The sequence below is a fragment of the Cupriavidus sp. OTU4054 genome, assembly GCF_038440175.1.
Classification (GTDB): domain Bacteria; phylum Pseudomonadota; class Gammaproteobacteria; order Burkholderiales; family Burkholderiaceae; genus Cupriavidus; species Cupriavidus pauculus_D.
In genome coordinates, this window is sequence record NZ_JASATF010000012.1 from 57,672 (window position 1) to 112,528 (window position 54,857).

General features: G+C 65.7%; 56 protein-coding genes and 1 pseudogene (2 of these 57 cut by a window edge). 27 read left to right on the plus strand and 30 right to left on the minus strand.

Annotated elements, in window-relative coordinates:
- Nucleotides 1–1,125: the 3' portion of an acyl-CoA dehydrogenase family protein gene (locus AAHB16_RS15745; protein WP_150375552.1), read on the plus strand. Its footprint begins 21 nt before the window's first position; 1,125 of the gene's 1,146 nt are visible here — the last part of the coding sequence; its start codon lies beyond the left edge, outside the window; its stop codon occupies nucleotides 1,123–1,125.
- A 3-nt stretch (nucleotides 1,126–1,128) separates the two neighbouring features.
- Here AAHB16_RS15745 and AAHB16_RS15750 read toward each other — a convergent pair whose 3' ends face one another.
- Genes AAHB16_RS15750 through AAHB16_RS15760 form a run of 3 tightly spaced genes read right to left on the minus strand, consistent with a single transcriptional unit; the run spans nucleotide 1,129 to nucleotide 3,204 of the window.
- The gene (locus tag AAHB16_RS15750) at nucleotides 1,129–1,731 is read right to left on the minus strand and encodes a malonic semialdehyde reductase (protein WP_342051411.1); all 603 of its coding nucleotides are present in this window, start codon (nucleotides 1,729–1,731) and stop codon (nucleotides 1,129–1,131) included.
- 11 nt (nucleotides 1,732–1,742) lie between these two features.
- Nucleotides 1,743–2,600, minus strand: a complete 858-nt coding sequence (locus AAHB16_RS15755) for a pirin family protein (protein ID WP_342051412.1) — start codon at nucleotides 2,598–2,600, stop codon at nucleotides 1,743–1,745.
- Nucleotides 2,601–2,613: 13 nt separating this feature from the next.
- Nucleotides 2,614–3,204 (minus strand): NADPH-dependent FMN reductase, encoded by a 591-nt coding sequence (locus AAHB16_RS15760; protein WP_150375546.1) that lies wholly within the window; start codon nucleotides 3,202–3,204, stop codon nucleotides 2,614–2,616.
- Between AAHB16_RS15760 and AAHB16_RS15765 the strand changes: the two genes are divergently transcribed.
- From AAHB16_RS15765 to AAHB16_RS15775, 3 genes and pseudogenes are all read left to right on the plus strand, one after another.
- Nucleotides 3,203–4,276, plus strand: coding sequence for a LysR family transcriptional regulator (locus AAHB16_RS15765; RefSeq protein WP_342051413.1), 1,074 nt, complete (start codon nucleotides 3,203–3,205; stop codon nucleotides 4,274–4,276). The two genes, AAHB16_RS15760 and AAHB16_RS15765, sit on opposite strands and share 2 nt — an antisense overlap.
- A 219-nt stretch (nucleotides 4,277–4,495) precedes the next feature.
- Nucleotides 4,496–5,620 (plus strand): hypothetical protein, encoded by a 1,125-nt coding sequence (locus tag AAHB16_RS15770; RefSeq protein ID WP_150375544.1) that lies wholly within the window; start codon nucleotides 4,496–4,498, stop codon nucleotides 5,618–5,620.
- 145 nt (nucleotides 5,621–5,765) lie between these two features.
- A pseudogene (locus AAHB16_RS15775) lies at nucleotides 5,766–6,269 on the plus strand (BON domain-containing protein); the annotation flags it as partial.
- Here AAHB16_RS15775 and AAHB16_RS15780 read toward each other — a convergent pair.
- The 5 genes from AAHB16_RS15780 to AAHB16_RS15800 all read right to left on the minus strand — a co-directional run bounded on the left by AAHB16_RS15780 (nucleotide 6,256) and on the right by AAHB16_RS15800 (nucleotide 10,619).
- A complete protein-coding gene (locus tag AAHB16_RS15780; protein WP_150375542.1) occupies nucleotides 6,256–7,761 on the minus strand; it encodes a DASS family sodium-coupled anion symporter in 1,506 nt (501 codons plus the stop codon). The pseudogene AAHB16_RS15775 and the gene AAHB16_RS15780 sit on opposite strands and share 14 nt — an antisense overlap.
- 114 nt (nucleotides 7,762–7,875) lie before the next feature.
- Nucleotides 7,876–8,358, minus strand: a complete 483-nt coding sequence (locus AAHB16_RS15785) for an HIT family protein (protein WP_150375540.1) — start codon at nucleotides 8,356–8,358, stop codon at nucleotides 7,876–7,878.
- 275 nt (nucleotides 8,359–8,633) lie between these two features.
- Complete coding sequence (locus AAHB16_RS15790; RefSeq protein ID WP_342051414.1) at nucleotides 8,634–9,362, minus strand: SDR family oxidoreductase; 729 nt, start codon at nucleotides 9,360–9,362, stop codon at nucleotides 8,634–8,636.
- Between the two features lie 15 nt (nucleotides 9,363–9,377).
- Complete coding sequence (locus tag AAHB16_RS15795; RefSeq protein WP_342051415.1) at nucleotides 9,378–10,052, minus strand: peroxiredoxin-like family protein; 675 nt, start codon at nucleotides 10,050–10,052, stop codon at nucleotides 9,378–9,380.
- A 27-nt stretch (nucleotides 10,053–10,079) separates the two neighbouring features.
- A complete protein-coding gene (locus tag AAHB16_RS15800) occupies nucleotides 10,080–10,619 on the minus strand; it encodes a carboxymuconolactone decarboxylase family protein (protein WP_342051416.1) in 540 nt (179 codons plus the stop codon).
- A 253-nt stretch (nucleotides 10,620–10,872) separates the two neighbouring features.
- Here AAHB16_RS15800 and AAHB16_RS15805 point away from each other — a divergent pair, with 253 nt between their 5' ends.
- The 8 genes from AAHB16_RS15805 (at nucleotide 10,873) to AAHB16_RS15840 (ending at nucleotide 18,457) form a co-directional block, all read left to right on the plus strand.
- On the plus strand, nucleotides 10,873–11,718 hold the full coding sequence (locus AAHB16_RS15805; protein ID WP_342051417.1) for a class II glutamine amidotransferase: 846 nt from the start codon (nucleotides 10,873–10,875) through the stop codon (nucleotides 11,716–11,718).
- A gap of 239 nt (nucleotides 11,719–11,957) precedes the next feature.
- The gene (locus AAHB16_RS15810; protein ID WP_342051418.1) at nucleotides 11,958–12,311 is read left to right on the plus strand and encodes an HIT family protein; all 354 of its coding nucleotides are present in this window, start codon (nucleotides 11,958–11,960) and stop codon (nucleotides 12,309–12,311) included.
- 146 nt (nucleotides 12,312–12,457) lie between these two features.
- Nucleotides 12,458–13,558 carry an alanine racemase gene (gene alr / locus AAHB16_RS15815; protein ID WP_342051419.1) on the plus strand — a complete coding sequence of 367 codons (1,101 nt, stop codon included), beginning with the start codon at nucleotides 12,458–12,460 and terminating at the stop codon, nucleotides 13,556–13,558.
- 353 nt (nucleotides 13,559–13,911) lie between these two features.
- Complete coding sequence (locus AAHB16_RS15820; protein ID WP_150375526.1) at nucleotides 13,912–14,118, plus strand: hypothetical protein; 207 nt, start codon at nucleotides 13,912–13,914, stop codon at nucleotides 14,116–14,118.
- 46 nt (nucleotides 14,119–14,164) lie between these two features.
- On the plus strand, nucleotides 14,165–16,360 hold the full coding sequence (locus AAHB16_RS15825; protein ID WP_342051420.1) for a phosphocholine-specific phospholipase C: 2,196 nt from the start codon (nucleotides 14,165–14,167) through the stop codon (nucleotides 16,358–16,360).
- A gap of 67 nt (nucleotides 16,361–16,427) precedes the next feature.
- Nucleotides 16,428–17,231 carry an SDR family oxidoreductase gene (locus tag AAHB16_RS15830; protein ID WP_342051421.1) on the plus strand — a complete coding sequence of 268 codons (804 nt, stop codon included), beginning with the start codon at nucleotides 16,428–16,430 and terminating at the stop codon, nucleotides 17,229–17,231.
- Nucleotides 17,232–17,313: 82 nt separating this feature from the next.
- A complete protein-coding gene (locus AAHB16_RS15835) occupies nucleotides 17,314–17,763 on the plus strand; it encodes a PRC-barrel domain-containing protein (protein ID WP_150375520.1) in 450 nt (149 codons plus the stop codon).
- Between the two features lie 148 nt (nucleotides 17,764–17,911).
- Nucleotides 17,912–18,457, plus strand: a complete 546-nt coding sequence (locus AAHB16_RS15840; RefSeq protein WP_342051422.1) for a DUF4142 domain-containing protein — start codon at nucleotides 17,912–17,914, stop codon at nucleotides 18,455–18,457.
- 16 nt (nucleotides 18,458–18,473) lie between these two features.
- On the opposite strand, the gene AAHB16_RS15845 is transcribed toward AAHB16_RS15840, so the two are convergent.
- Nucleotides 18,474–18,854 (minus strand): carboxymuconolactone decarboxylase family protein, encoded by a 381-nt coding sequence (locus tag AAHB16_RS15845; RefSeq protein WP_150375518.1) that lies wholly within the window; start codon nucleotides 18,852–18,854, stop codon nucleotides 18,474–18,476.
- A gap of 236 nt (nucleotides 18,855–19,090) precedes the next feature.
- Here AAHB16_RS15845 and AAHB16_RS15850 point away from each other — a divergent pair, with 236 nt between their 5' ends.
- The 5 genes from AAHB16_RS15850 to AAHB16_RS15870 all read left to right on the plus strand — a co-directional run bounded on the left by AAHB16_RS15850 (nucleotide 19,091) and on the right by AAHB16_RS15870 (nucleotide 25,114).
- The gene (locus AAHB16_RS15850) at nucleotides 19,091–20,581 is read left to right on the plus strand and encodes an aldehyde dehydrogenase family protein (protein WP_342051423.1); all 1,491 of its coding nucleotides are present in this window, start codon (nucleotides 19,091–19,093) and stop codon (nucleotides 20,579–20,581) included.
- 46 nt (nucleotides 20,582–20,627) lie between these two features.
- Complete coding sequence (locus tag AAHB16_RS15855) at nucleotides 20,628–21,521, plus strand: NAD(P)-dependent oxidoreductase (protein WP_342051424.1); 894 nt, start codon at nucleotides 20,628–20,630, stop codon at nucleotides 21,519–21,521.
- A gap of 166 nt (nucleotides 21,522–21,687) precedes the next feature.
- Nucleotides 21,688–22,659, plus strand: a complete 972-nt coding sequence (locus AAHB16_RS15860) for a Bug family tripartite tricarboxylate transporter substrate binding protein (RefSeq protein ID WP_342051425.1) — start codon at nucleotides 21,688–21,690, stop codon at nucleotides 22,657–22,659.
- A gap of 24 nt (nucleotides 22,660–22,683) precedes the next feature.
- Complete coding sequence (locus tag AAHB16_RS15865; protein WP_342051426.1) at nucleotides 22,684–24,081, plus strand: M20 family metallopeptidase; 1,398 nt, start codon at nucleotides 22,684–22,686, stop codon at nucleotides 24,079–24,081.
- A gap of 115 nt (nucleotides 24,082–24,196) precedes the next feature.
- On the plus strand, nucleotides 24,197–25,114 hold the full coding sequence (locus tag AAHB16_RS15870) for a LysR substrate-binding domain-containing protein (RefSeq protein ID WP_150375508.1): 918 nt from the start codon (nucleotides 24,197–24,199) through the stop codon (nucleotides 25,112–25,114).
- Nucleotides 25,115–25,126: 12 nt separating this feature from the next.
- Here AAHB16_RS15870 and AAHB16_RS15875 read toward each other — a convergent pair whose 3' ends face one another.
- The 3 genes from AAHB16_RS15875 to AAHB16_RS15885 form a co-directional block, all read right to left on the minus strand.
- Nucleotides 25,127–25,669: a cytochrome b gene (locus tag AAHB16_RS15875; RefSeq protein ID WP_150375506.1), complete on the minus strand. Its 543-nt coding sequence runs from the start codon at nucleotides 25,667–25,669 to the stop codon at nucleotides 25,127–25,129.
- Nucleotides 25,666–26,778 (minus strand): catalase family peroxidase, encoded by a 1,113-nt coding sequence (locus AAHB16_RS15880; RefSeq protein ID WP_342051427.1) that lies wholly within the window; start codon nucleotides 26,776–26,778, stop codon nucleotides 25,666–25,668. The genes AAHB16_RS15875 and AAHB16_RS15880 overlap by 4 nt, the downstream gene beginning before the upstream one ends.
- Nucleotides 26,779–26,995: 217 nt before the next feature.
- On the minus strand, nucleotides 26,996–27,751 hold the full coding sequence (locus AAHB16_RS15885; protein WP_342051428.1) for an SDR family oxidoreductase: 756 nt from the start codon (nucleotides 27,749–27,751) through the stop codon (nucleotides 26,996–26,998).
- A gap of 112 nt (nucleotides 27,752–27,863) precedes the next feature.
- On the opposite strand from AAHB16_RS15885, the gene AAHB16_RS15890 reads away from it, so the two are divergent.
- Entirely contained in the window at nucleotides 27,864–28,814 is a 951-nt protein-coding gene (locus AAHB16_RS15890; RefSeq protein ID WP_150375500.1) for a LysR family transcriptional regulator, read from the plus strand.
- Between the two features lie 3 nt (nucleotides 28,815–28,817).
- On the opposite strand, the gene AAHB16_RS15895 is transcribed toward AAHB16_RS15890, so the two are convergent.
- The 11 genes from AAHB16_RS15895 to AAHB16_RS15945 form a co-directional block, all read right to left on the minus strand.
- Nucleotides 28,818–29,225: a VOC family protein gene (locus AAHB16_RS15895; protein ID WP_342051429.1), complete on the minus strand. Its 408-nt coding sequence runs from the start codon at nucleotides 29,223–29,225 to the stop codon at nucleotides 28,818–28,820.
- A gap of 190 nt (nucleotides 29,226–29,415) precedes the next feature.
- On the minus strand, nucleotides 29,416–30,024 hold the full coding sequence (locus AAHB16_RS15900; RefSeq protein WP_342051430.1) for a TetR/AcrR family transcriptional regulator: 609 nt from the start codon (nucleotides 30,022–30,024) through the stop codon (nucleotides 29,416–29,418).
- Nucleotides 30,025–30,027: 3 nt separating this feature from the next.
- Complete coding sequence (locus AAHB16_RS15905; RefSeq protein ID WP_342051431.1) at nucleotides 30,028–30,882, minus strand: hypothetical protein; 855 nt, start codon at nucleotides 30,880–30,882, stop codon at nucleotides 30,028–30,030.
- A gap of 165 nt (nucleotides 30,883–31,047) precedes the next feature.
- Entirely contained in the window at nucleotides 31,048–32,010 is a 963-nt protein-coding gene (locus AAHB16_RS15910) for a Bug family tripartite tricarboxylate transporter substrate binding protein (protein WP_342051475.1), read from the minus strand.
- A 232-nt stretch (nucleotides 32,011–32,242) separates the two neighbouring features.
- Nucleotides 32,243–32,437 carry a hypothetical protein gene (locus AAHB16_RS15915; RefSeq protein WP_150375494.1) on the minus strand — a complete coding sequence of 65 codons (195 nt, stop codon included), beginning with the start codon at nucleotides 32,435–32,437 and terminating at the stop codon, nucleotides 32,243–32,245.
- Between the two features lie 131 nt (nucleotides 32,438–32,568).
- Complete coding sequence (locus AAHB16_RS15920) at nucleotides 32,569–33,288, minus strand: GntR family transcriptional regulator (protein ID WP_150375492.1); 720 nt, start codon at nucleotides 33,286–33,288, stop codon at nucleotides 32,569–32,571.
- Between the two features lie 80 nt (nucleotides 33,289–33,368).
- Nucleotides 33,369–34,367 carry a 2Fe-2S iron-sulfur cluster-binding protein gene (locus tag AAHB16_RS15925; RefSeq protein ID WP_342051432.1) on the minus strand — a complete coding sequence of 333 codons (999 nt, stop codon included), beginning with the start codon at nucleotides 34,365–34,367 and terminating at the stop codon, nucleotides 33,369–33,371.
- Nucleotides 34,368–34,389: 22 nt separating this feature from the next.
- Nucleotides 34,390–34,869: a GlcG/HbpS family heme-binding protein gene (locus AAHB16_RS15930; protein ID WP_150375488.1), complete on the minus strand. Its 480-nt coding sequence runs from the start codon at nucleotides 34,867–34,869 to the stop codon at nucleotides 34,390–34,392.
- Nucleotides 34,870–34,894: 25 nt separating this feature from the next.
- Entirely contained in the window at nucleotides 34,895–36,343 is a 1,449-nt protein-coding gene (locus AAHB16_RS15935) for an aldehyde dehydrogenase family protein (RefSeq protein ID WP_342051433.1), read from the minus strand.
- A gap of 17 nt (nucleotides 36,344–36,360) precedes the next feature.
- Nucleotides 36,361–37,080, minus strand: coding sequence for a TenA family transcriptional regulator (locus tag AAHB16_RS15940; RefSeq protein WP_150375486.1), 720 nt, complete (start codon nucleotides 37,078–37,080; stop codon nucleotides 36,361–36,363).
- 55 nt (nucleotides 37,081–37,135) lie between these two features.
- Entirely contained in the window at nucleotides 37,136–38,068 is a 933-nt protein-coding gene (locus AAHB16_RS15945; protein ID WP_342051434.1) for an ornithine cyclodeaminase family protein, read from the minus strand.
- A 302-nt stretch (nucleotides 38,069–38,370) separates the two neighbouring features.
- On the opposite strand from AAHB16_RS15945, the gene AAHB16_RS15950 reads away from it, so the two are divergent.
- The 4 genes from AAHB16_RS15950 (at nucleotide 38,371) to AAHB16_RS15965 (ending at nucleotide 40,912) form a co-directional block, all read left to right on the plus strand.
- On the plus strand, nucleotides 38,371–39,909 hold the full coding sequence (locus AAHB16_RS15950; RefSeq protein ID WP_150375482.1) for a hypothetical protein: 1,539 nt from the start codon (nucleotides 38,371–38,373) through the stop codon (nucleotides 39,907–39,909).
- A 21-nt stretch (nucleotides 39,910–39,930) separates the two neighbouring features.
- On the plus strand, nucleotides 39,931–40,233 hold the full coding sequence (locus tag AAHB16_RS15955) for a 2Fe-2S iron-sulfur cluster-binding protein (protein ID WP_150375480.1): 303 nt from the start codon (nucleotides 39,931–39,933) through the stop codon (nucleotides 40,231–40,233).
- Nucleotides 40,233–40,547: a ferredoxin gene (locus tag AAHB16_RS15960; RefSeq protein ID WP_342051476.1), complete on the plus strand. Its 315-nt coding sequence runs from the start codon at nucleotides 40,233–40,235 to the stop codon at nucleotides 40,545–40,547. The genes AAHB16_RS15955 and AAHB16_RS15960 overlap by 1 nt, the downstream gene beginning before the upstream one ends.
- Before the next feature lie 89 nt (nucleotides 40,548–40,636).
- Nucleotides 40,637–40,912, plus strand: a complete 276-nt coding sequence (locus tag AAHB16_RS15965) for a 2Fe-2S iron-sulfur cluster-binding protein (protein WP_223851798.1) — start codon at nucleotides 40,637–40,639, stop codon at nucleotides 40,910–40,912.
- A gap of 14 nt (nucleotides 40,913–40,926) precedes the next feature.
- Here AAHB16_RS15965 and AAHB16_RS15970 read toward each other — a convergent pair whose 3' ends face one another.
- Entirely contained in the window at nucleotides 40,927–41,928 is a 1,002-nt protein-coding gene (locus AAHB16_RS15970; RefSeq protein ID WP_342051435.1) for an alpha/beta fold hydrolase, read from the minus strand.
- A gap of 141 nt (nucleotides 41,929–42,069) precedes the next feature.
- Nucleotides 42,070–43,008 (minus strand): TauD/TfdA dioxygenase family protein, encoded by a 939-nt coding sequence (locus tag AAHB16_RS15975; RefSeq protein WP_342051436.1) that lies wholly within the window; start codon nucleotides 43,006–43,008, stop codon nucleotides 42,070–42,072.
- A gap of 187 nt (nucleotides 43,009–43,195) precedes the next feature.
- On the opposite strand from AAHB16_RS15975, the gene AAHB16_RS15980 reads away from it, so the two are divergent.
- From AAHB16_RS15980 to AAHB16_RS15995, 4 genes are read left to right on the plus strand one after another with little or no spacing between them, the layout of a single operon-like run.
- Nucleotides 43,196–44,842, plus strand: a complete 1,647-nt coding sequence (locus tag AAHB16_RS15980) for an ABC transporter substrate-binding protein (protein WP_342051437.1) — start codon at nucleotides 43,196–43,198, stop codon at nucleotides 44,840–44,842.
- The gene (locus tag AAHB16_RS15985) at nucleotides 44,829–45,821 is read left to right on the plus strand and encodes an ABC transporter permease (RefSeq protein ID WP_150375470.1); all 993 of its coding nucleotides are present in this window, start codon (nucleotides 44,829–44,831) and stop codon (nucleotides 45,819–45,821) included. The genes AAHB16_RS15980 and AAHB16_RS15985 overlap by 14 nt, the downstream gene beginning before the upstream one ends.
- 16 nt (nucleotides 45,822–45,837) lie before the next feature.
- Complete coding sequence (locus AAHB16_RS15990; protein WP_150375468.1) at nucleotides 45,838–46,779, plus strand: ABC transporter permease; 942 nt, start codon at nucleotides 45,838–45,840, stop codon at nucleotides 46,777–46,779.
- Nucleotides 46,780–46,803: 24 nt separating this feature from the next.
- The gene (locus AAHB16_RS15995; RefSeq protein ID WP_150375466.1) at nucleotides 46,804–48,495 is read left to right on the plus strand and encodes an ABC transporter ATP-binding protein; all 1,692 of its coding nucleotides are present in this window, start codon (nucleotides 46,804–46,806) and stop codon (nucleotides 48,493–48,495) included.
- 40 nt (nucleotides 48,496–48,535) lie between these two features.
- On the opposite strand, the gene AAHB16_RS16000 is transcribed toward AAHB16_RS15995, so the two are convergent.
- From AAHB16_RS16000 to AAHB16_RS16020, 5 genes are all read right to left on the minus strand, one after another.
- On the minus strand, nucleotides 48,536–49,876 hold the full coding sequence (locus AAHB16_RS16000) for an LLM class flavin-dependent oxidoreductase (protein WP_150375464.1): 1,341 nt from the start codon (nucleotides 49,874–49,876) through the stop codon (nucleotides 48,536–48,538).
- 75 nt (nucleotides 49,877–49,951) lie between these two features.
- Complete coding sequence (locus AAHB16_RS16005; protein ID WP_150375462.1) at nucleotides 49,952–51,178, minus strand: acyl-CoA dehydrogenase family protein; 1,227 nt, start codon at nucleotides 51,176–51,178, stop codon at nucleotides 49,952–49,954.
- Nucleotides 51,179–51,277: 99 nt separating this feature from the next.
- Nucleotides 51,278–52,261, minus strand: coding sequence for a sulfonate ABC transporter substrate-binding protein (locus AAHB16_RS16010; protein WP_150375460.1), 984 nt, complete (start codon nucleotides 52,259–52,261; stop codon nucleotides 51,278–51,280).
- Between the two features lie 153 nt (nucleotides 52,262–52,414).
- Nucleotides 52,415–53,113: a hydrolase gene (locus tag AAHB16_RS16015; RefSeq protein WP_150374063.1), complete on the minus strand. Its 699-nt coding sequence runs from the start codon at nucleotides 53,111–53,113 to the stop codon at nucleotides 52,415–52,417.
- 154 nt (nucleotides 53,114–53,267) lie between these two features.
- Nucleotides 53,268–54,443, minus strand: a complete 1,176-nt coding sequence (locus AAHB16_RS16020) for a Bcr/CflA family multidrug efflux MFS transporter (protein WP_223851568.1) — start codon at nucleotides 54,441–54,443, stop codon at nucleotides 53,268–53,270.
- A 292-nt stretch (nucleotides 54,444–54,735) separates the two neighbouring features.
- Between AAHB16_RS16020 and AAHB16_RS16025 the strand changes: the two genes are divergently transcribed.
- On the plus strand, nucleotides 54,736–54,857 hold the beginning of the coding sequence (locus AAHB16_RS16025; protein WP_150375456.1) for a DUF2322 family protein. The gene runs 211 nt beyond the window's last position; only the first 122 of its 333 coding nucleotides appear in the window; it begins with the start codon at nucleotides 54,736–54,738; its stop codon lies off the right edge, out of view.

Below are 54,857 nucleotides of genomic sequence, written 5' to 3' on the forward strand. Positions count from 1 at the left end.
CACTTCGCATCCGCGCTCGCCGATCTGAAGACGACGATCGCGGCACGTGCCCACGACATCGAGCGGGCGCGCAATATTCCCGGGGACGTCTTCGCGCAGATGCGGAGCGCGGGCATCTTCAGGATGTTCCTGCCCAAGGCGTACGGCGGTCTGGAACTCGACCTCCCGGCCATCATCGACGTCATGCGCGAGCTGGCCCGGTGCGATGGATCGGCCGGATGGATCACGATGATCGGCGCGGGATCCGTACTGTTCTCGACCATGCTGCCGCGGGAAACGTTCGACCGCATCTACCGGAGCGATCCCGATGCGTTCGTCGCGGGCACGACCCAGTTGCTCGGCAAAATAGCGCGGCACGAGGGGCGATGGCGCGCGCATGGTCAGTGGCCGTTTGCCAGCGGATGCCGCCATGCCACGTGGATGCTCGGCTTCTGCCGGTTCGTGCCGGACGGCTGGCAGGAAGGCGATCGACCCCAGGTCCGCGTCGTCCTGCTGCCGGCTGACCGCTGGACCATCCTCGACACGTGGCATGTGTCTGGCCTCAAAGGAACGGGCAGCGACGACATCTCGCTCGACACGTTCATCGACCCGCATGCGGACATGTTCGACCTCTCCCAACCCGTCCGGTGGGCCACCGAGCCGTTGTACGCGGGCGTGCCGCAGATGATTGCGCTCATGCATGCTTCGATCTCCGTCGGGATCGCGGAAGGTGCGCTCGACGACCTTCTTGCCATCGCTGCCAGCGGCCGCAGGCAGGAGCGCGCCACGGCACCGATGCGTGACACGGAGGCCTTCCAGCGCGATCTCGGTGCGGTGCACGCCGATATCCGCGCGGCCAGGGCCGTGTTGACGCAGCAGACGCAAAGCCACTGGCAACATGCCATCGATGGCACGCTGGGAACGGATGCCAAGCTGGTAGAGGGCAGCCAGACCGCGATCTGGACCGTCGCGACGTGTCGCAATGCCGTGGACAAGTGCTTTGCGCTGGCCGGAAGCACGGCCTTGTACGAGCGCTCGCCGCTGCAGCGGCGGCTGCGCGACATCCACGTGGCGGCACAGCACAACCTGATGCAGCCGAGGCATTACCAGAAAGCGGGACGATTGCTGGTCGACCACGGCAACTGACCGCTATGCGAGCTGGCACGCCTCGTCGAACATCAGCCGCGGGTCGCGCGGATGCAGCTTCGTATCGTCGCCATACCCGAGCGTGCAGATGAAATTCGCCTTCCACGTGGTCCCGCCAAAAAACGCCGCGTCTAGCAGGGCGTTGTGGAAGCCGGACATGGGACAGACATCGAGGCCCAGCCCGCGTGCCGCAAGCATGAGATAGGCGCCCGTCAGGGAACTGCTGCGGTACGCGATGGACTCGGCAAACGCGGCATCGGCGTCGAACATCGGCTTGACGTCCATGCGAGGGAACAATCGGGGCGCGTCCTCGAAGAAGCGTTCGTCCTGCGCGACGATCACGGTCACCGGCGCCTCCTCGACCTGGCGGCGGTTGCTGCCCATCCCTTCCAGCGCGGGATAGAGCTTCCGGCGTCCCGCCTCGGAGCGAACGAAGACGAGGCGCGCGGGTTGGAGGTTACCGCTTGTGGGTCCCCACTTGATCAGCTCGTAAAGGTGACGCAATGTGTCGTCGGCCACCATGCGGTCCGTCCAGTGATGATGGGATCGTGCGTCCGTGAACAGTTGTGCAAGGGTGGAAGGGGGCAGGGGTTGGCGGGCGGACATGAGTGGTCTCCTTACATCTTGCCGATTCGGCCTTCCCGAAGCAGGCGGCGGCCAATGGCGTCGATATGATCCTCGCCGATGCGCAGCGCGGATGGCGAGGTGTGCACGGAGTAATAGCCGAGGGACAGCGGGAATTCGTGCGGCACGGCGGAGCCGAGAATGAACTGCGTATCGGTGACGGCCTCGAAGTCCACCTTCCGATGCGACCGTTCAAAGGCGATCAGTTCTTCCGCATGCAGCGCCTCGCCGTTAGCGAGCAACTGTCCTTCGGCCGGCGATACCCACAGGACAGTTTGTCCGGGTGGCGGCTGATAAATCCACCGCTCTCCGGCCTTCAGCGCCACGGCAAGCACGTTCATCGGCGATGGTGCGGCGATGGCGCTGTGCGCATGGCCATAGCTGCCCAGCAACACGCGCGCCGGTCCCTCGCTGGCGATGTCGCCGGTCGCCTGAAACGCTGCAACCGTGGGGCCGAGTTCGAGGTTCGGCGGCAGCGCCACCCAGAGTTGGTATCCGCGCACGCGGCCGTGATCGGAGTCGCCCACGCTGCCACCGTGCCACATGCCCTTGCCTGCCTGCATCCATTCGATGCCACCGCTGGGCAATGCCACCGTATTGCCGTCGGGATCGATGAGGTCCATGCGTCCGTCGATCAGGAACGACAGCGTGGCGATACCCGAATGCGGATGCAGCGGCCCGACGAATGGCGGCCCCTGCATGTCGAAGAAATCCAGAAACACGAAAGGCTTCAGGAACTGCCCCAGGTCCGACGGGCTCATCAGGCGAACCGCGGGTCCATTCTTTCGGCCATGCGTGCGATGCGCGATGGCACGGCGTTGTACGTGGTTCGCGTCAGCGGTGAGTGACATGATGGCGATCTCCTTACGCTGCGTGGAGGCGCGCGGTCTTTAGCGCGGTGCTCCACCACAGCAGGTCGTCCACCATCGCCGTGGCGTGCTCGTCCTTTGCCTTCAGGGTGGCGGCAATCTGCTCCGTGTTGCCCTGGAAGTGGGCGAACACGGCATCGACAGGCAGGTGAACCGCATGCCGGATTGGGGCCATCTGCAGTTCGATGGAAATCTCGCGCAGCTGTTGGACCGCACGCGCGCCGCCCACGCTGCCCCAGCTCACGAAGCCGATCGGCTTTCGTTGCCACTCGGCATACACCCAGTCCAGTGCATTCTTCAGGACGGCCGGCGGCGCAAAGTTGTATTCGGGCGTCGCGACGATAAAGGCGTCGGACGTACCGATGGCCTCGGTCCACCGCCGCACGGCCTCGTGATCGTATGGCGGGCGGCCCGGGATGCCGGGGAGCATCGCGCTATCGAAAAACGGCAGGGAGAAGTCGCGGAGGTCCAGAATGCGGGCCGAGACGCCTTCGCGCTGGTCCAGATGCGCCTTGATCCAACGCGCCGGTGCGTCGGAGAAGCGATGCTCGCGGGTGCTGCCGATGATTACGGATACGTTGGTCATGCTGGGCTCCTTTGGTTGGCATGTGGCGCTGCGGTGCGCCTGGAGCCCAATGTATGAAAATGCCCGCCATAGAAAAATCCGGCACAATGAGATGCACTCGTGCAATTTTGTGGGTAATCCAATGGATCTCAACGATATCGCGCTCTTCGTCCATGTCGTCAGGGCTGGCAGCTTCGCGGAAGCGGGCCGGCGGCTGGGCATGCCGCCGAGTACCGCAAGCCGGCGTGTGCAGTCGCTGGAAGCGGCGCTGGGCACGCGGCTGATGCAGCGGACGACGCGGCGGCTGGCACTCACGGACGCAGGCCGTAACTTCTTTGCCGAATCCGCGGATCGGATCGATGCGCTGATGCGCGCGGCGGGGCAGGTGGCCGAGGACGCCAACGACATCGCGGGGCGGGTACGCGTCGCCGTACCAGCGGACTTCTTCGAGTGGTTTCCAGCCGATGCGCTTGCGCAATTCGCCGCGGCGAATCCTCGGGTGCGCTTCGAGTTCGAACTCAACGATGCGCGGGTGGACCTGCTCGGTGAAGGCATCGACGTTGCGCTACGCGGGGGCGATCAGGATCCCTCGCTGTTCGCGCGCAAGCTCGGAACGAGTTCGGCCATCCTCGTGGCAAGTCCGGACTACCTCGCGCGGCGTGGACGTCCGGCCGAGCTTCGCGATCTTGCAAAGCAAGATTGCATTACGTCGCCCTCGCGCGGGGGGCCGCGCAGCACATGGCGGCTCGGTGCGCGGGGCAGGGCCATGGCTTCGGTGGAGGTCGATGGGCCGTTCCAGGCCAACACGTCGTCGGCGCAGCTCGCCGGGGCGATGGCTGGCATGGGAATCGCACTGCTGCCTGCCGCGCTGACCGTGCCGCTCGTCGAGAGCGGGCGCCTGCGCCGGGTGCTACCGGAGTTCTCGTCCGGCGTCATCGGGGTCCATCTGGTCTATCACAGCCGTCGCCAGTTGCCACGGGCCGTATCGGCCTTCATCGAGTTTGCGGCCAGCACCATTACGGAGCTGGGATTGATACCACCGGAGCGCGCGCCGTCGCGACATCGGAAACGAGCCGGAATGGCGGCGAAGTAATGAATCAAAACTTCGGGATCAAAACTGCGGGGGATCCGGAACTGCGGGCGATTCAGAGATGCGGACCGTTGCGCGCGGACGGACATTGCGTTGTCCTTGCAGACGTGAGGGCAATGCGGGGCGATCGTTGTCCTAATAATCGCGAAACAGCGATTTCTGTAAAGTGCTGAACATGTGAACCTCGTACTCCATATGCAAGACGCCCACAGGAGTGCTCACATGTTGCCACCAGCGAAGCCGTTCCCAGACACCTATCCCGAGATCGTCCCACCGGACTTGCAGGAACTTGCCGCGTCGCGCGCGGACTATCGGCATCGCAAGGCCGCGAGTGCGTCGGAACTGGTGAGCTTGTGGAAGGCGGAGGGCGCATACCCTTTCACTGGCGATGCATCCGACGCGGTGGAGGCAGCGCGGCGAGAGGTCTTCGACATCTGCGCGCTGAGTGTGCATCAGTACCTCGACTCATTTCGCACCGGAAAATCCAAGGACCGGCAATTCACGCTGCGGATGCTCAAGACCGCGCTGGACGAGAGCCCCGAGTCGCTGAAGAAGATTCTTACCGAGGTCCTGGGCCTGCCGAAGGACAGGCAGACCGAGCTCGTCGATCTGCTGCAGTACACCACGCTGTCCTCGATCATCGAGGCGAGCAAGATGGTTGCCGACAGGCTCCAGTTTCTCGCGGGGCTTCAGACATTGTTGTTTTTGCCGGAAAGCAAACGTTCCACGAAGGAACGTGTTCAGCTGCATCGGATGCTGGAAGGCGAAACGTGGATCTTTGGCGAGGAGTATCTGCTGACCAGTAGCGACGAGAATCTGACCACCGTGCTGAGGAAGCACCTCGCGTTGCTGCGGCCGGAGGCGGCCCGCGGAAGGCAGGCGCGGGTCGTTCGCGACAATGGCAGCGAGGCCGTGATCGATCTGCTGCTGGGCAGGGAGGTGCCAGCTTACGCGACGACTCGCCGCGAGTATCTTGTCGTCGAACTGAAGCGCCCCGCTCAGCGTATCGATCTTGCGGTCAAGGCACAGGTCGAAAGCTATGCGATGGCCGTCCGCCGGGACGAGCGATTCGACAAGGCCAACACCCACTGGACCTTTCTTGCGGTCTCCAACGAGATGACGGACGACGCGGCCTGCACGCTGCAGCAGCGCGGAAAGGTATTCGGTTATTTCCACACCGAGCCGCAGTTTCGCATCGGCCTGGCAACGTGGAGCGAGATTCTGGGCGCGTCACGCGCGCGGCTTGAAGCCTTCCGGGAGAAGCTGGGGTACACCGCGACCCGGGATCAAGGGGTCGCGCGGTTGCATCGGACGTATGCACAGTACCTGCCGGAGACGCTCGGCTGACGCGTTGCCTCAATCGAGATACGTACTTGAAGCTGGCGGCCGTGAGCGCTATCGTCAGTGCCTGGTCGGTGCCTATACAGCGACGTCACCATTCGACACGTCGAGAGTGGCCCCGGCGACGCAGATTGACGATGGGAGCGACAATATGCCAGTTCGCGTTGCGGTGCTCTGTCTGTTGCTGTCCGGCGCGGCGGTCGTGCATGCCGACGAGGTTCTTCAGAACCGCGGCAACGATCCCTTCTTTCAGATTTCCTCCGCCATCCCCAATTGCCCCGAACCCGCCGGTCCGCGCACGACCGAGGCCGAGTGGATTCGGGAGTCGCATCATCGTGTCGAGCATGGCAACCACTGCTGGATCGAAGGCCGTTGCCGGTTGCCGAATGCCTTTGCCTACGATCAGGAGATTGCCGATACCGCGCGCCGGCGTCTGCAATGGCTCACCATCCATATGCCCGAGTGGAAGGACAGCACATTGTGGGTGACCGTCTGGCAGCGGTGGATCCTTGTGCAGGGCTGCGTGGGCCCGAAATTTCCGACCGCGACATTCATGGCGGCGATGCGCGAGGTGCCCGATGCCGAGCGCGTGGCCGATCAGACCACGCGCGATCCCTCCCGAAGCGTGCCGTATGAGCGCTTTACCAAAACCCCAGCACCTTCCACCACGTCCCCCCCACCACCGCAAACACCAGCAACTCCAGCACACACATCACCGCCCCGGCCCGCCACCACTGTCCCATCGTCACATACCCACTCCCAAAAATGATCGGCGAGGTGCCGGTCGCATAGTGGGTCAGCGTCATCATGATGGCCGAGCCGGCGGCCATCATCAGCAGGAACGGCGGGACATAGGGCGGCGGAATCAACTGGACGCCCACGGTCAGGAAGGCGAGCATCATCGCGCTGATATGCGCGGTGGTGCTGGCGAACAGGTAGTGCGAGAACACGAACGCCAGCACGAGCACGCTCGCGATGGCGGGCCAGTCCATGCCGCTGGCGGCAATGGCGTCGCGCATGTCGGCCGAGAACCATGCGATCACGCCGAGCTTGTTGAGCTGCTCCGCGAGCATGACCAGTGCGCCGAACCAGATCAGCGTGTCCCATGCGCTCTTCTCGGACAGCACGTCGTCCCAGTCGATCGTGCCGGTGATGATCAGCGCGAAGAGGCCGAGGAATGCGACCACGGTCGGGTCGAGCGTGTAGGCGTCGCCGAAGATCATCGCCGGCAGGTTCGCCCAGAGCAGCAGCATCAACGCGAACACGCCCATCATCACGCGCTCCTTGCCGCTGAGCGGGCCCATGCGGGCCAGCTCGCCGCGCGCGTAGTCGATGGCATTGGGCGTGGCCTTCAGCTCGGGCGGGTTCAGCAGATAGATCACCAGCGGCATCAGCAGCAGGCAGAGCAGGCCGGGCAGCAGCATGCATAGCGCCCACGTGGTCCAGGTCAGATGCAGCGACTGACCGCTCGCGCGCGCCACGTAGTCGACGACAAGCGGGTTCGGCGCGGTCGCGGTCACGAACATGGCTGATGTGATCGGGTTGGCGTGATAGTTGACCAGGGCGAGGTATGTGCCGACTTTCCCCTGCGTTCCCTTCGCGGGATCGGAGTCGAATGCGCCCGCGATCGACCGCATGATCGGATGCACGATGCCGCCACCGCGCGCGGTGTTGCTGGGCGTGAACGGCGCCAGCACCAGTTCGCAGATCGCGAGCCCGTAGCCGATGCCAAGCGTGCGTTTGCCGAGCGCCGCGATGAACATCAGGCCGATGCGATTGCCAAGGCCGGTTTTCTTCAGCCCACGCGAGATCAGGATGGCGACGACGATCAGCCAGATCAGCGGACTCGAGAAACTGCTCAACGCGTCGGCAATGGCGCCCTTCGACGAGTGGGAGGTCACCTGCGCCAGCGAGACGATGACGATGGCCATCATCGCCATGACGCCGATCGGCATTACCTTGAGAATGATGGCCACGATCGTGGTCAGGAAGATGGCCACCAGCGTCCAGGCATCGGCTTTCAGCCCCTCGGGCGCGGGAAGCAGCAACAGCGTGACAAGCACGACCGTGGTGACGATCGCCGGACCCAGCCGGAATGGCACCACGGACACGAAATACCGGTACATCGCTGCGATCTTGCCCAGCATCTTCCCGCCTCCCTTTCGACATCGTCGTTCATCCAACCCTCGCCGCATGGTGACCGATGCGCGCCGGGAGGGGAAGTCAAATTTTTCGAAGCGAGGTTGAAGAGAATTGGCGGTCTAGCGCTGTCGGCTGTTACGGCTTCTGATGTGCGCGGCCATCTCCGCCAGCTCCCGATCATCGCCGCGCCGGCCGTCGTGCGATGAGAGATAGCCTTCGTACGTCTCGAAGTATTTGTCCACACTCGACTTGATCGGCCGCCAGGGCCCACGCGTGCCGTGCATCGGAAACAGCTTGATATGCGCGTGGTCCACACCAAAGCCTTCCATGATGGCACCCGTTCGCCCGACCCCGTCCAGGGATCTGTCCAGCAATCGGCCTACTTCTCTCGCGGCCAGCGTCAGACGCTGAAGCGTGGCGGGCTCGAGGTCGAAGAGATAGCTTGGATGGTGGGCTTTGGTGACAACGACGGTAAAGCCCGGCGTATTCGGATAGATGGAAAGAAACGCGAGGTGACGTTCGTCCTCCCAGATCGAATGGCAAGGCGACATGCCAGCCACAATTTGGCAGAATATGCAGTTGTCAGTCGCACCACCGATCATTTGTCCTCCGCCGCGAATCTGGTTGCAATGTCCCCACTTCGGTTCGCCATATAAGCACCGCCTTAGCGAGAACAATTGTCCCGAAGCGCGGTGATACGTCCACGAACAGAGGAAGCAAACCAAAGAGGTACGCGAGCCCAGTATATGGGGCGATCACGGCAAAGAAACGAAATCGGCAATATTCAAGAGAACGGCGACGTGACGGTTTGGCGGAGACCAGCGTCGCGGCCCGCGACCCCGGGGCGCGGCCTCTTGGCACCTCCGTTTGCAACCAATCAGAACCCCAGCCGCCCAAGCGACGCGCCGCCATCGACGTACAGCGTCTGCCCCGTCATAAAGCCGGCTTCTTCCGATAGCAGAAACGCAATCGTCGCCGCGATCTCGTCGGGTTTGCCGAGGCGGCCCAAGGGGATTGCCGACAGATAGCGCTTCTCCCCCGCACTGCCGACCGGGTTGTTGGCACGGAACAGTTCGGTCTCCGTCGGACCCGGTGCGACGGCATTCACGGTGATACCCGTGTCCGCGAGTTCCAGTGCCCACGACCGCGCAAAGCTCACCAGCGCCGCCTTGGCGGCCGCATAGGCGGTGCGGTCCGGCATGCCGAGGATCGTGAGGCTCGAGATATTGACGATGCGTCCCCACCCACGCTGCCGCATTCCGGGCAGCAGCGCCTGCGTGGTCTGCACGGCCGGATGAAGATTCAGCCGGAGCACGTCGTCGAGCGTGCCCAGATCGATCTGGCCGATACGCTGCGGCTTCACCAGGCCGACGTTGTTGACCACACCGTCGAAGGCGATGCGGCCGGTCAGTGCCGCGAGGGCCGCCTCGGTGGCGGCGTGGTCTGAGAGATCCACGGTGACGAGTTCGCCCGGAAACTTGTTGCCCGCGGCGGCCTCGCCGCGCGCGAGGCCGACCACATGGTGACCCGCGCGCAGGAGCCGGTCCGTCAGCGCGCGGCCGATGCCCTTGGTCGCGCCCGTAATCAGAAACGTGCGTTGTGTCATGGCGTGATCCTCCGGTTAGCGCCGTGCCGCGGCGACGCGCTCGAGCACCGGCAGCATATCGGCCGGCTCCGGGCGACGCGTGTAGTCGGGGTTGACCTCGGCGTACAGCACCACGCCATCCTGTCCGATGACATAACGCGCCGGCATCGGCAGCGTCCATGAGGGGTCGTCGTTGAAGGCCGGCAGGTCGTTGCCGAGTGTCTGGTACAGCGCGACCAGATAGTCGGGCAATGCGAAGCGCAGGCCGAACGCCGCGCCCGTTTCGCCGCGCACGTCGCTGAGCACCGGAAAATCCAGCTGATTCTGGCGAACCGACTTGCGGCTGTTCACGGGCTTCTGCGGCGAGATGGCGACGATGTTCGCGCCCAGCGCGCGGAACTGCGGTAGCAACTCGTTCAGCGCCTGCAGTTCGATATTGCAGTAGGGACACCAGACGCCACGATAGAACGTGACGATCAGCGGACCTTGTGCCAGCAACTCGGCCGACGACACTGTCCGGTCGTTCTGGTCCTGCAGCACGAATGCCGGTGCGTGGTCGCCGGCATGGATCGCGCGCTCGGCCTGCCCGCTCGCGAACAGCGCGGCGGTGGCCCGTTCCATGATCGGATGAATCTCGGGCGGAGCGTTGTAGGGCGGCTTTCCGCCCTTGAAGTCGGCCTTGAATGCGTCGAGTCTGGCTTGCAGCGTCATGATGGATCCTCCGTGGGGGCGTGTGACTCAGGCCGGCAGCTTCGGCGCCGCGGGGAAGTCCACCGGTACCTGCGTGGTGGCATGCAGGTAGTTGGTCACCGTCTTGTCGCCGATGACGACGATCGCATCGACGAGGTTAGCCTGGGTCCAGCCCGCCGCGAAGAATGCATCGACGAGGGCCTGATCGGCGTGGCCGCGGTTGAGGGCGATATTGCGCGTCAGGCGTGCCAGCGCATCGAGCTTCGCATCGAAGCCGGCCGTGCCGCCGCGGACCTCGAGCATCTGCTCGTCGGTGAAGCCGTGCATCTTGCCGATGACCGTATGCGCGGCCAGGCAGTACTCGCAGCTGTTGACCTGACTGACGACGAGGTTGACGACCTCGCGGGCCTTGCCGGTGATCGAGCTCTTGCCGTTCTGAAAGGCGAGGTAGTTGCCGAGCGCGTGCTCCGAAAGGGCGAGCGTGGCGTAGAGGTTGGGCACCATGCCGAGGCTGCTCTTCAGCTTGTCGAAGATGGCCTGGTTGGCGGGGGAAACGTCTTCACGCGTCGGTACGTTGATCTTGCTCATGATCTGACTCCAGTTCAGGTTAAGGACGCTGTGTGGTGGAGCGCGTCCGTTGGGGTGACTGAACTATCGTTGATTCCTGAGCGTAGATTCAGACGGGGATTGTTCATATCATTCATTCTTGTGAGGAATGAAATGACTCGCCATGGGAAGCGAGTGCAGGGTCGCCGTACCGAGTGGGGCGCACCGTTTGCATCACAATCTTCGGCACAATTGCTATGCTGCAATGAAGCCCCCAAATCCAGGAGACGCCCTCATGTGCCGTTGGCTGGCCTATTCCGGCCGTTCCGTCCCGCTCGAAGCGGTCTTGTTTCAGCCGGAACATTCCCTGATCGACCAGAGCCTCAATGCGAGGCTCGGCCATACCACTACCAATGGCGACGGATTCGGCGTCGGCTGGTATGGCCGGCATTCGGAACTGCCGTTCCGCTATCGCTGCCTGCATCCCGCGTGGAGCGATACGAACCTGCGCGAGACGGCGCGTGCCGTCAGGGCGCCGCTGTTCGTCGCGCATGTGCGCGCGGCCACGGGGACGCCGACGCAGGAAACCAACTGCCACCCGTTCCGCTTCGGCCGCTGGCTATTCGTCCACAACGGCCTGATCCGCGAGTTCCCGCTCCTCCGCCGCGACCTGATGATGGCCGTCGCCCCGCATCTGTTCCGCTGGATCGAAGGTTCGACCGACTCCGAGATCATGTTCTTCCTCGCGCTGACCTTCGGCCTCGAGCGCGACCCGCGCGGCGCGCTGGAACAGATGGCCGGCTTTATCGAAGAGGTGGGCCACCGCTACGACGTCCAGTTCCCGCTGAACATGACGGTGTGCGTCACCGACGGCCAGCAGATCGTGGCCGTCCGCTACTCGAGCGAGAAGGAATCGCGCTCGCTGTTCCACAGCACGTCCTTCCGCCAGCTTCGCGCCCTCTATCCCGAAGACCCCCGGATCATCGCCGCCGGCGACGATGCGTTCCTCGTGCTCTCGGAACCGTTGATCGACGTGCAGGGCGTCTGGGAAGAAATCCCCGAGGCGACGATCCTGATGGCAAAGGGCGGCGAAATCGAACAGGGGTGTTTCGTGCCGAGGATGCCGAAGGTGGGCACCTAGCCCAGATTCACGACTGATGACGGGCGCGACCGACTTTGCGCAGCGCTCCTGGCATCGACATCCCCCCACGGACCAGTGCCGCTTTCTGAGTGGCGCCTTTCCAAGCCTCGGCGCGGACGCCAATGGCCTCGGCTTCGGCCAGATTCACGAAACGCCGATTGTTCGGGCTTTTGCACCGTGTGAACCTTGGTCTCCGTACACCCGTACACGCCGCGCGTTGCCGCGGAGGAGACCAGGCCATGGACGAGTCGAACCACACATCGAACCAAGATTGCATCTTCTGCCAGGTGGTTCGCGGGGCGGCCCCCTGTCACACCATCTGGGAGGACGCGCATCATGTCGCGTTCCTCTCTATCTATCCATACACCCCCGGCTTCGCGGTGCTGGTCACCAGGGCGCACCACCCGAGCAATCTCTTCGAGCTCGATCCGGTGATCGTCGAGCGGTTGACGGATGCCGCCGGGGAAGTCCGCCGCATGCTCGATCGGACGTTCAGGGATGTGGGTCGGACCGGCTGCGATATGGACGGGTTTGGCGTGGACCACGCGCATGTGAAGTTTTTCGTGACGCATGGCATGGCCACCGCCGAATGACCGGTTGGCCGGGCCCGCGCCGAAATCCAACACGCTGCCTTATTGTTTCCTGAATTTCCGATATTTTTCAGCAACTCAAGCTGCCTGCTCCTCATTAACATAGCAACCATTCCCGCCTATCGAGCAACCCATCCCTCATCCTCGCCATGCCACGGCCGATCTCCGCCACGATTCACCTCTCCGCGCTGGAAAACAATCTCGCCGTCGCGCGCCGGCTCAGTCCCGCGTCGAAGGTGTGGGCCGTGGTCAAGGCCAATGCCTATGGCCATGGCATCGAACGCGTGTACCCGGCGCTCTCCGCGGCGGACGGGTTCGCGTTGCTCGACCTCGACGAGGCCGTGCGGCTGCGGCAGCTCGGATGGGACAAGCCGATCCTGCTGCTCGAAGGGTTTTTCGACGAGAGCGATGTACCGTTGCTTGCATCGTTGCGGTTGACCACCGCCGTCCATGACGAGGCGCAGCTGCGCATGCTCGAACTCGCCTCGCGCGAAGGCCGGCTGCCGCGAGGGTCCATCGACGTTTTCCTGAAGCTCAACTCGGGCATGAACCGGCTCGGCTTTGCGCCGGAGCATTACCGCGCCGCATTCCGGCGCGCGCAGGAGATCGAAGCAATCGGCACGGTCGGCCATATGAGCCACTTTGCCGATGCCGATACGGAAACCGGGATCTCCGCGCAGTGGGAATGCTTCCGCACGACGACGCGTGAACTGCCCGGGCCCGTCTCGCTGGCCAACTCCGCCGCCACGCTCTGGCATCGCGAATGCCGCTACGACTGGGTGCGCGCGGGGATCATGCTGTACGGTGCCTCGCCCTCGGGCCACGCACGCGATCTGGCCGGCACGGGACTGCAGCCGACGCAGACGCTGGCCAGCCGTATCCTCGGTGTGCAGCAGATCGAGCCAGGGCAGGCCGTCGGCTATGGCTCCCACTACGTGGCCACACGGCGACAGCGCATCGGCATCGTGGCATGCGGGTATGCCGACGGATATCCGCGCGTGGCGTCGTCGCATGCCGGACACTTCGCGCCCGTGCGCGTGGGCGATCGCATGACGCGCACGCTGGGCCGCGTGTCGATGGACATGCTGGCCGTCGATCTCGATGCGTGTCCGGAGGCGAACGTCGGAACTCCGGTCGAACTCTGGGGGCGGCACGTGGCGATCGACGACGTCGCCGCCGCGGCCGGCACCATCGGGTACGAGCTCATGTGCGCGGTGGCACCGCGCGTGCCGGTACGCGTCGAACCGTGAGCGTCGCGCGTCGCATACCGGCAACATCGTCACGCCTGCGATCATCACAGCCGTAACGATTCCGCGCGGGCCGATCCGCAATCTGGATCGCGCGTGAAGCCCGCGCGTGGATACCATGCGCGTGCGAACGCGCCAACCATCTCTTCGCATATTCAAGCGCCCGCTTGGCCGCGGTCCCGGTCACATCGCTGACATATCGCGTTCCTAGACTGCGCTCTCTTTCGCCGGCCCCCCCGGTGGAGGGGTGCCCGGTCTGCATGACCCATTCCAGAAACCATCATGGCCGAGACCGGCCGGGCATGTTCGACGGCGCGCGCCGGCTCGCGCTCGGCCAGTTGCGCGGATCATGACCCATGACAAGAAAAGGTACGATCTCCCACCACGCCCGGCCGCTGCTCGGCGCCGGTATCCTGTGTCTGTCCATGCTGTTGAGCGCCTGCGGAGGCGATGACAACAACGCGCCGGCAAACGGTGGCAACGGCAACAATGGCGGCAATCCCGGCGGCGGCACACAGCCGCCCGCGGCCTGCGCGACCGCCCATTGCGCGCCCGCTCCCTGATGTCGAGCCTGCATCCCCGAAAAAAACGAACAGACACCGAACCGGCATGACCTTCAATCCTTCCAAGCGCAAGTTCCTGCGTAACACCCTGGGCTCCGCCGCTGCCGCGGCCACGCTCGCATCGTTCCCGCCCAGCATTCGCCGCGCACTGGCCATCGAGGCCAACAACGCCACCGGCACGATCCAGGACGTACAGCACGTGGTGCTGCTGATGCTCGAGAACCGCGCGTTCGACAGCTACTTCGGCACGTTCCGCGGCGTGCGCGGCTACGGCGACCGCTTCGGCATCCCGCTCGCCAACGGCAAGAACGTCCTCTACCAGACCGACAACACGGGCACGATCATCACGCCGTATCGCCTCGACGCGACGCAGGGCAATGCCCAGCGCGCGGGCGGCACCCCGCATACGTGGCCCGATGCGCAGGCCGCATGGGACCATGGCCGCATGAACCGCTGGCCGGTGGCGAAGAACCGCCTGTCGATGTCCTACTACGAGACCGCCGAGATTCCGTTCCAGCGCGCGCTGGCCGATGCGTTCACGCTGTGCGACGCGTATCACTGCTCGATGCACACGGGGACGATCCCGAACCGTCTGTTCTACTGGACCGGCACCAATGGCCCGAGCGGCGACAATGTCGCGGCCATGGTCAACGAGTTCAATGGCGGCAACGACGTGGGTCCGTCGACGCAGGGCTGGACGTGGAAGACGTACGCCGATCGCCTCGTCGATGCGGGCGTGAGCTGGAAGGTCTACCAGAGCCTTGCCGACAACTACGGCTGCAACGAGATGATGAGCTTCCGACATTGGCGCGCGGCCATGGAATCGATGCCCGCGGCGCGCCGTCCGGTGGCGCTGCCCGCCGTGTCCCCGGCCTACGACCCCGCGATCGACGACGCGCTGAGCCCGCTCGCGCGCGGCTTTGGCAACACGATGCCCGACGGCTTTCTGCAGGCCCTGCGCGACGATGTGCAGAACGGCTCGCTACCCTCGGTATCCTGGATCATCGCGCCCTCCGCGTACAGCGAGCACCCGGGTCCGTCGAGCCCCGCGCAAGGCGGCTGGTACGTGCAGCAGGTGCTCGACGCGCTGACGGCGAACCCCGAGGTGTGGAGCAAGACCGTGCTGCTCATCAACTACGACGAGAACGACGGCTTCTTCGATCATTTGCCGCCGCCTTCCGCGCCGTCGCGCAATGCCGACGGCACGCTTGCGGGCGGCAGCACGTTGTCCGACGCGGACATGGCGTTCGAGTACTTCAACTACACGCCGGCCACGGCCAACCAGCTGACGATGGACGGCAAGCCGTTCGGCCCGGGCCCGCGCGTGCCGATGTGGGTCGTGTCGCCATGGAGCCGCGGAGGCTGGGTCAACTCCCAGACGTTCGACCATACCTCCACGCTGCTTTTCCTGGAGAAGCGCTTCGGCGTGAAGGAACCGCAGATCGGTGCATACCGCCGCGCCGTGTGCGGAGACCTGACGTCGGCGTTCAACTTCGTGAACCCGAACAGCGAGAAGCTGCCAACGCTATCCGGCCGCACGACGAAGGTCGCCGTGGACAACCTCGCGCTGTCGCAAAAGGCATTGCCAGCCATTCCGGTGCCGACGGCGGGCGTCGCCCCGACGCAGGAAAAGGGCACGCGACCCTCGCGCGCGCTGCCGTACGAACTGCACACGACGTCGCGCGTGGATGCGGCCGGCACCGTGACGCTGATGTTCGCAAATAGCAGCACGGGCAACGCGGCCGCGGTCTTCCACGTCTATGACAAGCTGCACCTCGACGCGATTCCGCGCCGTTATGTCGTGGAAGCCGGCAAGACCTTCGAAGGCGTTTGGAACGTGGCTGCTGACGGTGGCCGGTACGACCTGTGGGTGCTAGGCCCGAACGGCTATCACCGCGAGTTCGTCGGCAACACCGCCGAGCAGTCCGCGGCAGGCGGCACCGAGATCCAGGTGTGCTACGAGTTGTGCGATCCGCCCGCGCTGCAGGTCAAGCTGTATAACCGCGGCACGCAGCCGGCCACGTTCACGGCGACGGCGCAGGCGTATCGCACCGACGGACCGTCGGCCCAGACAGTGCTCCCGGGCCGCGTGGGCGAGCTGCGCTGGACGCTGGGCGACACGGGCAACTGGTACGACTTTGCGATCGTCTGCGACGCATTGCCGTCGTTCCGCCGCCGTATCGCCGGCCGCATCGAGAACGGCAAGGATTCGGTGAGCGATCCGGCCATGGGTCAGATGTAAGTTCCACATGCGGTGTCGCGCCCCGCTCGTCAACACGGCGAGCGGGGCGTTTGTACGCATGGCCCGCATGTTGCAACCGTGTTCTCCACAGGACGATGTCCAGAGCTATCGTGGCAGCGGCCGGCTGTCGGGCCGCAAGGCGCTCATCACAGGCGGCGACTCCGGCCTCGGCCGCGCCACGGCGATCGCGTTCGCGCGCGAGGGCGCCGATGTCGCCATCAATTACCTTCCGGCCGAAGAGGCCGACGCCCGGGAAGTCGCGCAATACATCCAGCAGGCGGGCCGCAAGGCCGTGCTGATACCCGGCGATATTCGCGACGAGCAGTTCTGCCGCCAATTGGTAGCGAACGCGATGCGCGAGCTCGGCGGACTCGATGTCCTCGTCAATAACGCCGGGCGGCAGCAGACTCACGACTCGATTCTCGATATCACGACGGAGCAGTTCGACTGGACGTTCAAGACGAACGTCTATGCGATGTTCTGGATTACAAAGGCGGCCATCCCGCATATGCCCGCGGGTGCCGCGATCATCAACACGAGTTCCGTGAACGCGACCGATCCCTCGGAGAATCTGCTCGATTACGCCGCGACAAAGGCGACCATCACCAACTTCACCAAGGGGCTGGCCAAGCAGATGGCGAGCAAGGGCATTCGCGTCAATGCCGTGGCACCGGGACCGTTCTGGACACCCCTGCAGGTGTCGGGCGGACAGACCATGGAAAAGCTGAAGGCGTTCGGTAGCGATACGCCCATGCAACGTCCGGGCCAGCCCGCCGAAATCGCGCCGCTGTTCGTCACGCTTGCCGCGTCGGAGGCCAGTTACGTGACGGGGCAGGTGTTTGGCGCATCGGGCGGCAAGGGCAATCCATGACGCTTTCATCGTACGGCGGCATGGGCACGGACGTTGCAGCAGTACCGTCTCCACCCGCTTGATCACCCCCAAGGAGACTGCAATGGACGCGAATCAGACACTCACCTCGAACCAGGGCGCCAATATCGTCGGCTCCGGCGTTGGCGAGGGGCCAGGCCCGGAAGTGATGGCCGCATCGAGCCTCGAGGACACCAAGGTGTACGCCTCCGACGGCGAACATGTCGGCGAGATCAAGGAAATCATGATCGACGTGCCGCGTGGCCGCGTGGCGTACGCCGTGCTGACCACGGGCGGGTTTCTCGGCATCGGCGATACGCTGCACGCCATTCCATGGTCGGCGCTCGTGATGGACACGGACGCCAAGTGCTTCCGGCTCGGGCTGACCGCAGCGCGCATCAAGGATGCGCCGGGCTTCAACAAGGACAGCTGGCCCAGCATGGCCGACCCGCAATGGGCCACGACGGTCCATCAGTACTACGAGCGTGATCCGTACTGGATCTCCGGCGCTGCGGGGGGACTGCCCCCGGTGTGAACGCCGTGACGAAGAACGAGGGCCGCGTGCAATTTGTACATCGGATGCCGGCCTCGGATGCAATGGCTGTCGCGACAGCGAGGAGCAGATCATGCGGAAGGGATGGATCGCCAGACACATCGCGGCGAGGGTAGCGAGGACGGTAGCCATGACGGCAGCGGTGACGGCAGCGATGGCGACGCTGTCGGTGCTGCCGCCCATCGCATCGACCGCCAACGCGGCGCCGCTGACCAACGTCCCCGGTACCGCGTCAGCCAGCGATACCGACGCCTTGTTCCTGCGCCGCGCGGGAACGGCCGGCGCGATGGAGATAGAGGCCAGCCGCATCGCCGAGGTCAGGGCGTCGAGTCCCGAGATCAAGGCGTTCGCGAAGAAGATGATCGAGGACCATCAGGCCGTCGACGCGCAAGTGAAGCAGATCGCGGGCAAGCTCGGCATCCAGGTGCCCGAGTCACCGCTGGAAGCGCAGCAGCGCGACGTGCGCGCGCTGGAACAGCTGAACGGGGCCGCGTTCGACGCCGCGTATATCCGCAAGATTGGCGTCGATGCGCATCAGGATGCCGTGAAACTGTTCAGGGATGCCGCGGACAAGGCCAACCACTCGGAGGTCAAGGCCATGGCGCTCCGGACGTTGCCGTCGCTACGGCACCATCTGGAGATGGCCAACGCGTTGAACGACAAGCTCGGCAAGTAGCCCGCTAGCGCGGACCTTACTTTGCATCCATCTCCGCGAACAGCAGCTTGGCCACGCGCGTGGCCTCGCTGCCCGCGGGAATGCCGCAGTACATCGCGGACTGCAGGAACACTTCCCCGATCTCTTCACGCGTGAGGCCGTTGTTCAGTGCCGCGCGAATATGCGTCTTGAGTTCGCCCGTGCGACCCTGCGCCGCGAGGATGGACAACACGCCGATGCTGCGCGAGCGACGGTCCAGGCCCGGGCGGCTCCAGATGTCGCCCCACAGGTTCTTGATGGCGAACTCGCGAATGGGTTCGCTGAAGGCATCCGTGTTGCGCGTGGAGTTGACGACGTACTCCTCGCCCAGCACTTCGCGGCGAACCTGCTCGCCCTTGTCAAACAGTTCCTTGCTCATGTTGGCTCCTGTGCGTTGGGGATGCGCAGAGTCTGCGGCCCGAGGGGCGAGAAGCAAAGATGCCTGCATAGTTCTCACGATCACGGTTTGTGATCGGGCGGCAACGTCCTGCAGTGGCGCCGACGTCCTGCCCGCCGTGAGAACTTATCGTGATCGCGAGAACAGAATTAGCATCTTTCGCTAACGGTCATCCCAACCCTAGACTTGCCTCATCGCAGTTCTCGCAAGGTCAGGGCATGGCTCATTCTTCGTCGGACTTTCATGCGCTCGTCGCGTCGCTCGTGGGCTCGCCCGCCGAGATCGGCTCGTATATCGGGGGCGACATGGTCACGGGCAGCGGCACCACGCTGACGCTCGTCGATCCCGCCAGCGAGCAGGCGCTGCTGCAGTTCGCCGATACTGACGCCTCGATCGTGGACGCCGCGCTGCGCAGCTGCCAGACCGGCCAGAAGCAGTGGGCGGCATTCTCCGCGCAACGGCGCGGTGAAGTGCTCGCGCAACTCGGCCAGCTCGTGCGTCGCGACGCCGAGCCGCTCGCGCGCCTCGAAGCGATCACAAGCGGCAAGACCATCAAGGCGGCCCGTGCACAAGTGGCCGCCGTCGCGGAAATCTTCCGCTACTACGCGGGCTGGACCGACAAGTTCCTCGGCAATGTCATTCCCGTGCCCGGCGGCCAGCTCAACTACACGCTGCGCGAGCCGATCGGCGTGGTGCTGGCCATCACGCCGTGGAACTCGCCGATCTATCTCGCCGCATGGAACGTGGCGCCCGCGCTGGCCATGGGCAATGCCGTGCTGCTCAAGCCATCCGAACTCACGCCGCTGACCGCACTCGCCCTGGCGCGTCTGGCCCGCGAGGCCGGCCTGCCCGCGGGCACCCTCAATGTGGCCAACGGTCTGGGCAAGACCATCGGTGACGCGGCCATCGGCAATCCGATCACGAAAAAAGTCGTGTTCGTCGGCTCCACGCAGACCGGGCGCGCCGTGAATGCGGCCGCCGCGCAGCGGCCGATCTCGTGCCTGCTGGAGCTCGGCGGCAAGTCGGCCAATATCGTGTTCGACGACGCGGATCTCGATGCGGCGTGCCGCGCCGCCGTGACGGCCGCCTGTGCCAATACCGGGCAGAACTGCGCGGCCGGCTCGCGGCTGCTCGTGCATCGTGCCGTCTACGATCGCTTTGTCGAAGCGGTGGGGCGCGCCGTTGCCGAATACCGGATCGGCCATCCGCTCGACGAGGCGGCCGATGGCGGGCCGATCAACAACCGCGCACAGTTCGAACGGATCCAGCGCATGGTGGCCATGGGCCTCGACGAAGGCGCGCAACTCGTCACCGGTGGCGTAACGGTGCCGGATGGCCCGGGTTTCTTTGTGAAGCCCACGGTGCTGAGCCACGTGAACAACACGATGCGCATCGCCCGCGAGGAGGTGTTCGGACCCGTGGTCGTCGCGATTCCATTCGACACCGAGGCCGAGGCCGTCGAGATCGCCAACGACAGCGAATTCGCACTGGCCGGCGCGGTATGGACGCGCGATATCGCCCGCGCGCACCGCGTGGCGGCGCAGGTCAATGCGGGCCTGCTGTGGATCAACATGTATCGCGATATGCACGTCGCCACGCCGTTCGGCGGTAACGACAGCAGTGGGTACGGCCGCTCGAGCGGCGCCGAATGCCTGTTCGAGTACACGAAAACCAAGAGCGTGTGGTTGCCGATCGCCGAAGGCAGTTGAACTGCCGCTCCTTATTCACGCTTTACCTTCTTAATCAGGTCTGACGATGGAAAACACCAAAACCGTAGGCGTCATCGGTCTCGGCAATATGGGCCGGGGCATGGCCCTCTCGCTGCAACGCGCGGGCTATGCCGTGCTCGGCCTCGACAAGTCCGCGCAGGCCGTGGCCGCGGCACGCGAGGCAGGTATCCCGGTCGGCGCCGATCTCGCCCAGCTGGCGCGTGAGTGCGCGACCATCGTGCTGTCGCTGCCGACGTCCGCCATCGTGCGCGCGTTGCTCGAAGGCGAGGGCGGTCTGCTGGCGCTGGCGAAGCCCGGCCTGCTGCTGATCGACACGACTACCGCCGACCCGCAGGTCACACGCGAACTCGCGGTGGCGCTGAAGGAAAAGGGCATCCGCTTCGTCGATGCGCCGGTAAGCGGCGGTCCGAGCGGCGCGCTCAAGGGCGAGCTGACGATGTTCATCGGTGGTGCCGACGCAGACGTCGCGCATGCACAGCCCGTGCTGTCGGCAATGGGCACCAAGCGCTTCCATATCGGCGACGTCAGCGCGGGACACGTCGCCAAGCTGATCAACAATCTGCTGACCGCGTCGCATCTGGTCACGGCGAGCGAAGCGTTCCGCCTGGCCAACGCGGCGGGCATTTCCACGGAGCAGCTGATCGAGGCCGTGAACGCGGGCTCGGGCCGCAGCGGCGTGACGCTGTTCAACTATCCGAACCGGATTCTCAACAATACTTACAGTTCCGGCTTTACGATGCAGCTGATGCGCAAGGACGTGAACCTCGCGGTGTCGCTTGGCGAAGCGCTCGGGCTCGACCTGCCGACCGTCGATGTGATCGGCGACATCTGGAAGTCGAGCGCCGCCTCCCTGGCCGATGGCGAGGACTTCAACCGCATCGTGAACTTCGAACGCGCCAGCTCGCCTGCCCGCGCCTGATACGTAACGCTCCTGTTCCATGCCGTATGCACACAGAGGTGAAATCACCCGGGCATACGGCAGTCATTCCCAACGATCTCTCCCGTCCAACCGCCGCCGGGCCCTGCCAACCGGCGAAATTTGAAGGTATGCAACCACCGTCCCACTGATCATCCTGGAGTGCAAGATGTCTTTCCCGCGGATTCTCGTTTCCTGTGTTGGCGTCTCCCTCGCGCTGCTGTCCGGCGCGGCGCTGGCGGAATTTCCCGATCGGCCCATCCGCCTCGTGGTGCCGTTTCCCCCCGGCGGCAGTGTGGACTCCGTGGCGCGCGTGGTCTCCATGCAGCTGAGCGAGCGTCTCAGGCAGCAGGTGGTCATCGACTACAAGCCCGGCGCGGCGACGATCGTCGGCGCGGAACAGGTGGCCCGCGCGGCGCCCGACGGCTACACGCTGCTGCTCGGCACATCGACGACGTTCGTGGTGAACCCGATCATCTACAGCAAGCTCAACTACAACCCCGAGTCGAGCTTCGATCCGGTGGGCATGGTGGGCAGCGCGTCGCTCGTGCTGCTGGCCAACAGCGGCGTGGCGGCGCAGAGCCTGCCGCAACTGCTCACGGACATCAAGGCCAAGCCGGGTACGTATTCCTACCGTTCGCACGGCACGGGCTCCACCGTCAACTTCGCGGGCGAAATGCTGTGGAACGCGGCAGGCGTCAAGGTGCTGCACGTGCCGTACAAGGGCAGCGCGCCGGCGATGACCGACGTGATGGGCGGACAGATTCCGTTGAGCTTCGATGCGGTGCCTGCCTCGGTGGCCGCGCTCAAGAGCGGCAAGGTGCGCGCGCTCGCCGTTACAGGCACCAGGCGCAACCCGATGCTGCCGAACGTGCCGACGGTCGCCGAAAGCGGATTCCCCGGCTTCCGCATGGATTCGTGGTTTGCCGTCGTGGCGCCGAAGGGCTTGCCGGCACCGGTGAAGCAGAAGCTCGTCGCGGAACTCGCGGGGGTGATGGCCGAACCCACGGTGCAGGAAAAGCTCGTGAACCTCGGCTTCGACCCCGAGTACGGTGCGCCGGCGAAGTACACGGAGTCCGTGCGCGCCGACACGAAAAAGCTGGCACCAGTGGCCAAGGCCAACAACATGATGCAGGATTGATCGTTTTCCACGCGAGCCAGAACCATGACACGTACCGCAGCGCTGCAGTCCGCGATCCAGTACCTCGATGAAGGCCAGCTGTTCACCGACCTCGCGCGCCGCGTGGCGATCCGCTCCGAGAGCGATCTCGGCGCGGACCCGGCCACGCTGGGCGAATATTTCGACGCCGAGATGGTGCCGTGGCTGCGGCGCCTCGGGTTCGAGGTCAGTGTCTCGCCGAATCCGGTGAAGACCGGCGGCCCGTTCCTCGTGGCGCGGCGCGTTGAAGATGCCACGGCGCCGACCGTGCTGACCTATGGCCACGGCGACGTCGTCAACGGGCAGGATGCGAGCTGGCGGAAGGGGCAGGGCCCGTGGTCGCTCACCGTCGATGGCGACCGCTGGTATGGACGCGGCACGGCCGACAACAAGGGCCAGCATACGATCAACCTCTCGGCACTCGAGCACGTGCTTGCCGCGCGGGGCGGCAAGCTCGGCTACAACGTGATCGTGCTGATGGAGATGGGCGAGGAAGCGGGATCGCCGGGGCTGCGCGAGTTCTGCGAGGCCAATGCCGAACAGTTGCGCGCGGACCTGTTCATTGGCTGCGACGGTCCGCGTGTCGCGGCGAACCGGCCCACGCTGTTTCTCGGCTCGCGCGGCATGGTCAATTTCACGCTGTCGATCCGCGCGCGCGAACGCGCCTACCACTCGGGCAACTGGGGCGGCGTCATCTCGAATCCGGCCACGGTGATCGCCAACGCGCTGGCCACGATCGTCGATGCGCAGGGCCGCATGCTCGTGGACGACCTGATGCCGCCCGAGATCCCGCCCGCCGTGCGCGCGGCACTGGCCGATATCGAACTCGGCGGCGGCAAGGACGATCCGCCGTTCACGCCCGAATGGGGCGAGCCTGGATTGTCGGCGGCGGAACGGCTCGTCGCATGGAATACGATCGAGGTGCTTGCGCTGGGCGCGGGTTCGCCGCAGCGTCCCGTCAACGCCATCCCGCCCACGGCCGTGGCGCATTGCCAGTTGCGCTTCGTCGTCGGCACGCGCTGGCAGGAGCTGGAATCGATCCTGCGCACGCACCTCGATGCACTCGGCTTCAACGAGGTGGAGGTCGGCATCACCATGAGCGGTGCCGCCACGCGGCTCGATGTCGAGCATCCGTGGGTGCGATGGGCATCGGACTCGATCGTGGAAAGCACCGGCAGCGCGCCGGCCGTGCTGCCGAACCTCGCGGGCACGTTGCCCAACGACGTGTTCGCCGACGTGCTGCGGCTGCCGACGATCTGGGTGCCGCACTCGTATCCGGCGTGCGCGCAGCACGGTCCCGACGAGCATATGCTGACCGATGTCACGCGCGAGGGCCTGCGGATCATGGCCGGTCTCTACTGGGATCTGGGCGAGCGGGACGCGCTGCCCGCGATGGCAGCCTGACGTTGGGGTTTGACGGGGCGGGCTTGATGGGGCGGGCTCGATGGGGCGAGTTTGACAGCGAGATCGCTTGCGGTGTTCACTACGTGGCAGTGATCACTAACGCCTGTCTCCCGTCATGACTCTGGATCAACTCAGGGCGTTCGCCGCCGTCGTCGAACATGGCAGCATTCGCGCCGCCGCGCGCTCGCTCGATCTCGCCCAGAGCGGCCTGACGCAGCAGATCAAGCGGCTGGAGACGTCGCTGGGCGTGAGCCTGTTTGCGCGCGGCAATCGCGGCATCGTACTGACGGGTCCCGGAGAAACGCTGCTCGCGCGCTCGCGCATCATCCTCGGGGAGTGCGAGCGTACCGAGCAGGAATTCCAGAGCTTTCAGGGCAACCTCGTCGGTTCGATGAACGTGGGCGTCTCGTCGGAGGCGTTCGCGCGAATCGTGCCGCCCGTGCTGCGCGCGTTCCGGCAGCGCTTTCCGTTGTTCTCCGTACATCTGGCCAGCGGTCCGGCAAGTTCGCTGCTGAGCGGCATCCGGGAAGGCCGCATCGATTTCGCGCTGACGCTCGTCTCGCGCCGCACCGATGTGACGGACCTCACGAGCACACGGCTCGGCAAATCGGAACCCGCGATCGTCTGCCGCGTGGGGCACCCGCTCGAACGCGCGCGCAGCATCAGGTCGCTGGCCGAATGCGAGTGGGTCAATACACGTCCGCCGGGTCAGGCCGGGCTCCCGTCGAACCGGCTCGTCGACCTGTTCCACCACGCGGGACTCGAGACGCCGAACATCGTGGTCACGGTGGAGTCGCTGTACGACACCCTCAATCTGGTATCGCGGACAGACCTGCTGTTTCTTGCGCCGCGCATCGCGCTGGAGCAGGAGGGGTTCCAGGACGCGCTGCGCGAGATCCGGATCGCCGAGACCATTCCCCCGGCCGACCTCTGCCTCGTGCAGCGCACCGCGGTGCCGCTCCCTCCGATCACCGGCGAGTTCGCGAAGATGCTGATCTCGTATAGCCGGATGTTGCGGAAGGGCGCGAAGTAGCCTGGCTGCGGCCTACTGCGCCTTCCCCGTCGTCATCGACTCCAGCACGCCGTCACGGCGCACCAGCCCGTGATACAGCGCTGCGGCGAAGTGCAACAGCAATACCGCGAACAGCGCGAAGGCACCGATCGTATGGGCCTGACGCAGCACGGCATACAGATGCGGGTCGTGCGGCAGGATCGGGGGGAGCTCCGTCTGTCCGAACAGCACGATCGGGAAGCTGCCCGCCGACTGCATCCCCCAGCCTACCAGCGGCATGGCGATCATCAGCGCGTACAACGCGAGGTGCGAGGCATGCGCGGCCACGCGCTGCAGCGCAGGGAGCGAAGCCGGCAGCGGTGGCGGCCGGTGCGTCAGGCGGTTGATGACCCGCAGCACGGCCAGGCAGAAGATCGCGATGCCGATCGGTCGGTGCACGGTCAGCAATGCGGTATAGCGGTCCGACACCGTCGATACCATGCCGATGCCGATAAACAGCATCGCCACGATCAGCACGGCCATCACCCAATGCAGCGCGCGCGAAACGAACGAGAAGCCCTGGACGTCGTTGCTCATGATTTACCTCCGGCCTTCACTTCGGATTCGGTGACCGCGCTGGGCGGCTTGGCGCCGCGCTCTTCCTCGCGCAGCAGGAACGAGCGGGCATAGGCGGCCGACCGCGCGCTCGGGATCGCATCGGCCGAGGTGGAGATGCCGGCCGGCAGCACGGTCGGATCGAACGTGATATCGGTACAGCTGGCACCGGGAGTGTCCTCGCTCGCCAGCTTGTCGAGCGTGACCGTCCCGATATCGACATGCTTGCGGTCGTCGGGCCAGGGCAGGTCGGGCCGGACGGGATCGTCGGGCTGGCCGATCGTCACGATCACCTTCCACTTGAGCGGCTGCGCCGCGTCCTTGATCAGCGCATCGAAGAGGTAGTTCTTGTCCGGCTGCTGCGGACCGAGCGGGGCGAACGCCTGTTCGGGCGCGAGCGACCAGCGCACCGGTACCGACGCGCCCTCGCGGCTGACGAACAGGAACGTGTTGAGCGCGTTGTAGGTGGTATTGGCAAAACCGGACGATGCCTGGCGCTTGCCGACGATGCCCACCGCCTTCAAGAAGTCCGGATGCGCGGCAACGAATGCCTTCATCTTCTCCGGATCGGGCTTGCCGGTCTTGGGATCGGGCACGCCGGTCAGCATCTGCGCATAGAACGCGTCGACATCGGCAAACGGGAAGACCGGGATATCGATCATCGCCATGCGCCATTCCTCGGCGCCCGTGGGATTGATCTGCAGGGCGAGACTGCGGATCAGGCCGGGGGCATCGGGCACGTAGGGCATGCCGCCCGCGAACGCAAAGCGGCCCACCACCGGATACTTGCCCGGCGCCATCAGCTTGGCGCGGCTGTATTGCGTGCCGGCACCGGTGCTCTCGAACCAGCCGACGGCGCAGACGCCCTTCGCATGGTTGCGGCGGAACCCGATGTGCTTGCCGTTGGCGGCTTCAAAGCCGTCGACGACCCGATGCGGGGACAGCCGCTCGGGGGTCAGCCATCCACCCGTATAGGCGAATGCGCCGGCCAGGCACAACGTTGCCAGCCCGATCACGCCGAAGCGGATCGCCAGCGCGGCGGGGCCGAGTCTGGGTGGAAGCCCGGAGGGATTCCGCTTGTCTTGGTCCATGGTCACTCCTGCTGTATGGACAGCACCTGATTTTGTGGGGGTGGCGACGGAACATTCGCCACCATGGCAAGGTATGCCACGGGGCGCGCGGAAACCATCCGACGATGGCTTGTCGCATCCAACGTTCTGGCTTGATCCGCCTATACGTTTGTATAGGACAAGAATGTGAGGTTGGATGCAAAAATCGCGCGAGCCGGTACGATGCCGGCCCGCTGGGTCAGACCAGTGCCGCCCCGCCATCGACATGCAGGGTGGTGCCGTTCATGAAGCCGTTGGTCATCAGGAAGACCACGCCGGCGGCGGCTTCTTCGGCGGTGCCGAGGCGATGCAGCGGGAGTTGCTGCTTCAGGGCATCGACATAGGCGTCGCGGCCTGTACCGAGGGTGCGGGCCAGCAGCGGCGTGTCGATCGGGCCCGGGGACAGCGTGTTGACGCGCACCGGCGCGAGCTCCAGGGCCAGGCCCCGTGCGAAGGCTTCCATCGCGGCGGACGCGGCGGCAAGGACGGCGGTGCCGTATGCGCTGGGGCGGTCCGCGAGGACCCCCGAGATAAACGTCACCGAGCCGTTCTGGTCGAGGCGGTCACCCAGCGCGCGGATGGCGTGGACCGATGCCCAGATACGTTCGTCGAAGGCGCCCCGCAGATGGCCCACCTCGGCTTCGCGAATCTTTCCGCCCACGAACGTGCCGGCCAGCAGCACGAGGTGGTCCACGTGCGTAATGTCAGCAAGCGCTTGCTCTATCTCCGCACCCGACTTCACGTCGAGCGCGCGCCAGCCTTCGAAACCGTGTTCTTCCGCCAGTTGCCGCGCGGCGGCCGCGTCGCGTCCGATGATGATCACGCTGGCGCCGAGCGCCTTGGCCTGCAGGGCCGCTGACAGGCCGATGCCGGACGTGCCGCCGAAGATCACCGCACGCTTGCCATCGAGGCGCTGCGGTACGTTCTGGGCCTGCGAAGTGTTGACGATGTTCATCGCTGTTCTCCTGGGTTTCCGGTTGGACGCCGGTGCGGCGTCGTTGGAAAGCATCGTAGATTGCAGCGCCTTGCTTGAAAATGCGGTTCACATTCGCTTTAATAGTGCCGTCATGGAACAAATTGGCATCGAACGTCTGACCGGACTGCTAGCCTTCGCCCGCGCGGCGTCGCTCGGCAGCTATACGGCCGCCGCACGCTCGCTCGCGGTATCGCCATCCGCGGTAAGCAAGAGCATCCAGCGTCTGGAGCAGAATTTCGGTCTGCGCCTGTTCAACCGCACGACCCGGTCGCTCACGCTGACCGCGGAAGGCCGCGATCTGCTCGAGCGCGCGCAGCGTCTGCTGCGCGACGCGGAAGAGATCGAGCAGGCCGTGGTGGCCGCGCGCGCCGAACCTTCCGGCACGATCAAGATCGCCGCGGCGCTGCCCATCGGCGTGAATATCCTCGCGCCCGCGCTGCCGGCCTTTCGCGCGCGATACCCGAAAGTCGCGGTGGACCTCCGGCTTGGCGACCAGTATGTCGACCTCGTCGAGGAAAGCATCGACGTCGCGGTTCGCGTGGGCGACCCGGGCGACTCGCGACTGATCTCCCGGCACCTGGCCCCGCACCGCATCGGCCTGTTCGCCTCCCCGGACTATCTCGCGCGACGCGGCACGCCTGCCGGCCCCGAAGATCTCATGCATCACGAGTGCGTGAATTTCCGCTACCAGCGCACCGGGCAGGAAGCGGCCTGGCCCTTTCGCATGGCCGACCGCATCGCGGACTTCCGGCCGAACGCCGGCCTGGTCATGGACGTCAGCGATGCCGTGGTCGCGGCGCTGGCCGCGGGGGGCGGCATCGGCCTCTCGGCCACGTACGTCGCGGCCAGTCACGTCAGGCGCGGCGAGCTCGTGCCCGTGCTGCACGCGTTCACGCAGGACCGGTTTCCGATTACCGCGCTATGGCCCGAAAGCCGACGCGGCAATCCGAACGTCAAGGCGTTCGTGGCGTTCCTGTCCGAAGCCTTTCCTTCGCCCACGCCTTGGGATGAGATCGTGGCGGCCGCCGCACGCGGTGACTGACCTTTACTCGTCGAACGTCCCCTGATACTCGGGTGCCGCGTCCGATCGCGTGTTCAGCTCGAACATCACGCCGCCCGGTTCGCGGCAGAAGAAGCGGGAGCCGCGGCCGTTGTTGAAGATGTCGGTCTCCAGCTGGACGCCCTCGCTCCGGAATCTTGCATAGAGTTCCTGCACGGCTTCGAGCGTGGGCAGTTCGAAGCCCGCGTGGAAATTGCGCGGCCACTCGGGGCGAACATCGCTGACGTGTTCGATGACCACGTCGAAGCCCTGTCGCTTGATGATGTAGGACTCTTCCCAGCGGCCCGCGATGCGGAAGCCGAGATAGCGTTCGAAGAACCGGGCCGTCGCGGCCGTGTCGGCGGAAGGGAAGCTCAGGTGGTTGAGCTTCATGGTGTGCATGATGTCGGTCATCGTGATGGCTCTTGGCAAGTGTGCGCTAGGTACGGCGCGGCGGCGGGATGCCGTCGCTGCACGATGACGTCAGAATATAAGCAATTGCTCATATTTCGTACTCGCATGGGCAGGCGGATCCGGCCGGGCCGAAATCGCTCACCTGTCATGCGTTTCCGGCGCGTTCGCGGATGCGCCGGGTGTCGGCTGCTCACATTTTCGAGCGAGCCAGATAGCCGAAGACGGCGGCGCGCAGCCGAGCCTCCAGATTCTCGATATCGCGTTCGCCGCGTTCGCCCGCGGCATCGACCATGCCGCGGATCATGGCGAGCAGGTCGCCCGCCGCGACGTCCGGTTGGGGATGTGCCGGCGCCGCGCGCCGGACGATGCTCAGCACCAGCTGCTCGATCTCCGCCTTGGACACCTCGCCCTGAATCGCGGGGCGTCCTTCTTCGATATCGAGCAGCCGCGCGAGACGTGGCCGTTGAAGCTGCTGCCGCGCGCACGCGCGAATCAGGTACTCGAGCGCGGCCTTGCCGCTGCGCATGCCGAGCGCGGCGGCCATGTCGTCATGGAACGCGCGCGACTCGCGCCGGATCAGCGCGACCGTTAGCGCATCCTTGCCCGGGAAATACTGATAGAGCGAACCGATGCTGACACCGGCGCGCTGTGCCACCGCATTCGTGTTGAAGCCTTCGAAGCCATGCAGCTCCAGGACCTGCGCGGCCGCTTCCACGATGGCCGCGACCGTTTCCTCGGCACGCACCTGCGTGGGTGCCTTGCGCGGCCGCAGCGTCTGCTTCGATGCCCGCTGTCCCATGGGTCAGTCGTTCTCGAAGTCGTTCCCGAGGATGGGCCGCAACTGCGTGAAATCGTTTGGGTAGTACGGCGGCACGGCGTCGGGATTCTTCTTGCGCGCGAGATCGACGAAGCGCCGGTCGGCTTCGAAAACGAGCATCACTTCGTGCTTGCGGATGCCGAGCGCCTGCGCGCGCTCGAGATCGCGGATGCTCTTCGCGCGATAGGCGATGGTTCGCATCAGCAGGTCGTAGAGGACCTTGGGCCGCCGCGCGATCGCTTCCTGCACCGCCTCGTCTTCCTTCTTCAGCAGACGCGTCCACAGCTTCGAGGTCTTGAGCCCCTCCGTGTGTTCGGCCATGGAAGCGAGCTGCGTCTTCTGCAGCGATGCATCGAACGCCACGCCCGTTTCCGTCAGGTAATGCTGGAGCTCCACCACGTCGAGGTCGAGCAGCCGCGTATGCGTGGGCCGGTTCGCCGGGGTGGGGACGTAGTTGATGTCCGTCCAGTTCGACGGAAACGCGGCGAGCTTCTCGAAGGTCTCGCGCCACTCGTCATATTCCCGCCAGCGCCACGCGCGATTCTTGAAGAAACGCTCGTAGCCGCGCGTGAAATAGCCGCCGAGGTTCAGTCCATCGCTGCCGCTCTCCTTGACCAGCAGGAGCAGCTCGGCCACGTCGTCCTGCGACAGGCCTTCCACGTTGGCCATGACTTCCGCATAGACGCGGTCGTATGCGCTCTTCGGCATGCTGACGATCGGCGGCACCGGACGCGTGTCGGCCGGCCGCGTGGCCGGTCCCGGCACGGATGCGGGGGCGGCGCCGGGCGTGCGCCCCCGCGCCTTTTTCTTTCTCCGCTTCAGAAAATTCAGGAAACTCATCGACTACGGCCCTCTAACGCCTGTGCCTGCCCCGGCAATATTCTCGCCGATACTCTAACGCGTCTTGCACATGAAAAAAGCCATGCCCTTGCGAGCATGGCTTGTTTTCGTGACAAAACCGGGCGGTGAGCGGCCCACACGAGCCTCCGTCTCCCCGGTCCGGGGTCAGTCGAGCGAGATCTTCCCCGCCTTGACGATCTCGGCATAGCGCACGGTATCGCGCTCGATCAGCTTGCGAAACTCCTCGGACGTGCCGCCGACGGGCACGAAACCGAGGTCGGTCAGCTTCTTCGCGACGTCGGGGCTCGCGGTGGCCGCGGCGATCTCCTTCGCCATGCGATCGACGATCGGCTGCGGTGTGCCGGCCGGCGCCAGCAGGCCCGTCCACGAGCTCATGAGGAAGCCGGGAAAGCCTGCCTCCTCCATCGTCGGAATATTCGGCTCGCCCGGCCAGCGCTTGGCCGACGCCACCGCCAGCACGTTGATCTTGCCGGATTTCACATGCGGCATCGGCACGAGCAGCGGGTCGAACGCGACCGACACCTCGCCGGACACCAATGCCGGCAGGATGGGCGCGCTACCGTTGTACGGCACGTGGGTCATCTTGACCTTCGATTCCATGGCCAGACGCTCGCCGGTCAGGTGCGCCGAACTGCCGATGCCGCTCGAACCGAACGTGAGCGTGTCCGGGTGCTTCCTGCCATAGGCCACCAGTTCGCCGACGGTCTTCGCCGGTACCTTCTTGCTCGCGAACAGGAACAGCGGCAATTCGGCCATCTCCGCGACGGGCACGAGGTCCGAGGGCTTGTAGCTGAGCTTCGAGTACAGCGACATGTTCGCGCTGTAGGCCGCGAGGATCGAGACGAACGTATAGCCATCGGGCGTCGCACGCGCGGCCACGCCAACGCCGAGCGTGCTGTTCGCCCCGGGCTTGTTCTCGATGATGATCGGCTGGCCAAGGCTTTGCGCCACCTTCTCGAACACCACGCGCGAAACCGTGTCGGTGGAACCGCCCGGCGTATAGGGCACGATGACCTTGATGGGCTTGGCGGGCCATGCCTCCGCGGCGTGCGCGGCCGGTGCGGCCACGATGCCGGCCGTCAGCACGGCGGTGAGGATGCCAGCCAGTTTCGAGATACGGGTGCGCAGCGCGCGCGGCGGGCGCAGCGCGTCAGTCTTGATACTCAAGTTTGTCTCCGATGTCTTTCTGTGATGCCGCTCGTTTGGGCGAGGGCGGCACCATTATGACGGCCGGTCTTGCCGTCAATGTCGGGACAAACCACGAATTCCGGACGCGGGCGCGAACGCGGTGTGCGATTGCCGGTCAATCACGCCGCGTTGTTCCGCCATGCGGTCAACGTCAGTGCTGACGCGCGGTGCCGGGCTTGCGTTCGAAGAGGGCCGGCACCCATGCCAGCATCTTCGCGATATCGGCGAAGGACGGCAGCAGCGGCGTGGCATGGCGCACGGCATTGCGGCGTGCGTAGTGGCGCAGCAGTTGCGCGCCGACCGGACGGTTGAAGTAAGCGGCCTCCGGGTATTGCTTGGACGACATGGTCGTATTCCCTACTGTGGTTCGAAATCAGCCTACAGTATACACTATATTGGTGCGGTGCACCAAGGTGTGACATGGGCGTGGTCGCCCATGGGGCACGGGGTCGGCCTCGGTGCCGGTATCGGCGCGGGTCAGCCGCGAGGCGGTTCGCCGTCGATGTTCATGGCCTCGACGGCCTTGGCGGCGCTGTAGACGTGGCGCGTGGCCAGCAGTGAAGCGAGGTCGGCATCGCCGGCGATGACGGCCTGGAGGATCTGGGCGTGCTCGTCCCAGTTGATGCGCGCGCGGCTCAGGTTGGCCGGCGCGAACAGCAGCGCCGTGCGTTCGCGCAGCGAGCGCATCATGTCCTGCAGCACGCTGTTGGCGGCGATGTTGCCCAGCACCTCATGGAAGCGCGAGTTCAGTTCGACGAAGCGCTCGGTCTGGCCGCTGTTGACGGCGGCATTCCCTTCTTCCAGCACCTTTTCGATCTCGGCGATCAGGGCCGGATCGCGGCGTTGTGCCGCAAGCTTGGCATTGAGACCCTCGAGCGTGGCGCGCACTTCCACCATCTCGCGCGCGATATTGGGGGAGAGACGCGCCACCGAGGCGCCGCGCCGGGGCTCGATCTTGACCAGTCCTTCGGCGGCAAGCGCGCGTAACGCTTCCCGCACCGGGATGCGGGAGACGCCGAGCTCCTGGGACAGCGTGTTCTCGACGAGCCGTTCGCCCTGCTCATACTGGCCGCCGAGAATGCGCTGGCGCAGCGTGTCGGTCACCAGCGCGAACAGCGGCGAGTGCTGCGCGCCAAGGCTGGCTACCGGAAGGTCCGGCGTCGTGGAACGGGGCAGGCCCGCGGAGGCGTCGTTCATGATCATGGAAGGCGGCGTGAATGCCGCTATTGTATACGGTCAACATCGCAGCCGCCTTCCAGATCTAGCTTGGACGGATGTCAGGCATGCTGGAACGTGAAGCCATCGGCGTAGACAAAGGGTGACTGCGCGCCCATCGCCGCGAACGTCTGCCGCGCATCGCGAATCATGTTCGGCGAGCCGCACAGGTAGATCGCATGCTCGGACAGATCCCCATGATCCTGGCACACCGCGTCCTGCACATGGCCGCGCCGTCCCTGCCAGTCGTCGCCGGCGCGCGAGAGTACCGGCACGTACTGGAAATCGTAGAGACGCTCGCCCCACGCGGCAATCTCGTGGTGCAGATACAGATCCTCCATCGACCGCGCGCCCCAGTACAGCGAGACCGGCGGACAATCGGGGTCGTCCATCAACGACTCGAGCATGCTCTTGATCGGCGCGAGCCCCGTGCCGGTAGCGATCATCAGCAGCGGCCGGTAATCTTCCTTGCGCAGGCTGAAGTTGCCATGCGGCACTTCCACCTCGAGCCGGTCGCCGGGCTGCAGCGTCGGCAGGCGCGTCGCCGTGAAGCGGCCGCCGGCGATGCGCCGCACGTGGAAGTCCACGTCGTTGCCGCGCGGCGCCGATGCCATGGAGAAGCTGCGATGGGTGCCGTCGTCGAGCAGGATCTTCATATACTGGCCCGGCGCGTACTGGAACGACACGTCGTCCGGCAGCGCCAGGCGCAGATGCGCGACCTCGGGGCCGAGCCAGCCTAGTTCGCGCACGGTCGCCGTGACGCGCTGCGCGGGAATGTCCACGTCGCCCGCGCGCGCCACGCTGAGCACGAGGTCCGCGGTGGGCCGCGCCTGGCAGGCGAGTGCCGCGCCGGTGGCCGCCTCTTCCTCGGTCAGCGCCATCGGGAACTCCTCGTACGCGACCGCGCCTTCGACGACCTGTACGCGGCACGTGCCGCAACCGCCGAACGTGCATTCGTGCGCGAGGCACACCCCCGCGCGCAATGCGCCGTCGAGTACCGTCTCGCCGTCGTTCACGTCGAACGTGGCCTGGGTCTCGATGACATGAATGCGATAGGACATGACTGGTGGCCCTCCTGCCTGCTTACTTCTTGATGTCCGCCTGCGCGAGCACCTGCAGGTCCTCGCCCGCCAGCAGATCGCGCAATGCTTCCAGCGCGGCCACGCCGCATGCGGTGTCCTGCTCGCCGTTGCCGCCCGAGAGGCCGACGCCGCCGATCACCTCGCCGTTGACGACCACCGGAAAGCCGCCGACGAATACGGCGAACTTGCCTTCGAAGCTCCACTGAATGCCGAACGCCTCGTTGCCGGGCAGCGCGGGACCGTTGGGGGCCGTATTGAACAGATGCGTCGAGCGCTTGTGGCCGGCCGCGGTGAACGCCTTGTTCCATGCGATCTGCGGACCCGTGATGCGCGCGCCGTCCATGCGTTCGAGCAGCAGCGGATAGCCGCCGTCATCGACGATGCAGATGGACTCCAGCACGCCGATCTCCCTGGCCTTGGCGACGGCCGCCTCGACCATGACGCGGGCCTCGCGCAGTTCGAGCTTGATGCTTGCCTTCATGAATACAGACTCCTTGCAGATGGATTTAACAGCCGCGGTAGATCGTCTTGATCTGGGTATAGAACTCGATGCCGGCGCGGCCGGATTCGCGGAATGTCGCCGTGCTCGACCGCTTGAGCCCGCCGAACGGCGCGTTGACGAGGTTGCCCGTGGTCGTGCGGTTGATCTTGACGGTGCCCGACTCGATATCGTTGGCGAAGTCGTGCGCATATCGCGGATTGCGCGTGGCGATCGCCGCGGACAATCCGTACTCGGTGTCGTTGGCCTTGGCCATCGCATCGGCGTAGCTGGTCGCCTCGATGATCGCGAGCACCGGCCCGAAGATCTCCTCGCGCGCGATACGCATGGACATCGTCACGTCGGTAAAGACCGTCGGGGCCACGTAGTAGCCGTGCGCGAAATCGCCATCGGTCAGCGCGTTGCCGCCCGTCAGCAGCGTGGCTTCACCCTTGCCGATCTCGATATAGCCGAGCACGGTCTCGCGCTGCTTGCGCGTGGCCAGCGGGCCGAGGTCCATGCCGGACTGCATGCCGCTGCCGATCTTGAGCGATTTGACGCGCGCCACGAGCTTCTCGGTGAAAGCCTGCTTCACCGCAGCCATCACGATGATGCGGCTCGTGCCCGTGCATGCCTGGCCGGACAGCGACAGGCCACCCTTGACCGCGAGATCGACGGCCTGGTCGAGATCGGCGTCCTCCATCACGATCAGCGGGTTCTTGCCGCCAAGCTCCATCTGCGTGCGCGTGGTCATCGATACCGCGCGATGGATCTGCTCGCCCGCCGACGTCGATCCCGTGAACGACACCGCGCGAATGGCCGGCGATGCGACGATGGTCTCGCCCACTTCTCCCGCGCTGCCGGTCAGGAAGTTCAGCACGCCGCGCGGAATGCCGGCCTTGACGAACGCCTCGGCCAGCCGCAGGCCGGAGAGGGGCGCATCCGACGACGGCTTGAACACGACGGTGTTGCCCGCGATGAGCGCCGGCGCGATCTTGCGCGCGGGAATCGACACCGGGAAGTTCCACGGCGAGATGACGGTGACCACGCCCAGCGGCTCGCGCTGCGTGTAGACGACCATGTCCGGATCGTCCTGAGGGAAGGTCTCGCCCGAGTAGGTCTGGCCTTCCACCGCATAGAAGCGCAGCGTCTGCGCCGAACGCACGATCTCGTCGCGCGCCAGGTTCAGTGCCTTGCCTTCCTCGCGCGTGAGTTCCGCCGCGAAGGCATCGGCATTGGCTTCGAGCCAGGCCGCGGCATCGTTGAGGATCTTCGCGCGCTTGCCGATCGGCGTCTTGCGCCAGCCCGGGAACGCGGCGGCCGCCGCCGCGACGGCCGCCTCCGCGTCACGCGCGTCGGACGCCGCATGGCGGCTGACGATCTCGCGCGTGTCGGCCGGGTTGATGTTGTCGAACAGGCGACCGCTCACGCTGTCGCACCATTCGCCGTCGATGTAGTTGCGGTACGTGTCCGTCATCGTCGTGGCCCCGTGCATCAGGCGGCGATCGCGGCCGGCTTGGTCTCGACGTAGTCGTAGAAGAGCGCGGTCGTGTACAGCAGTCGCATCTGCGCGCCGATCTCGCAGATCTTCAGGCAGCGGGCCTGCAGTTCGGGCGTGTTGGCATGCTCGAGGACGATCTGGTAGCCGCGCTCGCCATGGATTTCGTCGGACACGATATGCAGGTCGAAGAATTCCACTTCCTCGTCCGTGAAGCCGTACTTCTCGCGCAGCGTCGGAGTCTGCTTGCGATAGATCGACGGCACCTGCGATTCCAGGCCGACGACGAGGCCGGCGACCGCGACGACCGGGTCTTCACGCATCGCCACGGCATAGCACCAGCTTTGCAGCCCGCGCGTGGTCGGCGACATGTTGTCCGGGTCCACGACGCGCTCGCGCGTGGTGCCGCAGGCTTCGGCAAAACGGACCAGCAGGTCGGTGTGGCGGTCGCCACCGATTTCCTCTTCGTACATGTTGGCCAGCAGGAAGTCCTTGGCCTCGGTCATGTGGTCCGGCGTGCGCGCGTAGATATAGGCGAGGTAGTCGGCGAACGGGCCCACGTAGTGATAGTGGTTCTCCGCCCAGCGCGCCAGATGCTCGCGCGTCAGCGTGCCGCCGGCCCATGCCTTGCTGAACGGTGCCTGGTTGGCGCTCTTGCCCTTGATCGCGTTCTCGAGGGCGGCGCGGAAGTCTTCGCGGTTCATCAGTTCTGCCATTTTGTGGGCTCCTTGACTGGGATGGAATGAAGAAGGGGAGGGGTTTGGGTGCGAGTCATGCGGCCCGGGCTTCCCGGGCTGCGGTGATCCGCTGGTAGGCAACGCCGGCGAGGGCTATGTCCTCGAGGCCGACGCCGACGGATTTGTAGATGACGATGTCGTCCGCGCTATGCCGAACGGTGTGCCGGTCCAGCAACACATCGCCGAGCTCGACGATCTTGTGATCGGGCAGCACGGACGGATCGGCCAGCACGAGGTCACCCGCTTCGCGCAGCGATTGCGGCCGCCATTCGACGACCACCGCGGCGGCGCGCGCCAATGCCGTGTCGTCGAGCTCGCGCGTATGCGGCAGGCTCGAGCCGATGGCCGCGACGAACGCGCCCCGGCGCAGCGACGCGCCGGCGAACAGCGGTGTGGTCGAGCGCGAGGCGGTCACCACGACATCGGCCTCGGCCACGCACGTTTCGGGCGTGGCGAACGTGGCCGGGATCCCGCACTGCGCGGTCAGACGTTCCGCCACGGAGGCGTCGGCATGCGGGTCGCTGATCAGGATGCGTTCCAGCGGCAGCGCCGCCGACAGCTGCAGCGCGTGCTGCACACCCTGCGTGCCCGCGCCGAACAGCGCGAGCGTTTGCGCGTCGGGGCGCGCGAGCCGCTGCGCCGCCAGTACCGTGCACGCCGCGGTGCGCAGCCGGGTGATCGCACCGGCATCGAACGATGCGAGCGGCGCGCCACTGACGGTGGAGAACAGCAGGATCACGAAAGAGAACTGACCCGCGATCGTCGTATACACCTTGGCGCCCGCCACCTGCTGATCCGGAATGACCGCGCCCAGCGTGGACAACTTGACGCCGCCGGCCTCGGTGCGGATGCGCTCCTGCATGGCCGCGCGATGCTGGCCGAAGCTGCGGAACGCTTCGAGCATGGCGGCCTGCGCATCCGCCGCGCTGACATGGCGGTCGATCTGTTCGTCGGTGATATGGAGCATGAGTGGGCTGTCGTGACCGTTGGGGGCTGCAATTCGGTATACAGTCTACACATTGCCAAAGAAATTGCTAGCGGAGTTTTTGGGGCATGGCGCAGGGCGCGCGCAGTCGATAACGGTGCGGGATGCGCTGAAACCGTGCAGTGGTGCGGTTTCTGGCACTACATAGGGGTGACGGCACGGAGTTTCCCTAACCTTGCCGGTTTTCACTTGTGTTTCGTTTGCGTCGGAATATAGTATACGAAACGGAAATTCAATCACTCATCAAACCTGCCCCCACAAGGGCCCCACATCAGGGGAGCCTCATGCAACCAACGGTAGAGATCGGCATTGCCCATTGGGTATATCTATTGGGCGTCGTGGTCATCGTGCTGACCATGATCCTGCGCGCCAACGTCGTGGTGCCGTCGATCGTCGGCACCTTCTGCGTCATCCTGGCCATTACCGGCAATCCCGTCGAAGCGCTCGGCGGCATCTTCGGCGCGAGCCTCGTGGCGGCGAAAGAGTTGTTCAACATCTTCCTGGTGATCGCGTTCATGACCGCGCTGCTCAATGCGCTCAAGACATTGCGATCGGATATCCGGATGGTCGAGCCCTTCCGCGTGATCATGAAGAACGGGCATAGCGCGTACTTCATCCTCGCGGGCATTACCTATGTGATCTCGCTGTTCTTCTGGCCGACGCCGGCGGTGCCGCTGGTCTCGGCGATTCTGCTGCCGGCGGCGATTGCCGCGGGCCTGCCGCCGCTCGCGGGGGCCATGGCCATTGCGATCGCCGGGCAGGGCATGGCGCTATCGTCGGACTACGTCATCGGCGTGGCGCCCGGTATCAGCGCCAAGGCGGCCGGTGCGGCCGTCAGCGCGGCCGTGGTCGCGGACCGCGCGCTCGTGCTGTCGATCATTACGGGCTTTATCGCGCTGGCGCTGGCGTACCTGTCCATGCGCCGTCATATCGTTCCGGCCAGCGGCGCGCTGCTCGACCGGTGGCAGGCCAAGGCAAACGGCATCGATCCGGAGGTGGAAGGCACGGGTACGTTCGACAAGGCCGAGATCGCGCGCGGCACGTCGCACGACGAGCCCCTCGTCACCGACGCCAATATCGAACGCAGTCTTGCCATGGTGGAGCAGCGCCGCATCAAGTGGTCCAAGTTCTTCGCGGTGCTGACACCGCTGGCGTTCGTGTGCGTGGTCTCGCTGATGGTGCTGCCGAAGGTGGCCAGCGGGATGCCCGACCTCAAGGGCGGCGCGGCTGCCGCGCTGGTCGGCGGCGTCGCGGCCGTGCTGATGATGCTGGCCACGCTGGCCGCCGAGGGTCCGCGCCGCATGCTCGACGTTTGCCCCGAACACATCACGGACGGCTTCGTGTTCGCGTTCAAGGCGATGGGTTCGGTGCTGCCGATCGCGGGCTTCTTCTTTGTCGGCGCGGGCGAGACCGCCGCGCAGATCCTGGGCGTGGATGCCGGCAAGGCACCGAGCCTGCTGTTCGAATTGATCCAGGCCTACCAGCACATGATTCCCGACAACCACGTGCTCGTGGCCTTCGGCGTGCTGCTGGTCGGCATGATCACGGGCATCGACGGCTCCGGCTTCGCCGGCCTGCCGCTGACGGGCACGCTGGCCGGCGCGCTCGGTCCGGTGGTCGGCTTCGACTCCGCGACGCTCGCCGCCGTGGGACAGATGGGCGCGGTATGGACCGGTGGCGGCACGCTCATCGCGTGGTCGTCGCTGATCGCCGTGGCCGGTTTTGCGCGAGTGCCGGTACTCGAGGCCGTGCGCGCACTGTTGTTGCCGGTGATCGCGGGGCTCGTCGTGTCGACGATCTGCGCGATGGTTATCTGGCACTGACCGCTACACGTTGGAACCTATATGCCGAAAGTTGTCTTTCACAAGAACGGCCAAGTCTTCACGGACGAGGTAAAGCCCGAAACGAATCTGGTCGTGCGCGCCGGTATCAAGCAGTTTCCGTATCCGAACCTGCGATACGAATGCGGCATGGGCAAGTGCTCGAAGTGCGCGTGCAAGGTGCTGGCCGGTGCCGAGCATCTGCCGCCCCCGAACTGGAAGGAGAAGAAGCAACTCGGCGAGCGTATCGAGCAGGGCTTTCGGCTGGCCTGCCAGATCTGGCTGACGCACGACATCGAGTTGTGCCAGGAAGAGATGCCGGCATGATGTACGTCATCCTCACCAGCAAGCCGGGCCAGTTTCGCACCGAGCCCATGGAAGGCTCGCTCGACGACATCCGGCCGCTGGAAACCTATGACTACGTGTTCTATGGCCGCGCCACCGCGAGCTTCGTGATCGCCGAACTTCACCAGCCGGTGAAGGTGCGCGTGATCGACGAGTCCGCCGGGCGCGAGGCCGAAACGATCAACCTGGTGCCATCGAAGTTTCTCGAACGGTTCGACACGCTGGACGCCGCGCGCGCGGCGCTCCAGGGCCTTGCCAAGTTCGGGACGATGGACCTTTCGCTGAAGAAACTATGACACAGGACACGCTGGGCACCGCGCCCGCCACCGAGGCGACCCCCGCCGCAACGCCCGCCGCAACGCCCGCGGAACGCACGACCGTCGAGGTGACGTTCGTGACCAACGCGGGCAAGACCGTGACCGCGCCGAGCAACAGCAACCTGCTGCGCATCTCGCTGCGCGAGCAGGGCGGCATACCTTTCAAGTGCGGCGGCGGCATCTGCGGCACGTGCCGCTGCAAGATCGAGACGGGCCTCGCGAATACCGACGCGGTCAAGCCGAAGGAACGCAAGCATCTGTCGGAACAGGACCTCGCGGACGGCTACCGCATGGCCTGCCAGACGTTCGTCAACGGCGATATCGCGGTGTCATGGGGTAATTAAGTGGGAGCCGGAGCCTACGCGGCCTGCTTCGCCATCAGCGCCAGCAACTCCGCGTTGAAGCGCGCGGGGTCCTCGTAGAACGTGCCGTGGCCGATGGCTTCGTAGATCGAGAGCGTCGAATGCGGTACGAGCTTGTGCGTGTACTCGCTCATCGCCACCGCGGAGATCTGATCCTCGCGGCCGTGCGTGACGAGCATCGGCACGCGAACCGCGCGTAGCGTGTTGTCGTACGCCGCGGGCCGTCCGGCCAGCAGCTTGCGCACGGCGACGGGCGTCTTGGCGTTGAAGCGTTCCATCTGTGCGAGTTCCGCCGCGCTCGGTGGGCGCGCGAAACATGCGCGCAGGAACGCTTCGGTGCCTTTCTCCGCTTCCATCGCATCGTCGGACATCATTGGCACCATCAGCCGCGCGGAACGTCCTTGCCCGAACGGCGCGCTCGTCGACGTCGCGGCCACGTAGTTCAGGCTGCCGATTTCTCCATCGCCGAATGCGGTCAGATAATCGTTGACCACGCGGCCGCCATAGGACCACGTGACGATGGCAGGTTTTCGCGCGCCCGTTGCGCGGATCACCGATCGGACGTCCTCGGCCCAGCGTACGTTGTCGTGATAGGCCTCCTTGACGAGTGGCTTGCCGGAGTCGCCATGGCCGCGCAGGTCGAACGCGATCAGGCGCAGATGCTGGAGTTCCGGCGCGGACATCTGCTTTACCCAGCTTTCATGACTCTGCGCGAAGCCGTGGATGAAGATGACGGGACGGCCGTTGGGGTTGCCGGTCTCGAAGACGGCAAGCTCGACGCCGTCGCTGGCGGAGGAACGAATGCGGGTCGCGCGCATGGAGGCTGGATCCGAGGTACCCGTCTGGGCGGTACTCGCTGCAGGGCGGCTCGCGCAGCCGGTGCCGGCCAGCGCGGTGGCAAACGCGGCCGCGCCGGCCCGCAGGAAGCGTCGCCGGGCGGGCAGCGGCATATCGGATACTACGTCGGAATGGGCGGAAGCGGAATGGGAAGAAGTCAAGGCGGTCTCCTCGTGGCGGCGTGTGCTGGCGGATGCGGGCCGGCAACGCAGCTCTGTTTGAACGATGGGGACAGCCTAAACGACACTTCGCCAAAGCCAAAATGGCGAATTTAGCTTCTGATGATCGACGGTGTCGATGGATCAGGCAGCCTTGCGCGTGTCCGCCGCCGCGAGGTTGCCGCCGTCGCGCGCGGGCTTGATGGCGCGGCTGCGTTCGCCGTCCACGCTCACCGGCACATCGCCCGCGATGGTCACGCGGCGCACGATACGGCGCGTGTCGCCATAATCGTTGATCGCGTAGTGCTGCGTTGCGCGGTTGTCCCAGATGGCCACGTCGCCGGCCTGCCAGCGCCACCGCACGGTGTTCTCGAGCCGATGGACATGGCTCTGCAGGACCGAGATCAGATGCGCGGAGTCGCTGGCGGAATAGCCAAGCAGGCGCTTCACGAAATGCCCGAGCACGAGCGTGCGCTCGCCGGTTTCCGGATGGACGCGCACGACCGGATGCTCGGTCTCGTAGACGGTGCGCGTGAACACGTCGCGATAATGCTGCGCATCCGGGCCGTGTGGCAACACGCGCGAGCCCGCGTAGTCGTAGTCGTTGGTGTGCAGGGCCCAGAGCTTGTCGGCAAGCTCGCGCAGCGGCGGCGGGAGCTCCTCGTATGCCGCCGCGGTGTTGGCCCATACCGTATCGCCGCCGTAAGTGGGCACCTCCACCGCGCGCAGCACCGACACCTGCGGATAGGCGAGATCGAACGTGACATCCGTATGCCACGAGTTCGCGCGGCCACCCCCGTGTTGCGAATCCAGCTCGAGCAGATACTGCGTGCCCGCGCGCACGGGCACCGTCGGATGCGGGACGGGCGGGCCGAACAGCGAGCCGAACGCTTCCTGCGTGGCATCGTCGAGATGCCCCTGCTCGCGGAAAAACAGCACCTTGTGGCGCAGCAGTGCCGCGCGGATGGCGTCGAACGTCGCACCCGGCAGGTCGCCGTCAAGGCGCACGCCGCGGACTTCGGCGCCGATGCGTCCCGAAACGGGGCGTACGTCGAGTTCGATCTGGGTGAGGTTCTGTGTCATGGACTCGTCTCCCTGTTGTTTGGGATGGGCAATGCTCCGCACCATACGCCGCGGGGCGAGCCGCGCAGAACGAAGGAATTCGCGGTTGGATATGGGCGGCCGGCGCATATCGGCATGCGTAAACGTTCGTTCGCGCGTGCCCGACGGGTCCCTATATTGGGTGACCCATCTCTTTCCCGCCCTTGTCATGTTCCAGAAATTTGTCCGGACGCTCCTGCTGCCCGCCACCCTGGCGCTGCTTTCGAGTCCGCATGCCTCCGCCGCGCCGGCGGCGGAAACCCCGCGCACCGGCGGCACGCTGACCACGATCATCCAGCCCGAACCGGTCATCCTGACGTCCGCGCTCAATTCGGCCGCCCCGACGGGCTTCTTCAGCGCCAACGTGTTCGACGGCCTTGTCGAGTACGACAACGACTTCAAGCTCAAGCCGGCCCTGGCCGAGCGCTGGGACATCTCGAAGGATTCGAAGACGCTGACGTTCCATCTGCGGCCCAACGTCAAGTGGCACGACGGCAAGCCGTTCACGTCGGCCGACGTCAAATGGACGCTCGAGAACGTCTGGAAGAAGCTGCATCCGCGCAACCAGATTCTGTTCGGCAAGGTCACGCAGGTGGATACACCGGATCCGCTCACGGTCGTCCTGCACTTCTCCGAGCCGTCGCTGGCGGTGCTGAGTTCGCTCAACAGCAATGGCGCGCAGGTACTGCCGAAGCATCTGTACGAAGGCACCGACATCCTCAACAACCCGTACAACAACAAGCCGGTGGGTACCGGCCCGTTCGTGTTCAAGGAATGGAGCAAGGGCAACTACATCGTGCTCGAGCGCAATCCGAACTACTGGGACAAGGGCAAGCCGTACCTCGACAAGATCGTATTCAAGGTCATTCCCGACGCAAGCGCGCGTGCCGCCGCGCTGGAAAAGGGCGAGGCGCAGTACGCACCGTTCAATCCGGTGCCGCTCAAGGATGCGCAGCGTCTGGCCCAGCTGCCGTCGCTGAAGCTGGAGACGCGCGGCTACGACTGGATTTCGCCGTGGCTGTTCATGGACGTGAACCTCGATCGCCCGTACTTCAAGGATGTGCGCGTGCGCCAGGCGCTCGCCCATGCGATCGATCTCAACGCGCTGAACAAGGTCGTCTGGTTCGGTTTTGGCAAGCCGGCGGTCAGCCCGGTCGTGTCGACACTCACGCAGTTCTTCAACCCGGCGGTGCCGAAGTACGCCTATGACCCGGCCAAGGCCGAGGCGCTGCTCGATGCGGCGGGGCTCAAGCGTGGCGCCGATGGCAACCGGCTCAAGATCCAGATCGACTATCTGCCGTATGGCGACGACTACAAGCGTAGCGCCGAGTACATCAAGCAGGCGCTCAAGCGGGTCGGCATCGACGTGAATGTGCGCACGCAGGACACGCCGACGTATACCAGGCGCGTCTACGGCGATCGCGACTTCGATCTCGCGGTGGTGTGGTTCGCCGGCTTCGCGGATCCGCTCGTCGGGGTGACGCGCGCCTATCGCGCCGACACCGTGGGCAAGAACATTCCGTGGTCGAATGGTTCCGGCTACCGTGGTGAGGAGGCCAACAAGCTGATCGACGAGGCACAGGGCTCGCCTAGCCAGCCCGAGCGCGTGGAACTGTTCAAGCGCTTCCAGACCGTCGTGCAGAACGACCTGCCGTCCGTGCCGCTGCTCGAACTGCGCTTCTTCACCGTGCAATCGTCGTCGCTGCGCGACACGGTCAGCGGCGTGGATCAGATCTACGCATCGCTGAAGAACGCATGGTTCGCGCAGCCGCCGGGTGCGAGCGCGACGGTGGCACGCGCCGATGCTGGCAAGTAATCGGTATTCCCTGGACAGGCTTGCGCGGCGCCTCGCGCAACTGGCTGGCGTGGTGCTCGGCATCGCGGTGGTGAACTTCTTCCTGCTGCGGCTGGCGCCCGGCGACGCGGCGCAGGTGCTTGCGGGCGAAGCGGGTGCCGCCACGCCCGAGTACCTCGCCGCGCTGCGCGCGCAGTTCGGCCTCGACCAGCCGTTGTGGGTGCAGCTGTACAAATACCTCTGGCATCTCGCGCAACTCGACCTCGGCTACTCGCATCGCCAGGGCATGCCCGTGTTCGACCTGATCGCGCAACGGCTGCCCGCCACGCTGCTGTTGATGGGCGCCAGCATCGCGTTCGCGGTGGTCGTCGGTGCGGGCCTCGGGGTGCTGGCGGCGGGCCGCGCGGGTCGGCTGCTCGATACCGCCATCTCCGCCGCCGCGCTGCTGTGCTTTGCCACACCGCTGTTCTGGATTGGGCTGATGCTCGTGCTCGTGTTCTCGGTCTGGCTGGACTGGCTGCCCGTCGGCGGCATGTTCACGGTCGAATCGGGCTACACGGGCTGGCGCTACGCGCTCGACGTCGGGCAGCATCTGGTCCTGCCCGCGATCACGCTGGGGTTGTTCTATATGGCCGTGTATGTGCGGCTGATGCGCGCCAGCATGATCGAGGTCCGGCGCCAGGACTTCGTGCGGACGGCCGTGGCCAAGGGCGCGCCGGCACCGCGCGTGCTCACGCGTCACGTCCTGCGCAATGCGCTGCTGCCGCTGATCACGATGATCGGCGTGCAGGCGAGCTCCGTGATCGGCGGCGCGGTGATCGTCGAGACGGTCTTCTCGTGGCCCGGGCTCGGACGCACGGCGTTCGACGCGCTCTATCAACGCGACTACAACCTGCTGCTGGGCATCCTGCTGTGCAGCTCGGTGGTCGTGATCGTCGTCAACTGGATCGTGGATGCGGTCTATGCGCGCGTGGATCCGCGCATCCGTTTGCCGCATTGAGTTCGGGGAGTCGTTCATGTCTTCGTCATCTCCATCGTTGCGCGGCGACGCGGCATCGCTGATCGATGTCGCGGCCGCCGATCTGGCCGAGCCGCTCGCGCCAGTGACGGCGCGCCGGCACGGTGCGCTGCGCCGGCTGCTGAGTTCCCCGAGCGCGTGGGTCGGCACCGTGCTGCTGCTCGCGGTCGTGGCCGCCGCCGTCACCGCCGGCTGGCTGTTTCCGGGCGATCCGCTCGACATGGCGACCGAGCCGCTGCTCTGGCCGGGACGCGACGCCGCGTATCCGCTGGGCTCCGACATGCTCGGGCGCGACATTCTTGCCGGCCTTTTCCACGGGGCGCGCGCATCGCTGACGATCGCCGCGGTGTCCACGGCGATTGCCGTCGTGCTCGGTGTGGCGGGTGGCATTGCCGCGGGTTACTACGGCAACGACTTCAACGGCCGCATCGATCGCGCGTTCGGTGTCGTGACCACGTTCTTCCAGACCATTCCGTCGTTCCTGTTCGCGCTGGCCATCGTCGCGGTGGCGCAACCGTCGATCGGGAAGATTGCGCTTGCCATCGGCATTACCTCATGGCCCGCGCTCGCGCGGCTGGTACGCGCGGAGGTATTGCGGCTGCGGCATGGCGACATGGTGCTCGCCAGCGAGGCGCTCGGCGCGAGCGATGCGCGCATCATCGCGCACGACATCTTGCCCAACGTGCTGACGCCGGTGCTGGTATCGGCATCGCTGATGGTCGCGACCGCGATCCTGACCGAGTCGAGCCTGGCCTTTCTCGGGCTTGGCGATCCGAATGTGGCGAGCTGGGGCAACATGGTCGGCGCGGGCCGCGAGGTGTTGCGCACCGACTGGTACGTCTGCGTGCTGCCGGGCATGGCGATCGTGATCACGGTGCTGGCCCTCAACCTGATCGGCGACGGGCTCGCGGCGGCGTTCGATCCGCGCGGCGCTCGATAGGATGCAAGACAAGGAGCACCGATCATGACGCAACTATTGCTGTCGCTACGCGGGCTGACCGTGAACTATCCGGGCGCCGAGCGCCCCGCCGTGGCATCGCTCGACCTCGACGTCGGCGAGGCCGAAACCGTTGCGCTCGTCGGCGAGTCCGGCTGTGGCAAATCGACGACCGCACTGGCCATTCTCCGGCTGTTGTCGCCATCCGCGCGCGTCGATGGGCGCATTCTGCTCGACGGCCGCGATCTGCTGGCATTGCCCGAGCGAGAGATCACCGCGGTACGCGGCAATGTCGTCTCGATGATCTTTCAGGAACCGATGACGTCGCTGAACCCGGTGCATACGGTCGGGGAGCAGGTCGTCGAAGCGCTGCGCCTGCATCGCCCCTTGCCGGCGCAGGCGGCCATCGCGCGCGCCGTGGAGCTGCTCGACCTGGTGCGTATTCCGGAGCCGCAGCGGCGCTTTCATGCCTACCCGCATCAGCTGTCGGGCGGACAGCGGCAGCGCGTGATGATCGCGATGGCCATCGCCTGCTCGCCGCGGCTGCTTGTGGCGGACGAACCGACGACGGCGCTCGACGTCACCGTGCAGGCGCAGATTCTGGCATTGCTCGATTCGCTGCGCCGCGAACTCTCGATGAGCGTGCTGCTGATTACGCACGACCTCGGTGTGGTCTCGCGCTGGGCCGATCGCGTGGCGGTGATGCACGATGGCCGCAAGGTGGAGGAGCAGCCGGCACGCGCATTGTTCGATGCACCGCGACACGACTATTCCCGCGCGCTGCTCGGCGCATCGCTGAGCGGCGTGCATGCGCGCGGCGAGGCACCGCATTATCGGCGGGCGCGTTTGCCGGAGCTGCGCGTCGATCGTCGCGCGGACGGCACGGCGGCGTCGTTCCGGCTCGTGCAGCCGGTGCCCCGTCAGCCCACGCCGCGGGCGGAAGCCGCCGCGCCGCTGATCCGCGTAGAGGGCCTCGATGTCGTCCATCGCACGGGCCGCCATGCCGCGCATGCGGTGCGCGATGTGTCGTTCTCGATCGCCGCCGGCGAAACGGTGGGGCTCGTGGGGGAATCGGGGTGCGGCAAGTCGACGCTCGCCCGCGCGATTCTCCGTCTCTCCGACCATGATGGCGGGCGAATCGTTTTCGACGGCACGGATATCGCGGCGATCTCGCGGCGCAGGCTGCGTCCGTGGCGCGGTGCGATGCAGCTCGTGTTCCAGGATCCGTACGGCTCGCTCAATCCGCGCAAGACCGTTGGCGCGTTGCTGGAGGATGCGCTACGCATCCACGGCGTGTCGGATGCCCGCGTGCGACGCGACCGTGTGCACGCGATGATCGAGCGCGTGGGTTTGCCGGCCTCGGTACTGCGGCGGTACCCGCACGAGTTCTCGGGCGGCCAGCGGCAGCGCATCGGCATTGCACGCGCATTGATCGTGCAGCCACGGCTGCTCGTATGCGACGAGCCCGTGTCCGCGCTCGATGTCTCGGTGCAGGCGCAGGTGCTGAATCTGATTGCCGACCTGCAGGCGGAATACGGCCTGGCGTGCCTGTTCATCTCGCACGACCTTGGCGTGGTTCGCTATATCGCGGACAGAGTGCTGGTCATGAAGGACGGACAGGTGGTGGAGAGCGGTGACCGCGAGCAGATCTGGACGGCGCCGGCGCATCCTTATACGCGGCAACTGCTCGACGCCATTCCATCGTTCGCCGCGCGCTGAGACGCGCGGCGGCGGCCCTTGAGCGGCCCTTAAGCGGCCCTCATGCGGCCTTGCGTCCGGAAGCGCGACCCACGGGACGCGCCAGCCCCAGATGGTCGCGCAGCGTGCGGCCTTCGTACTCGGTGCGGAACAGGCCGCGCCGCTGAAGAATGGGCACCACGCCATCGACAAAGGCCTGCACGCCATCGGGCAGCACGTCGGGCATCAGGTTGAAGCCGTCGGCCGCGCCGTTGAGGAACCAGTGTTCGATATCGTCCGCGATCTGCTCCGGCGTGCCCACGATCACGCGATGGCCGCCACCGCCCGCGAGTTCGCGGATGAGCGCGCGCACGGTCAGGCCGCGTTGCTGCGCGAACGCCACGGTTGCGCGGAAGAACGTATGGTTGCCGTTCGCGGGCAGGACGAGGTCCGCGGGCAGCGGCTGGTCCAGCGACAGGCGGTCCGCGGAGATGCCGAGCGTGCCGGCCAGGCGGTTCAGGCTGTAGGACCACGGAATCAGATCGACCAGCGCATTGCGGCGCGCGATCGCTTCCGCTTCCGTCGCGCCGATGATCGTGGTCAGGCCGGGCAGCACCTTGACCGCGTTGGGTCCACGGCCAAGCACTTCGGCGCGCTGGTTGATCTCGGCGCGATAGGCGTGGGCTTCCTCGAACGACTGCGCCGCCGAGAACACGGCCTCCGCATGCAGCGCGGCGAGCTCGCGGCCGTCGGACGATCCGCCGGCCTGGAACAGGACCGGATGTCCCTGCGGCGGGCGCGGCTGGTTGAGCGGGCCGTGCACATCGAAGAACGGGCCGTGATGCGCGATGGGCTGTAGCTTCGCGGTATCGACGAAGCGCCCGGAGGACTTGTCGCCGATGAAGGCATCGTCCTCCCAGCTATCCCATAACGCCTTGACCACACGCGTGAATTCGTCGGCGCGCGCGTAACGCTGCGCGTGATCGGGTGGTGCCAGGCGTCCGAAGTTGCGCGCGGAGCCGGCATCGGCCGTGGTCACGACGTTCCAGCCCGCACGGCCATTGCTCACGATATCGAGCGTGGCAAAGCGGCGCGCGACGTTGTACGGCTCGTTGTAGCTCGTGGACAGCGTGGCGACGAGGCCGATATGCGTCGTCGCCCCGGCCACGCAGGCGAGCAGCACGGTGGGCTCCAGCGCGGTGATCGGGCGAAAGTCGATCTGGTCCGCGATCGATGCGTTATCGGCGAGGAATATCGCGTCGAACTTGCCCGCCTCGGCAATCCGCGCGAGGCGGATGTAATGCTGGATATCGAGGAACGCGCGCGGGTCGGCATCGGGCACGCGCCATGCCGAGGGCACGAATCCCGAGTGCAGGGCGTTGAGGTTCAGGTGAAGCTGGCGCCGTGGCGCGGCCTGGGACATGAGTGTGTTCCGTGGGGTGTGTTCCGTGGGGTGTGTTCCGCGGGGATGCGTTCCGTGTTGAGACGAGCGCGCGCGTCAGAACACGCGGCCTTCGGTCAGGTGCGTGGTTTCGCCGTTGAGGTGATAGGCCCCGACGACGCGCGCCTTGTGCAGCAGCGGGTTGTGGCTGAAGATCGTACGCAGGTTGCGCCAGTGGCGATCGAAGTTGTGCGCGCGCGCCGTGAAGGACGCGCCGCCTGCTTCGAACATGCGCTCGCCCGCATGCAGCGCGAGCTTGCTGACCACCAGTTGCGTCTGCGCGGTGGCGAGCGCGCCCGCCAGCACGAGTTCTTCCGCATTCGCGGCACCATTGGCGAGCGCGTCGGCCGAGCGGTCGAGCGCGCGCGCGTTCTCGCGCACGAGGCTGTCGATCGCATGGCTGTGCGCGGCAAGGTCGCCGATCACGCCCTGGATAAAGTGGTCCTCGCGCGCGCTCGGCGCGGGGCTGTGCAGTGCGGGACGTCCATGCTCGAGCACATAGGTGCGCGCATCGTGCCACGCATTCCGCACGATGCCGGCCGCCACGGCAACCAGATGCAGCTGACGCAGCGCGCCGCAATGGCGGCCGACCAGCGTGGTGCTGTCGCGTGGTGCCACCTCGTCGGGCAGGACTTCCACGTTGTCGAACAGCAGGCTGCCGCTGGCCGTCATGCGCTGGCCCATGCCGTCCCAGTCATCGACGATGCTGAAACCGGGCCGGTTGACGGGGATCACGATCAGCACGGGCTCCCCATCGGCGCCGAGCACGTTGATGCGCGCGTAGTCCGAGAAGGCGGTGCCGGTGGCGTAGTACTTGCGGCCCGAGAGCAGATAGCGATCGCCGTCGCGGCGCAATGCCGTCTTGATTTCACCGGGGCGCGATGTGGTGCGTTCGGTGGAGGCGCCGCCGAAGATCGCGCCGTCCACGATGCGCCGGATCTGCACGTCATGGAAAGCCGAGCGCGGCGAGAGCCGCAGCACTTCGGTCTGGTCGTAGTGGATGCGCAGCGCATGCGCGACGTTCGACTCTTCCGCGGCAATCGTCGTGATGGCATCGAACAGATCGACGAGCGTGCCGCCGAGTCCGCCCCATGCCACGGGCAGACGCAGCGCGCCGAGGCCGGACTTGCGGAACAGCGCAAAGCCTTCGTACGGGAGCACGCGGCGCGCTTCACGCGCGGCGGCATCGGTGCCGATCTGCCGCGCCAGCGCCGGCAGGGCGTCGAGCGCGGTTTGCAGCGGATAGAGCGAGTCGAGCGAATCGATTTGCAGCGGGGCGTTCATGAAACCTTCCTGTCAGCGACACATGACCTGCAAGCATATGACCGGCGCCGTGCCGCTGGAACGAAGGAATCAGGATATGGATATATGCTTCGGCGCGCGTCAGTCCTTCGCCGCGAGCGAGAAGTTCGCCTGCCACACGTTCTGGCTCACGACCACGGGCGTCGGAATCAGCTTCTGCTCGTGGAACAGGTCCGCCACGCGCTGCTGGGTCGCCGCCACTTCGGCGGTGACCGGCGTGACGCCGTACGGCACGCGCTTGAGCCACGTCTCGACGATCGGCACGGACAGGCCGAGCGACGGCGCGAGGATACTGGCGGTCTCCGTCGGATGCTTCGTCACCCACAGCCCCGACGTGCGCAGCTGCTCGAGAATCGCGTTGACCGCTTTCGGATGGCCTTCCGCAAACCGGCGCGTGGCCTCGTAGAAGTTGAAGGGCGACGGCACGCCTTCATAGTCGGCAACGGTGCGGACCTTCAGCGATTGCTGCGCCAGCGCGTAGTACGGGTCCCACACGACCCAGGCATCGACCTTGCCGCTCTCGAAGGCGGCGCGCGCGTCGGCCGGCGGCAGGTAGATCGGCTGGATATCGGCGAACGACAGGCCGTTCTTCTTCAGCAGCTGCACGAGCAGGTAGTTGGAGCTCGAGCCTTTCTGCAGGGCGATGCGCTTCCCCTTGAGATCGCCGACCGTACGGAACGGCGAGCTCTCGAGCACGAACAGCGCTTCGTTGCTCTTGCCGCCGGGCTCAGCGCCTACGTAGACGAAGTCCGTTTTGGCGGCCTGCGCGAACACGGCGGGCGGCGCACCCGTATAGCCGAAGTCGATACCGTTGGCGTTCAGGGCTTCGAGCAATTGCGGACCGGCGGGGAATTCCTTCCACTCGACCTTGTAGCCGAGCGGTGCCAGTTTTTTCTCGAGCGATCCCTGTGCCTTGAGCACGGCGAGCAGGCCGGCCTTCTGGAAGCCGACGCGAACGGTCTGGTCGGCTGCGTGGGCCGGCGCGATGAAGGCGATGCTCGCGAGCAGCGCGCTTGCGCCAAGGGCGGTGGTGATCCGGCGGAGCCAGGGAGTCAGGTGGGCCATGGGTCGTTCCTGTCGAAGATGGGATGGGACTGGCAATAGTCGCCAGAATCCATACCCGACGGGAACGAACGTATTGTCATGTGCGCATGCGAAGCGGCCGCATGACGTTATGCGGCCGCTGGTGGTGGGTCGGTGTCGGCCGATGCGCCGCGATCAGTATTCGGTCACCGGCGCGTGGACCGGTGCGATCGATGCGTGCGGGGTCTGCGTGCGCTGGGCGGCCTTGTGGACCATCGTGTAGGCGTAGTCGATGCCCATGCCGTAGGCGCCCGAGTGTTCCTTGGCCAGGCCCGTCACGGCGTCGTACGTTTCCTTGTTCTTCCAGTCGCGCTGCCACTCGAGCAGCACCTGCTGCCACGTCACAGGCACCACGCCGGCCTGGATCATGCGCTGCATCGCGTAGTCGTGCGCTTCCTTGGTCGTGCCGCCCGAGGCGTCGGCCACCATGTAGATCTCGTAATCGCCTTCGAGCATCGCGCTCAGCGCGAACGTGGTGTTGCAGACTTCGGTCCACAGACCGGCCACGACGATCTTCCTGCGGCCGTTGGCGGCCAGCGCGTCACGCACCTTCTGGTCGTCCCACGAGTTCATCGAGGTGCGCTCCAGCGTTTCCTTGCCGGGGAACACGTCGAGCAGTTCGGGATACGTGTAGCCGGAGAACGAATCGGACTCGACCGTGGTGATGGTGGTCGGCACGTCGAAGATCTTTGCTGCCTTGGCCAGGCCCACGACATTGTTCTTCATGGTCTGGCGGTCCATCGACTGCACGCCGAAGGCCATCTGGGGCTGATGGTCGATGAAGATCAGCTGGCTGTTGCGCGGGGTCAGGACTTGCAGCTTGGCGTTCGACATGGTTTCTCTCCGGAAAAGGTAATTCAATAAGTTTGAGGTTGTTGTTGGGCAGTGCTAGCTGTGCTGCGCTGTCCATGGGTTGAACTATAGCGGTCGCCTTCCCGGAGAAAGTCGGCTATCGCTGTCATAGTTATTCAAAATAATTGAATAAAAATCAGGAGGCCTTCAAGGCACGGCGTGTATGGATGCGCGTGGAGACGATGGACGTGACGAGGCTGCCCACGCCGGAGACGCCCATGATCCAGGCCATCGTCCACGGCGTGCCGTCGGCGCACCAGCCTACGAGCGCCGCGCTCAGGATGCCGCTGCCGTAGTGCATCGCGCCCAGCAGCGACGAGGCCGAACCGGCCTTGTGCGGGAACGCGGCCAGCGCGCCCGCGACGGAGTTGGCGACGATAAAGCCGTTCATCGACATATAGAAGAACAGCGGCAGCACGAGACCGGGCAGCCCGCCCCAGCCGAAGCGCGCGTCGAGCGCGAGCACGATGCCCGATAGCGCGAGCATCCATGTCCCGAGATGGAACAGCCGCGCGCTGCCGATGGCGCGCAGCAGCCGCGCGTTGAGGAAGTTCGCCGCCATCATGCCGAGCACGTTGAAGCCGAACAGCAAGCCGTACATCTGCGGCGACACGTGGTAGTACTCGATATACGCGAATGGCGTGCCGATGACGAACGCATAGGCGCCCGCGTAATAGAAGCCGCCCGACAGCCCGTAGCCGATCAGCCGCGCATCCTGCGCCAGCGCGACATAGTCCTTCAGCACGTAGCGCAGCGGCGTGGTCACGCGGCGCGCCGGCGGCAGCGTCTCGGGCAGGAAGCGCAGCGCGCCGATGGTCAGCAGGCCGACGATCACGAGCGTCCAGAAGATGCCCTGCCAGTTCCAGAACGAGAGGATCTGCCCGCCGAGCAGCGGCCCCGCCAGCGGCGCGATGCCCATGATCAGGATCAGCGTGGACAGCATGCGCGCCCCGTCTTCCCGCGCATAGAGGTCGCGCACCATGGCGCGCGCGAGCACCGGGCCCACGCTGGCACCGAGTGCCTGCACGACGCGCCAGCCCATCATCTGCCACACCGTGTCGGACAGCGCGCAGCCGGCCGATCCGATCACGAAGAGCACGAGGCCCGCGACGATCGGCAGGCGGCGGCCGCGCCGGTCGGCGATCGGGCCCCACAGCAGTTGCCCGGCCGTAAAGCCGATCAGGAACGCCGACAGCGTGAGTTCGATGCTGGCCGCGCTTGCATGCAGCTCGCGTGCGATGGCGGGCAGCGCGGGCAGGTACATGTCGGTGGAAATGGACGCGAACGACATCAGCGCGCTGAGAATCAGCATCAGGCGCAGCGGATTGCTGGCTGTGACAGGCGCGACAGGCGTGACGGGTGCGGCGGCGGAGGGTGGGGCGGGTGCGACGGGTGTGGCGGTCGGTGTTGGCGGGCAGGGCTGCATTGCGCGGAGAGGGAGGGGGCGACACATCGGGGGGAATCTGTGATCTTACGGCGTTTACCGGCACGCGATTAAGCCCCTGACCGTGGATAGTCTGTTGAAGCCCGTTCATATATGGGCCAGCGTTGCGCGCGGAATACAATGACGCCCGTTTCCCATTCATCCTTACGGAGTGCTTTCAGTGATCGAACCGACCAGCGAATTCAAGGACAACCTCGCCCAGATGCCCGCCATTGACGCCATCGCGCGCATCGAGCTCGTGGACGCGGCCGGCACGGTGGTCGCCACCATCGACAATGTGCC

Excerpts from the sequence above, each read along its gene's own strand:
- AAHB16_RS15750 (WP_342051411.1), bottom strand. The coding sequence starts at position 1,731 with ATGTCCGCCCGCCAACCCCTGCCCCCTTCCACCCTTGCACAACTGTTC.
- AAHB16_RS15755 (WP_342051412.1), bottom strand. The coding sequence starts at position 2,600 with ATGTCACTCACCGCTGACGCGAACCACGTACAACGCCGTGCCATCGCG.
- AAHB16_RS15765 (WP_342051413.1), top strand. The coding sequence starts at position 3,203 with ATGCTGGGCTCCTTTGGTTGGCATGTGGCGCTGCGGTGCGCCTGGAGC.
- AAHB16_RS15760 (WP_150375546.1), bottom strand. The coding sequence starts at position 3,204 with ATGACCAACGTATCCGTAATCATCGGCAGCACCCGCGAGCATCGCTTC.
- AAHB16_RS15770 (WP_150375544.1), top strand. The coding sequence starts at position 4,496 with ATGTTGCCACCAGCGAAGCCGTTCCCAGACACCTATCCCGAGATCGTC.
- AAHB16_RS15780 (WP_150375542.1), bottom strand. The coding sequence starts at position 7,761 with ATGCTGGGCAAGATCGCAGCGATGTACCGGTATTTCGTGTCCGTGGTG.
- AAHB16_RS15785 (WP_150375540.1), bottom strand. The coding sequence starts at position 8,358 with ATGATCGGTGGTGCGACTGACAACTGCATATTCTGCCAAATTGTGGCT.
- AAHB16_RS15790 (WP_342051414.1), bottom strand. The coding sequence starts at position 9,362 with ATGACACAACGCACGTTTCTGATTACGGGCGCGACCAAGGGCATCGGC.
- AAHB16_RS15795 (WP_342051415.1), bottom strand. The coding sequence starts at position 10,052 with ATGACGCTGCAAGCCAGACTCGACGCATTCAAGGCCGACTTCAAGGGC.
- AAHB16_RS15800 (WP_342051416.1), bottom strand. The coding sequence starts at position 10,619 with ATGAGCAAGATCAACGTACCGACGCGTGAAGACGTTTCCCCCGCCAAC.
- AAHB16_RS15805 (WP_342051417.1), top strand. The coding sequence starts at position 10,873 with ATGTGCCGTTGGCTGGCCTATTCCGGCCGTTCCGTCCCGCTCGAAGCG.
- AAHB16_RS15810 (WP_342051418.1), top strand. The coding sequence starts at position 11,958 with ATGGACGAGTCGAACCACACATCGAACCAAGATTGCATCTTCTGCCAG.
- alr (WP_342051419.1), top strand. The coding sequence starts at position 12,458 with ATGCCACGGCCGATCTCCGCCACGATTCACCTCTCCGCGCTGGAAAAC.
- AAHB16_RS15820 (WP_150375526.1), top strand. The coding sequence starts at position 13,912 with ATGACAAGAAAAGGTACGATCTCCCACCACGCCCGGCCGCTGCTCGGC.
- AAHB16_RS15825 (WP_342051420.1), top strand. The coding sequence starts at position 14,165 with ATGACCTTCAATCCTTCCAAGCGCAAGTTCCTGCGTAACACCCTGGGC.
- AAHB16_RS15830 (WP_342051421.1), top strand. The coding sequence starts at position 16,428 with ATGTTGCAACCGTGTTCTCCACAGGACGATGTCCAGAGCTATCGTGGC.
- AAHB16_RS15835 (WP_150375520.1), top strand. The coding sequence starts at position 17,314 with ATGGACGCGAATCAGACACTCACCTCGAACCAGGGCGCCAATATCGTC.
- AAHB16_RS15840 (WP_342051422.1), top strand. The coding sequence starts at position 17,912 with ATGACGGCAGCGGTGACGGCAGCGATGGCGACGCTGTCGGTGCTGCCG.
- AAHB16_RS15845 (WP_150375518.1), bottom strand. The coding sequence starts at position 18,854 with ATGAGCAAGGAACTGTTTGACAAGGGCGAGCAGGTTCGCCGCGAAGTG.
- AAHB16_RS15850 (WP_342051423.1), top strand. The coding sequence starts at position 19,091 with ATGGCTCATTCTTCGTCGGACTTTCATGCGCTCGTCGCGTCGCTCGTG.
- AAHB16_RS15855 (WP_342051424.1), top strand. The coding sequence starts at position 20,628 with ATGGAAAACACCAAAACCGTAGGCGTCATCGGTCTCGGCAATATGGGC.
- AAHB16_RS15860 (WP_342051425.1), top strand. The coding sequence starts at position 21,688 with ATGTCTTTCCCGCGGATTCTCGTTTCCTGTGTTGGCGTCTCCCTCGCG.
- AAHB16_RS15865 (WP_342051426.1), top strand. The coding sequence starts at position 22,684 with ATGACACGTACCGCAGCGCTGCAGTCCGCGATCCAGTACCTCGATGAA.
- AAHB16_RS15870 (WP_150375508.1), top strand. The coding sequence starts at position 24,197 with ATGACTCTGGATCAACTCAGGGCGTTCGCCGCCGTCGTCGAACATGGC.
- AAHB16_RS15875 (WP_150375506.1), bottom strand. The coding sequence starts at position 25,669 with ATGAGCAACGACGTCCAGGGCTTCTCGTTCGTTTCGCGCGCGCTGCAT.
- AAHB16_RS15880 (WP_342051427.1), bottom strand. The coding sequence starts at position 26,778 with ATGGACCAAGACAAGCGGAATCCCTCCGGGCTTCCACCCAGACTCGGC.
- AAHB16_RS15885 (WP_342051428.1), bottom strand. The coding sequence starts at position 27,751 with ATGAACATCGTCAACACTTCGCAGGCCCAGAACGTACCGCAGCGCCTC.
- AAHB16_RS15890 (WP_150375500.1), top strand. The coding sequence starts at position 27,864 with ATGGAACAAATTGGCATCGAACGTCTGACCGGACTGCTAGCCTTCGCC.
- AAHB16_RS15895 (WP_342051429.1), bottom strand. The coding sequence starts at position 29,225 with ATGACCGACATCATGCACACCATGAAGCTCAACCACCTGAGCTTCCCT.
- AAHB16_RS15900 (WP_342051430.1), bottom strand. The coding sequence starts at position 30,024 with ATGGGACAGCGGGCATCGAAGCAGACGCTGCGGCCGCGCAAGGCACCC.
- AAHB16_RS15905 (WP_342051431.1), bottom strand. The coding sequence starts at position 30,882 with ATGAGTTTCCTGAATTTTCTGAAGCGGAGAAAGAAAAAGGCGCGGGGG.
- AAHB16_RS15915 (WP_150375494.1), bottom strand. The coding sequence starts at position 32,437 with ATGTCGTCCAAGCAATACCCGGAGGCCGCTTACTTCAACCGTCCGGTC.
- AAHB16_RS15920 (WP_150375492.1), bottom strand. The coding sequence starts at position 33,288 with ATGAACGACGCCTCCGCGGGCCTGCCCCGTTCCACGACGCCGGACCTT.
- AAHB16_RS15925 (WP_342051432.1), bottom strand. The coding sequence starts at position 34,367 with ATGTCCTATCGCATTCATGTCATCGAGACCCAGGCCACGTTCGACGTG.
- AAHB16_RS15930 (WP_150375488.1), bottom strand. The coding sequence starts at position 34,869 with ATGAAGGCAAGCATCAAGCTCGAACTGCGCGAGGCCCGCGTCATGGTC.
- AAHB16_RS15935 (WP_342051433.1), bottom strand. The coding sequence starts at position 36,343 with ATGACGGACACGTACCGCAACTACATCGACGGCGAATGGTGCGACAGC.
- AAHB16_RS15940 (WP_150375486.1), bottom strand. The coding sequence starts at position 37,080 with ATGGCAGAACTGATGAACCGCGAAGACTTCCGCGCCGCCCTCGAGAAC.
- AAHB16_RS15945 (WP_342051434.1), bottom strand. The coding sequence starts at position 38,068 with ATGCTCCATATCACCGACGAACAGATCGACCGCCATGTCAGCGCGGCG.
- AAHB16_RS15950 (WP_150375482.1), top strand. The coding sequence starts at position 38,371 with ATGCAACCAACGGTAGAGATCGGCATTGCCCATTGGGTATATCTATTG.
- AAHB16_RS15955 (WP_150375480.1), top strand. The coding sequence starts at position 39,931 with ATGCCGAAAGTTGTCTTTCACAAGAACGGCCAAGTCTTCACGGACGAG.
- AAHB16_RS15960 (WP_342051476.1), top strand. The coding sequence starts at position 40,233 with ATGTACGTCATCCTCACCAGCAAGCCGGGCCAGTTTCGCACCGAGCCC.
- AAHB16_RS15975 (WP_342051436.1), bottom strand. The coding sequence starts at position 43,008 with ATGACACAGAACCTCACCCAGATCGAACTCGACGTACGCCCCGTTTCG.
- AAHB16_RS15980 (WP_342051437.1), top strand. The coding sequence starts at position 43,196 with ATGTTCCAGAAATTTGTCCGGACGCTCCTGCTGCCCGCCACCCTGGCG.
- AAHB16_RS15985 (WP_150375470.1), top strand. The coding sequence starts at position 44,829 with ATGCTGGCAAGTAATCGGTATTCCCTGGACAGGCTTGCGCGGCGCCTC.
- AAHB16_RS15990 (WP_150375468.1), top strand. The coding sequence starts at position 45,838 with ATGTCTTCGTCATCTCCATCGTTGCGCGGCGACGCGGCATCGCTGATC.
- AAHB16_RS15995 (WP_150375466.1), top strand. The coding sequence starts at position 46,804 with ATGACGCAACTATTGCTGTCGCTACGCGGGCTGACCGTGAACTATCCG.
- AAHB16_RS16000 (WP_150375464.1), bottom strand. The coding sequence starts at position 49,876 with ATGTCCCAGGCCGCGCCACGGCGCCAGCTTCACCTGAACCTCAACGCC.
- AAHB16_RS16005 (WP_150375462.1), bottom strand. The coding sequence starts at position 51,178 with ATGAACGCCCCGCTGCAAATCGATTCGCTCGACTCGCTCTATCCGCTG.
- AAHB16_RS16010 (WP_150375460.1), bottom strand. The coding sequence starts at position 52,261 with ATGGCCCACCTGACTCCCTGGCTCCGCCGGATCACCACCGCCCTTGGC.
- AAHB16_RS16015 (WP_150374063.1), bottom strand. The coding sequence starts at position 53,113 with ATGTCGAACGCCAAGCTGCAAGTCCTGACCCCGCGCAACAGCCAGCTG.
- AAHB16_RS16020 (WP_223851568.1), bottom strand. The coding sequence starts at position 54,443 with ATGCTGATTCTCAGCGCGCTGATGTCGTTCGCGTCCATTTCCACCGAC.